We start from the raw sequence: 57671 nt of genomic DNA on the forward strand, positions 1-57671 counted from the left end.
ACTCGCCGGCCTCGCCACAGGCGACACCAACCGCCGACACCTCGCCGAACAGGCACTCGTATCCTGCCTCGCCGATCCACGACAACTCCAACAGATCAGCGACGTCAGCCTCTGCCACGGCTGGGCCGGCCTCCTCCTGACAACCTGGCGGACAGCCACTCACGCCGCCACCCCGAAGATCACCGAACACCTACCACACCTCACGGACCAACTGCTCCACCACATCGCAGCGGAACCCCTCAGCGATGGCCTGCTGGAAGGCCACGCCGGCGTCGCCCTCACCCTGTCCGCCATCGCGCACGGCGAACTACCTATCTCCGGATGGGACACATGTCTACTGATCACGTAACAACCGATGCGGAGCAGGACAGACAGCACCGACATGCGGCATCCCGGCCACGGACCGGATCCAGGACGGTAGTCCCGGTGCCGGAGTCGGCGGTACTAGCCCTCCTCACCGGAACGCCGGCATCCACCGCAGCCGCCCACGCGGCGGTCCCCGTCGCCGAACTCATCGAGGCGGCCGAGCGGTATCAGGACGCGGGACGTGCAGCCCTCACCACGCGCGCAGCAGCCAGCAACTGGTACCAAGCCAACCTCGTGTTCCCCGACCGGGGCACCGCCGAGCGCACCATGGCAACGCTTCTCGGTCCGAAACTGCGGCAGGCCCAAGCATCAGGCACCACAGCGTCGTGGTGGTACATCCGCAAGACCCCGTACTGGCGCCTCCGGCTTCGCGCCGACCAGCCCCACCCCGAGCAACTACGACGGCTCACCGCCGACCTGCTCGATCCGCTGACAGCACAAGGGTCCATCACGACCTGGTCGACAGCCATCTACGAGCCCGAGACCTGGGCATTCGGCGGCCCCACCGGTATGGAGGCGGCGCACCACTTCTTTCACGCCGACAGCACCCACATCCTCACCTACCTCAACCACACCCTCGCCCAGCGAGACCCACAACCGGCTGCACTCGGCCGCCGAGAACTGTCCCTGCTGCTCTGCACCGCGCTGCTCCGCGCCGCAGACCAGGACTGGCACGAACAAGGCGACGTCTGGCATCGCGTCCAGCAGATGCGCCCCCTGGACGCCAACATCCCACGCGACCAGCTGCCCAGCACCGCCGACAAAGTCCACCGCATCCTCACCCTCGATACGGAACAAACCGACTTGTCGAGCGAAGGTCACGACCTGCTCGACCCGGTACGGCCATGGCTCGCCGCCACGAACGAGACCGGCGAAGCTCTCCGCAACCTCGCGCACACCGGCGTTCTACGCCGAGGACTCCGCGACGTGCTCGCCCACCACGTGATCTTCCACTGGAACAGGCTCGGCCTCACCACCCCCGCACAGGCGATACTCGCTCATTGCGCATCCACCGTCATCCTGCACACCGGCAGCCCTCCGGCACAGGCTTGACGTCAATGTGGCCCGAGCCTGACGATCCCGCCGTCGTCGACCGAATGCGCGCAGCGCACACCCACTCCCGCACGCTGCTCCACGCCGACCTGACCGCCAACCCCCGTGAGGCATGGGGCTGGCACGGCCGCACACTCGGCGCGCCCGTCACCACAGCCGAAGGACCCGCATGGCTCAGGGTCGCCAGCGCCCCGACCGATCAGATCATCGACACCTTCTGGAACGGCACCATCGAGGCACAACGATCACTTCCCCCATCGATACCACGACCAAAGCTCCTGCGCTGGCACGACTGGACCGACAGAACCTGGACGTATCGAAGCGAGCTGCACGAGTACGTAAACGCCGACACCCTCGCCGCCCACGCGGTCGTCACGACCCCACCGAGCATCCCGTCCCCATGGTGGACCGCGGCGCGTACGGCGCTGAAAACCATCGCCACGGTCAACACCACCCGCGTCACCATCCAACCCGAGTTCCTCGCCTGGGCAATGCCGCACTACCTCGACATCTCCGCCAGCGACCACACGAGGCATCCCTGGACAACCGCGCACGGCGACTTCCACTGCGCCAACCTCTGCGCGCCCGAACTCCACATCCTCGACTGGGAGGGCTGGGGACTCGCCCCAGCCGGCTACGACGCCGCCACGCTACACACCTACAGCCTGCTCACACCGGCCACGAGCGCCGACATCACCCGCGAACTAGCCCACCTGCTACACGGCGCTATCGGCCGGTACGCCGAACTGACAGTCATCACCGAACTCCTACACGCGGCCACCAACGGAACCACTCCTGCACTCGCTGAGCCGCTCCGCCGCCGCGCCGCGGCGATACTGGCGCAACGTTGAGCTACAACGGAGTGGCGGGGGCCGTACCACGCAAACCGCCCGACACCGGTCGCCGGTGATCCCCTGCCTAAGAACCTGGCCAGATCAAGGCCGAAGCACTCCGCTTCGCAATGCTCTCGGCTGGCCGCGTTGCCCTCGGTGAGGTGCCTGGGCTGGCAGCTTCCTCCGGCCTGATGTGCCACGCCCTGACCTATAGCCGATGCCCATCAGTCAGGTAACAAGCCACAGCGAAGTGTCGATGCAACTCGGCCATCGTTTCCACGGTGAGGTCGGCGCCTGCTTCCGTCAGCACCTCCGATGATGCTAGTGATGCGAATCCGGCAACCCGCATGCCAGCCGCTTTTGCGCCACGAACGCCAAAAGGGCTGTCTTCGACCACAAGGCATGACTCAGGTGGGACGCCGAGGCGTTGCGCGGCCAGCAAGAAGAGGTCTGGTGCCGGTTTTCCGCGAGCTACCATTGACGCGCTGTAAAGATGCTCGCCGAAATGGTTGATGAGTCGACTTGTGGTCAGCCGCAGACGAATCTCGGTTGGCGTTCCACTGGAGGCAACGCACATTGGGTAATTGTTTTCGGCGAGCCATTGCAGTAGAACCGGCACATCTTGAACGGCCTGTAGGCTCTGCTGTTGATCGAGCACCCGCTTTTCGTATTCGGCTGCGAAGTCGAAGGAGATGGGCGCGCCAAGCTGACCTTCGAGTTCCGCCACGCATTCGTCTGTGGAGCGGCCCATATAGAGACGTACGCTATCCATGAACGAAGTGTCGACTCCGGCGAGAGTCGCCAGTTGGGCGAACACCTCGTTGTTTATGTTCTCCGAGTCGACCAGCACACCATCGCAGTCGAATACAACGGCTTTGACCTCGTCAAAGGGTAGAAGCGACGACGTCACGGTGCCGACTCGCCATACGGGATAGAGCGCGTAGCACCCGAAGTGGCGAATCTGTTGCCGGTGACTTGCATCAGAGGGTGGATGTCGCCCGTCGGAGTTCCGTTCTCATCGAAGTCGTCTCTACTGAACGTTACGCTCGTGATCTCCCCGACGAACACGCCATGATCTCCGCCGGCGTCAACCTCTTGAATTGTGCGGCAGGTGAGCCACCCGAGCCCATCCGTCAGGGCGGGCGCTGGGAGATCAGGGGCATAGCGGATCTCAAGGCCGCTGTCGGCCAGCTTAGCGGATATATCGGCGTAATCGAACCGTGAATACCGGGCGCCCAGTTTCCATACCCCGTCGAGCTGCTCGGCCTTAGGGACTGAGACGGTAAACTCCTCCGTGGTGGCAAGGTTTTCGTACGTTGTCCATTGCCTGAAGACGGCCAAGACGATGAGCTGTGGGCTTGTCGAGATTGATGTCACGTTAGATACTGGAATCAGGTTTGGTTGACCCTGTGGACTTCGAGTTCCTATAAGATAAGCGATTCGTGGTGCCAAAAGACGGTGCGCTCTTGTCAATTTTCCGGGACGCATAGTCATGTCAGCATCGCCTTTCGCTGAACGGTCGTGCCTAAAAAGTTGCGCGTCTGCTCTCTCAGGTCGGTAGCGGTGGAATTGCCCTGGAATCGGGAATCACTTAACCGGTCCGCTAACGCACCAAAGACTTGAGCAAGCTGGTTTATGCGCTGACCCTCGGCGAGGGCGAGGACGGGAGCGAGCGCGGCTGCCGCGGCCTCCGGACCGCCATCGTCGGCCAGGGACTCGATGTGGGCAAGTGCGAGGTGACTTCTACTCAGAGCCCAACTGATGGGCCATGTATGCATCCCCGTCGGGGGTGTATCGCCGTAGCCGAGTTCGCGCACGTACGATTCTGCGGTTGCGCAGTCTCCAAGAAGTGAGTAGGTGACCGCCGAATAATAGTTCCGTCGCCCCGCCGGGAATGTAAAGATTGCACCGAGATCTTGCAGCTCCGAAGTAGAGCTGGCACTGTGCGTGTCGCTTTCGAGCAAGAGTTGCTGATTGGCGGCTTCCGCGTGTCTTCCGAGTTGTGCAAGAGCGCGGACGCGCAGACCCCGTAGCCGATGCGAGTCGCTTCGGTTGCCTGAGTCGTGTCTTGCGTGCTTCAGGGCCGCGTCGGGTCGGTCGCGCCACAAGTCGATCATGGCTTTGGTGCAGTTCACCCAACCGATCAACTCCGGGTGCTCGGCGCGATCCGCAAAAACGGCTGCGGTTTCAGCATGCATCATCCCAGCAGCCGGCTCTCCGAAGTCGTGTGAAGCGGACGCGAGCAAGAGGAATGATGCAGCCTGGAGTACATAAAGTTCCCGAGTGTCGCTAACTGAAAGTCCACCATTTCGATGGATCGGCGTCAGTATCCTCTGCACGGTGAGGGCTGCTCGAAGGGCGGCGGGTAGATCAGAGGTTGTGACGTAGCCAGCCGCCGCTTCGCGGAAGTAGGCCCTCGCTAACCCAAGCGTGTCACGCGCGCTACCTGGGCCGAGTTCCCTAACCAGCTCCACGGATTCGGACGCAAGACTCCACAAATACGTCTTCGATAGTCTAGGCGTTGGGGATGCTGCCGTTATCGGACTACCAAAGGCGTCAAATCTGATACCACTTCTCACCAACGATGCAGCGGGCCGGCTCGTCATTGCGAGGAAGCCCAGGCCATCCGTCGAAATCGGATTCGTGCGAGTCTGCCCGAGCTGATCGGGTATAGGCGCGTCGCCCGAGTCGCCGGGGCTGTTGCCGTCGACAAGCCTGACGACTTCCGTTTGTGATGGAGCGCGGCGGTCTATGCCTGCAGCAGAGTGGATGGGAGGGTCTGGCGGGTCGGCGGTGTCGGCTAGGCTGGGGGTGTCGCTGTGGCGTTGGGGGTAGAGTCCGAGGTCTTTGTCGGTGGCGACGTCGAAGAAGGCGCGTAGTGCGGCTCGGCGTAGGTTGCTGGACCAGTGGGTGTCTCCGCGTTCTAGTTTGCCCACCCACCGGAAGTCGACGGTGTGGTACTTCAGGTCCTCACGGTCGGGGTACAGCTCGTGTAGCTTCGCGTTGACGCCTTCGGCCACCTCGGACCGGGTCATGCACACGTCCGGGAAGCGAGGCGAGGGAAGACGACTACGCAGCGCTATCAGCCTGTCGTTCGGTCTTGCCGCTGTTCGTGGGCAGTGGGCCACCCGCGTCTCCTCTCCGACCGTAACTTGCTGCTGCGAGGCGGTTGGCTACGCAACGTGGTGCCAGCACCGGAACGGCACCCAGCATGCCGAGGCAGACGCGCTCTTCGCTACCCCGCTGCGCCGTCTGCACACGGATGGCCCGCCGAGCTGGAACTGCTCTGTTGCCTCTGGCCAACAGTAACGTTTGTGCTAACCGGACGTGTGCGGCGTCGGCGGCGGGGTTGACCTGTAGCAGCGCGACGCCTTGGGCCCGGTGATGGTCGCGGCTATGGCGTGGGGTTGCTGGAGAAGGGTCGGAGGAGCAACAGGTCGAGGACCGGCTCGTTGGGACTGGTGCGGTACGGACCGATATAGCGGTAGCCCAGGCGTCGGTAGAAGCGCTGTGCCTTGCTGTTGGGCATGGTTAGCAGCGACGCCCACTCGGGTCGCAAAGCGTCCAGGATCGCTGCGTGGATGCGGGTTCCGATGCCGTGGCCGTGCCACCGGCGGCAGACCGCCAGCTCGCAGATTCCCACGAGGGAATCGGTGGTCTGCGCCGCCTCCGTGATCGTGGGCAGCAGGTCCTTGCCGAACCAGTAGGCGGGCGAACAGGGGAAGCCGTACCCGAAGCCGATGCATCGCTCGGCGCTGTGGGTGGTGATGAGGGTGAAGTCATCACGGGTGGCGTGGCCGATGATTTGACGGCGCAGCGTGTCGGGGTTGAAGCCGGCCGCCGCGATGTCCTGGTCGTCGGTGTGGGCATCGGCCCATACTGCGGTGAGCGTGTCGAGGAGCCCGTCGACCGCTGTGGCGTTGTGGCGACGGGTGATTGTGCCGGGCGGCTCGTTCTTCACGCTGGCGTTGCCGCTCGATGAAGGTCGAGGTAACCGGCGACGCTGCGGGTGCGTTCGTAGGGCGACAGCACGCTGGCGACGGTGTCGAGGGCACGCCGGAGGCGGTCGGACTTGACATCGGACAGATACCCGAGCGCCCGTAGGGCAGCGTCGACTGCCGCGTCGAGATCCGGACGTGGCTTGCGTGCGTGATGCAAAGCGATGTCGACGGTGTAGAGGGCCCGATTGCGGGCGTGGTCGGCAGAGAAGAGCATGACGGTCTGCTCGGCGCCGGCGCAGGCGCGTTCGTACTGACCGAGGTCGGCCCTGCACAGGCTCTCCAGACCGGCGAGTTCGGCCGGCACGAAGAATTCGAGCCAGTCGGGGTCGGCGTCACTAGGGCCCTGACTGTAGAGATGCCAGGCGCGCACCAGTGCCCTTTCGGTCAGGGTTCGGTCGCTCTGGAGCGCCCAGCCGCGGGCCTCGCGCATCGCCAGCAACGACAGCCACCGAGGCGACCCGAGCTGGGCGGCGGCGCGTTGGGCGACCTTGGCGGTGCTGACCGCTTCGCGTGGGTGATCGGTCGACGCGGCAAGCAGGGACAAGCAGCCGAAGGCATGCGCTTCCAGAGCCGGATCGTCGGCGTGCCTCGCGCAGACGAGGGCTTCGGTGTACAGCGCGCGGGCGTCCGTTGTCCTGCCCGAGTCGAGTGCGAGCCAGCCGGCGGTCACCGACAGTGCGCCGGTGGCCAGTTGCAGTCGGCGTCCTACCTGTTCGCCGTAGCGGCCGTCGCGAAGCCATCTGTTCGCTTGAGCCACGGCTGTTATGGCGAGCTGGTTGAGTTCGACGGCACCGTACCGTCGGTCCTGGGCGTACAGGCGTTGCTCGACTTCCAAGATTGTCTGTACGTGCCAATCGTCCAGTTGCCCGCCGGCGTTGTTGGTGGCTGGCCCGGCGGCTCCAGCGAATACCATGGCTGCGGCCATGCTGCTAAGTCCGCTGAAGAGTTCTCGGCGACGAAACTGGCGGTTGCATGCGCCCTCTGGGTGAATTCGATCATCCACGCATGCCGTTGGCGTGGGGCTGCTTGGCCCCCGATGCACTCGTGCAGACCGGTCAGCGCGAAGGTATGGAGCGTGAAGGGCTAGGTCTGCGGGGCGGGTGGGGCCCTCTGGTGGGATGTCGAACGTGTCGAGGGACGCGCGGACTACAGCGAGGCCAGCGGTGCCGGGTGACCTGGGTTCGTTCGGCTGTTGTTGGATTGGTGTTGCTGGTGCCGGGGCAGGGCTGTCGTCGGCTAGGTTGGGGGTGTCGCTGTGGCGTTGGGGGTAGAGTCCGAGGTCTTTGTCGGTGGCGACGTCGAAGAAGGCGCGTAGTGCGGCTCGGCGTAGGTTGCTGGACCAGTGGGTGTCTCCGCGTTCTAGTTTGCCCACCCACCGGAAGTCGACGGTGTGGTACTTCAGGTCCTCACGGTCGGGGTACAGCTCGTGTAGCTTCGCGTTGACGCCTTCGGCCACCTCGGACCGGGTCATGCACACGTCCGGGAAGCGAGGCGAGGGAAGACGACTACGCAGCCCTACCAGCGTGCCGTTCTGCTCCTTCTGCTTCTTCTGCTCCTCGCCGTTGGCTCCCGCTGCTGCGGCTTGACGTGGCACCGAGACCCACCCCCTAGTGACTCCGCCGCAGATCTCCGTTGCTGAAGTAGACGCTGAACCGAGAAGATCGTGGCCCAATTGTCGGGCAGCGAAGGGCGTTGTGCAACTGCGGATTGCACTGAATCTCTGCACCGGAGGCAGGCTGCGTATGTTCGGCGACGGTCAGGCGTAGGCTGGGTCGAGGCGGGGCCCAGCGCCCCAGCCGCTACGAGCTACATGCCGATGCCACCCCTGCGGATTTCGCCGATGAACCGTCGCCACGCACTTCGGTTGAATTCAAGGATCCCGCCCTCGCGATCCTTAGAGTCACGGACGGCTGCGTGGCTAGCGACCGTACTGACTTCGACGCAGTTGCCGCCGCCATCACTGCGGCTGGAAGTCCGCCAGTCGTCGTAGCTGATGTGACTCATCACGCTCCTTTACTCGGATTGAGTTGGTCTGCTGCGGCAGTTAGTATCCGCAAGCTTTCGGCTGGTTCAAGCGACGCGACTCTGAGGCGACTATGGAGCTGACGGTAAGCGTCGACCTCATCTGGCTCGGTGAGAACAAGATCCATCGTCAGTGTCTCGACCGCAACAGCCCGTGTCGCCTGCTGGTCAGCATAGCGGTAGATGGAGTAAGCCGAACGCGGCGCGCTGTAGCTGGTGATATTGGGATGGCTTGGCAGGATCCGCACACTTATTCGCTTTGGGTGGGCGGCGCAGAGGTCGGCGATGTGGCGCAACTGGTCCGCGATGATAGAAGGCTCAGCCGCTCGGTATCGAACTGCCGACTCGTCGAGGACTAAATCGTACGCCGCTCCGGCGTCATTCAGGAGCAGCTTCTGGCGACGGGTGCGGGCGGCGACGGCGGCGACGGGATCGAAGTTGTCGGGTTGCCGGGCAGGATCGCTGCGCATCCTCGCGTCGGCGTACTCTGCAGTTTGCAGTAGACCCGGTATCAATGCGAGAGCATATTCACTAATCGCTTGGGTGCCGCTTTCCAGGTCGGCGTAGCGCGCTTGGCGGTGGCCGATGCGTGCCTCGTCCGTCATCCACCAGCCGGTCGCCCAGCCATCTGCCGCGCCAGCCATGAGGGCCTCGCGGCGCTTGATACTCAGCTGCAGGTATTCACAAATGCACTCGATTAGGTCGATGTCTGGGCCGCGTCGTCCATTTTCGAGGGCGCTCAACTGCTGGCGGGGGAATCCCACGGCACGGGCTAGTTGTTCACTGCTGTAGCCGTGTTCGTCGCGGAGGCACCGGATCTCTTTCCCGAGCCAACGGCGGCGGACGTACGGGCTTGGGCCGCTCACCTTTTCCTCCTTATTGCTTGCGCGTCCTGGTCGGCGCGCTGTGTCCGCCAGATGCGTGGCCGACTGTAGCGCATGCTGACGCTGGCTCAGCTTGCCTCTGTGGCTACGGGAGGACGTTCACGCAGGTCGGGGCCGGGTTGGAACGTAGCTGGACCGCAAGATGGGCGGTAATTCGGCATTCCCAAAGCCGCGGTGATGCGTGATTGTGGACTTGCGCCAGCCGGCCTGCGGGCTGCCAGGTAGATCTGTCGACCATTTGTCTGGCCGTGCGCGCCGTTGTGGATTCGTCTCCCGCTGGTATCGGTCGTTGATCGCGCGATTGAAGGGTTCGTTGTGCGTGTTGCCAAAAGGCTGGCGTTGCTGCTGGCCATTCCGCTGTTAGCGACCTTCATCTTCGCAACTTGGGGTGTGGCGTCGACGGCGAATCAGGCGTTGCGTGCTGATCGTTTGGAGTCGCTGGTGGCGGTGTCGTCCGCTGTCGGTGAGGTGCTGTATCAGCTTGATCGTGAGCGTCAGGTCGCGGTGTCGGTGGTGTCCGATGCGGGGAGCGGGCTGAACGAGCTCTTGGAGCAGGGCGCGGCGTCTGATGCTGCGATTGAGATCTACCGGCAGCGTCGGGGCGATTTGAGTGCGTCCCAGCCCGGGGTGGCGCTACTGGTGGGTCCGCTTGATGAGCAGTTGCGGTTGTTGCCGGCGTTGCGGGAGCAGGTGAAGGCGCGTCAGTCGTCGTTGACGGCGGTGGTGGTGCGGTATCGGTCGGTGATCGGCCGGGGGTTGGCGGTGCGGGAGGCCGTGGGGCAGGTCGGCGGCGCGGATGGTGCGTTGGCTGATCAGTTGCGGGTGGCGGCGGCGTTGTCGCAGGCGTCGGAGTATGCCGGTATTCAGCAGGTCGCCGTGGTGGCGGGGAATGGCCGGTTGGTGTCGCAGGCGGTGCAGCGGGACCTGGGCGCGACGCGGGCCGGGTTTGATGAGGCGTTGTTGGTGGTGTCGCAGCGGTCGCCGGCGGTGTGGCGGGGGTGGCTGGATCAGGCGTTGACCGGTGAGCAGGTGCTGGCGGCGCAGCGGTTCGACGACGAGATCGCGCGGACGCTGGTGGGTGAGCGGCTGCGGGTGAGTACCGGGCGGTGGTTGGCGGCCAGTGGTGAGCGTCGGGATCGGCTGCATGAGGTGCAGTCCCGTGTTGACGGCGCCATCGTGGCGGAGGTCGGCCGGCAGCGGAGCCAGCAGTGGTGGATCACGGGTGGGCTGACCGTGGCGGCGGTGGTGCTGCTGGTGGCGGCGGCGGTGTTCGCGTGGCGGCAGGGGCGCAGGTTGGCGCAGCGGTTGCGTGATGTCCGTGATGCGGTCACCCGGATGGCGACGGATGAGTTGCCTGCCCTGGTGCGCCGGGTGGAGACGGCGGATCCGGCTGATCCGGGTTCAGTTCCCGCGCCTCCGAGGGGGTTGGCGCCGGCGGTGGTGCGTGACGAGGTCGATGAGGTGATCGCCGCGTTCGACAGTCTGGGGTTGACCGTCTACCGGACCTCCAGTGACTTGGCGCGGCAGCGGCAGGTGGTGGTGGGTGTGCTGGAGGCGGTGGGTCGCCGGTGTCAGGGGATCACGCAGCGGCTGCTGGCCGAGTTGGACGCGGCGGAGCGGGGTGAGAAGGACTCCGCGACGCTGGAGATGTTGTTCCGGTTGGACAACTTGGCGGCGCAGTTGCAGCACGGTACGCAGAGCTTGCTGGTGTTGTCGGGTCGCACGCTCGGTGCGGTGCACGAGACGCCGGCTGAGCTGGTGACGGTGGTGCAGGCGGCGCAGAGCCGGATTCAGCAGTACCGGCGGGTCGAGATCGGGGCAGTCGACGGCCGGGTGTCGGTGCCGACGGCGCTGATCGATGATCTGGTGCACCTGTTGGCGTCGCTGCTGGACAACGCGACCCGCTTCACGCCCGGCACGGTGTTGATCACTGGCCATTTGTTGAGCAATCGGGTTTTTGTGCAGGTCACCGACTCCGGGCAGGGCATCGATCCGGAGTTGCTGGACAAGCTCAATCAGGAGTTGGCGGCGTCGCCGAGGATCGGTGTGGAGCACATCCGCCGGCAGGGCGTGGCGACGGTGGCGTTGTTGGCCGCTGTGCACGGGTTGCGGGTGCGGCTGCTGCCGGCGTCACCGCATGGCACGGTGGCCGAGGTCGAGATTCCCGCCGACCGACTGACCATCAGGGTTCCTGAGCAGAAGAAGCCGGTGGGGGCTGGCCCGATTGCCGGGCGACGCGCCCCGGGTGGCACGCCCGCCTCTCCCTTGTCACTGCCTGTGGGCCCTGCCGCTGGCCCGGTGGCGGGCGGGGCGTGGCCGCCGGTGCGGGCGGCCGAGGCGCCCACGCAGGTGTTGCCGCAGATTCCGAGGCCACGGCCGGCGCCGCAGCGGCAGGAGCCGCCGCCGATCTTCCATCAGGCGGTCCGCGACTACGACGCCTCCGGGTGGTTCGAGCCGGGCGGCACTGTCCAGATGCCCGCCACGACTGCCGCATCGCCGCCGGGCGACGCGACGACCGAGAACGGGCTACCGAGGCGCCGGCCGCAGACGACGATCCCGCCTTCGGTCTTGCCCGCCCCGGCCGAGACGGCACCCAACGCGGTGGTGGACGCGGCGGGCCTGTCCAGGACCGCGGCGGCCTATCAGCGCGGCCTCGGCCGCCGCCCCCATCAGCTGAGAGAAGGTCAACGATGAACGACTTGAGTTACCTGATGAAGAACAACCTGAGCGAGGTGCCCGGGGTCAGCCACGGCGTCGCGGTGTCCGCTGACGGGCTGCTTCTGGCCGGAACCGAGGGCCTGAACCGGGAAGCCGCCGAGCGCCTCGCCGCAGTTGCGTCCGGGCTGAGCAGCCTACTCAAGGGCGCCGCCGGCCAAATGGGAGCCGGACGCATCCGGGGCAACATCACCGATACCGAACATGGCTACCTGGTCCTGACCGAGATGAACAAGGGCGCATCGCTGCTGGTGCTGGCGCACCCGACGGCGGACCTGGCGTTCGTCACGGAGGAACTCGGCCGCTTCGCCGAGAAGGTCCGTGACAAGCTCGATCCGTCGTTTGCGTCCGCGTCGTACGCGACTGCGGCAGGCCGACAGTGACCGGACCGCTCACCGTGGCCCGAGCGCCGACAGGCGGGCCACCAGGGTTGAAGATCGTGTTGACGGGGCCGTTGGGGGTGGGTAAGACCACGCTGGTCGCGGCGGTGTCGGAGATCGTGCCGTTGACCACCGAGGCCCGGATGTCGGCTGGTGGCGATGACATCTCGCACCGGCCGGGCAAGGTGACCACGACGGTGGCGATGGACTTCGGCCGCCTCGATGTCAACGGCGTCACGGTGTATGTGTTCGGCACGCCGGGGCAGCAGCGGTTCTGGTTCATGTGGGACGCGATCGTGCAGGGCGCGGTCGGTGCGGTGGTGTTGGTCGATACCCGCCGGTTGGAGTATTCGTTCCGGCACCTGGACTACATCGAGAACCGTCGGCTGCCGTTCGTGGTGGCGGTCAACCGGTTCCCCGACTCGGGTACCTACACGACGGATGACCTGCGGGAGGCCCTGAGCCTTCCCGGTGAGGTGCCGGTGGTCGAGGTCGACGCCCGCGACGAGCACAGCGTTCGCCGGTTGCTGATCGCTCTGGTGGAGCACGTCATCGCCAGCACGCCGATTCCGGCCAGCGTCTCCTGACGGCCTGGCCTGTTCTGTTCACCCCTCGAAGATGAAGGAGCACCATGCGTTTGCGTACACGGATACGGGGCGGACTCGCCGCCGTCACCGTCGCCGTTCTGCTGGCCACCGGGGCCGCGTGCACGAGCAGCAGTGATGACACCGATCGGGTGCGGATCGGGTTGCTGGTGTCGTTGTCGGGCGTCTACACCACTGTCGGCGAGGACATGCGCCGTGGCTTCCAGCTGTACGTGGACACCCATGACGGCCGGCTCGGTGGCCGTGAGGTGGAGGTGGTCGTCGCTGATGAGGGTGAGGGCCCCGACACCGCTGTTCCCGCCGCGCAGAAGCTGCTGGAGCGTGATCGGGTGGTGGCGCTGACTGGGCTGGTCGGCGGCGCCACGGTGGACAAGGTGCAGAACCTTACCCACGAGCGAAAGGTTCCTCTGATCGGGGCGAATGCCCGTCCGGGTTGGCCTGCGTCAAGGGATCTGTCCTATACCTGGCACACCTCCTACAACTCTGACGAGCCGGGGATTGCGGCGGCTGCGTACATCAAGTCGCAGGTGGGTGACGGGACGGTGTACGCGATCGGCCCGGATTACCAGGGCGGCTACGACGAGTTGCGTGGGTTCACGGAGACGTTCAGCAAGCTCGGCGGTCGGCTCGCGAACCCGAACGGCGAGACCATGTTCACGCCGTATCCCCAGACGCAGAGTTTTCTGTCCTACCTGAATGACGCGGCGGCGACCAACCCGTCGGCGGTGTACACGTTCTATGCCGGCGAGCAGGCCGTCACGTTCGTCAAGAACTACCAGGAGTCGGGCCTGAAGTTCGTGCCGCTGTACGCGGCCGGGTTCCTGACCGAGGGCGCCGTGCTCGACAAGCAGGGCACGGCGGCGACCGGAATCAAGAATGTCCTGAACTACAGCCCGACCCTGCCGAATCCGGCGAATCAGGAGTTCGTGGCGGCCTGGTCGGCGGCAGGGTTTCCGGGGCAGCCGACGACGTTCGCGATGGCGTCCTACGACGCCGCTGCGGTCCTGGACCGGGCACTGGCCGGTGTGGACGGTGAGGTCACCAGCGAGAAGCTCAATGCGGCGATCGGGCAGGTGGGGCGGATCGAGAGCCCGCGCGGGGACTGGCAGTTCCACCCAGAGCAGCACCGGCCGGTGCAGCGCTGGTACTTGCGGGAGGTCCGCCCGGACGGGCCGGTGCTGACCAACGTCCTGCTGCAGGACCTGGCCACGTTGCCCGCGTCCTGACCACCACGGCCAGCCGGTATTGAGGAAAGGGGTGTCGTGCGCGTGCTTGTCGTCATTGCGGCCGATGGGGTCGTTTACGGGATGATCCTGGCGGTCGCCGCGGCCGGGTTGACCGTCGCGTTCGGCGTCGGCGGGGTGTTGAACCTTGCGCACGGCACCCTGATCGCGGCCGGCGGGTACGTCGCCGCCACCACCACCGCGGGCACGTGGGGCAGCCTCGCCGCCGCCCTCATGCTGGCGATGGTGGTGGGGGCGGGCGGCGGCGGAGTTCTCGCGGCGGCGACCGGCGCCCTGCGGGGCCGGGGCCATCTGGACCAGGCGCTGTTGACCTTCGGGATCGCGCTGATCGGCGGGAATCTACTGACCACCGTGTTCGGGCCGGACGCGCTGCGTCCCGATCTGCCGGCGGTGTTGGAGGGCACGGTCGTGGTGGCGGGGTACCGGTATCCGGTCGACCGGCTCGCCGTGCTGACGGTCGCGGTCCTGGTCGCCGTGGTCGGCTATGTGGTGTTGCACCGGGCCCGCGCGGGACGGCTGGTGCGGGCCACGGTGGATGACCGGGCGATGGTCGCTGGGATCGGCGTCGATCCCCGCACCGTGGACGTCGCCGTCCTGGTCGCCTCCGGGGCCCTCGCTGGTCTGGCCGGGGCGTTGATCACGCCGATCCTCGGTGTCGGCCCGAGCACCGCCCACGCCACCCTGATGTTGTCGTTGATCATTGTGGTCTGTGGTGGTCTCGGCTCGGTGCCCGGCGCGGTGGCCGCGGCGGTCGGTGTGGGCATGGTGCAGACCGTCGGGGTGGTCACCGTGCCGGCGGCGGCGCCGTATCTGTTGATGGCGGCGATGGCCGTGGTGCTGCTGGCCCGCCGCGCCATCGTGCCTGGTCAGGCGGCGTCGTGAGCGCGTTGCCCCTGCCCGCCGTCCTCGATCGTTTCCGGCCGCGCCTGGGGCGCGCGGCGATGCCGGCCATGGCCGTCCTCGCGGTCACGGCGGTGGCGATGTCGCCGGATCCGTACCTACACGCCACGGCCGCCCGGATGCTGCCCCTGGCCTTGTTGGCGGTCAGCGTGGCGGTGGTGACCGGGCATGCTGGTCTGCCGACGTTGGGGCAGGTTGCCCCGTACGCCGCTGGCGCGTATCTCACCGCCCGCCTCGCGGTGGCCGGTATCGACCTGGCCGTGGTGCATCTGCTGGCCGCGGCGGTGCTGGGCGCGGTCGTCGCGGGGCTGCTCGGTGCGGTGCTGGTCCGCCACCGCGGCACGGTGTTCCTGATGCTCAGCGTGGCGGTCGCGGAGCTGACGGCGATCACCGCCGCGCAGTGGCGGGCCGTGTCCGGTGGCACCGACGGCCTGGCCGGTATCCCCGCGCCCCGCCTCGTACCGGGGCTGGCGCCGCTGCTCGGCGAGCGGACCGTGCTGGTCTATGCCGCCGCGGTCGCGGTGCCGGTGATCGGCGCCGCGGTGTGGTCGCTGGCCGCCGACCGGCGGTTGCTGCTGACCGCGGCCCGGGACAACGAGCACCGGGCCCGCGCCTGCGGCCACCCGGTGACCGCCTACCTGTGGGCGGTGCACACCGGCGCGGGCGTGCTGGCGGGTGTCGCCGGGGCGCTGCTGATCCACACCCACCGGTGGATCACCCCACAGGATGTGGGCTTCGGCACGGCCGCGCTGATGCTGCTCGCCGTCGTCATCGGCGGCGCCCGTAGCCTGCCCGCCGCGGCGATCGGCGCGGTGCTCGTGCTCACCGTCCGGGACATGGTCGCCGTCGCGTGGCCCGGCCACGGCCCGCTGCTGATCGGCGTGCTGTTCGTGGCCGCCGTGTATGGGCTGCCCGGTGGCCTCGCCGCGCTACCGGCCCGGCTTCGCCGCCGGCAACCACCGCCTACCCGCCCGGACCAGCCAGAGACCCTGGTCGCCGCCACCAGTGTCAGGAGCGTGTCGTGAGGATCATCCGCCGCGTCGCCGACCAGGTGCCCACTGTGCCTAGCCGCCGCCACCCCGACCACGCCGATGGCACCGGGCTGGTCGCTACCGGCCTGCGCCACGCCTACGGCCCGCTCACCGTGCTGGACCTCGACCAGTTCGCCATCTCCCCGGGGGACCGGCACGCGGTCATCGGACCCAACGGCGCCGGCAAGTCCACCCTCCTCGGCGTGCTCGCCGGCACCATCCGCCCCCGATCCGGGCACATCGTCCACCTCGGGCGCGACATCACCAGACGTGCTCCGGCGTGCCGGGCGCGTACCGGCATCGGCCGCACCTTCCAACACCCCACCGTCTGGCCCGGCCTGTCCTGCCTCGACTGCGTGCGCGCCGGCGGCTGGCACCACCGCCACCACCCCGACCACACGCCGATACAACTACTGGACCTGGTCGGCTTGGCCGATCACGCCGACCAGCCCGCCGGGACGCTGTCGCACGGGCACCACCGGATGCTCGACCTGGCCGTCGCCCTCGCCGACCAGCCGCGGATCCTGCTGCTCGACGAACCCGCGGCCGGGCTCACCGACACCGACACCAGCCGCCTGCTCAACATCCTCCGCCAGTTGCCGTCGTGGATGGCCGTGGTGCTGGTCGAGCACCACATGGACGTCGTCACGGCCGTCGCCGACTGGATCACCGTGCTGCACCAGGGCCGCCGCTACCTCGACGGGCCCACCGACACGGTCCGGGCCGACCCGAACGTGGCCGCCCTCTACCTCGGCGAAGGAGGCGGTGGCGATGCTGACCACGCGTGACCTCACCGTCGCCTACCCCACCGGTGGACCCGTGCTGCACGCGGTGACCCTGACCCTGCCCGGCCCCGGGGTACACGCGCTCATCGGCCCCAACGGCGCCGGGAAAACCACCCTGCTGCACACCATCGCCGGACACCTGACACCCACCACCGGCACCCTGCACCTCCACGGACACGACGTCACCGGCTGGCGGCCGGAAACCGCCGTGCGAGCCGGAGTCGCGCTCGCCCCGCAGGGCCGCCGGCTGTGGCCGTCGCTGACCGTGGCCGAACACTTCGCCGCCACCCAACCTGGCGGTGGCCGTCCCGACCAATGGCCCATCGACGACCTCCTGGACATGTTCCCCACCCTGACCGGGCGGCTGGGCCACCGCGCGCACCAGCTCTCCGGCGGTGAGCAGCAGATGCTCACCATCGCCCGCGCCCTGCGCACCGCACCACAGCTGCTACTGGCCGACGAACCCACCGAGGGACTCGCCCCGATCGTCGCCGACCAGATCACCACCGTGCTGCGGGAACTGCCCGCCAGAGGCGTGACCGTCCTCGTCGCGCTACCGCACGTCACCGCCGCGGCGCAGGTCGCCGACACCATTCACGTCCTCGCCGCCGGGCACCTGCTCGGCGCCGCGCCCACCGGCGCCGCCGCCAGCGCCGCGCTGCGCCGTCACCTCACCCTCACCCACCCCGGCGACGACCCTGCGGAACCCGACTTATGAGCACCCCAGTCGACCCCGCGACGAGCACCGGGCGAATTCCGTCTGCCCGCCGCCTTCTATCTCACACTCAACAACCAAGGAGTTCCCGGTGACCACGACGGCCTACCAGTTCCGCAACGCTCCGGCTCAGCTCGGCCCCCTGGAGCAGGTCCTCGACCCCCTCACCCGCCCCGACCTCGCCAGGATCGGCGTGCGGTCCGGCTGGCGGGTCTTGGACCTCGGCGCCGGCGCGGGCTCGATGACCCGGATCTTCGCCGACACGGTCGGACCGGGCGGCACGGTCTGCGCCGTCGACCTCGACACCCGGCTCCTCAACCCCACCAACATCATCGACGTCTACCAGCGGGACCTGCGCGACGGGCTCGACCTGCCGATCACACCCGGCAGCCTGGACCTCGTCCACAGCCGCTGCGTGCTGGAGCACCTCGCCAACCGCGTCGACCTGCTGGCGCCGATGACCGGGCTGCTGCGTCCCGGCGGGTGGCTGCTGCTCGGCGAGATCGTCTACAGCCCGGCGCTGGTCCACCGCGCTCCCTCAGCCGAGGACCATGAACTGATCCGCCGGGTCATCCACGCCATCCTCGACACGCTTGGCTCCGGGGGCACCGACCTGGACTGGGGCAACCACACCCACGGCCACCTGCTCGGCCTGCGGATGACCCACGTGTCCAGCCACACTCGCGCCGAGGCGTGGACCGGCGGCGGCCCCGGCTGCCTGCTGATGGCCGACAACGCCCGCCAACTCCACGACCGGCTCCTGGACGCCGATCTCGCCGACACCGACCTGCACCGGTTCGGGGAGTTGATGACCGACCCGACCGTGGCTGTCCGCGGCTACCAATTCACCTCCACCATCGCCCAAAAGCCCCACTCGTAAACCTCCGGCACCCGGGCGCAGGCACGTGTTGCCCTCCACCCGGGTGGCGGCTACCGGTGGCCGGCGGCAGCAGGCGCTTCCCCGTCCGCCGCTGTCGCCGGCCACCACCCCACGTCCCGACAACCAGAGGATGGCCCATGACTGGGACCGCGACCTCCACGGCGAGCGCCACGGGTCCCGCCCCGGCCGACATGCCCGGCCGGCCGGCGCGAGCGACGCCGCGCTGCCGGCAGCGTGACAACCGGGCAACCGTGTCCCAGGCATACGTCGCGCACACCGCGGGCGCCTGCGACCGCGCGGTGCGTCTGTTGGCCGCCGCTCACACCGACACCACCCGCGACCACGGTCACGGCAGCCGGGACAGCCTGATCATCCTCGCCCACCTCGGACACCTCTACGCCACCTGCGGCTGGCACGACCTGGCCCGCCGCTGCCACGGCGCCGCGCTCACCGCCGCGGTCCGGTACCTCCCACCCGGCGACGACCTACCCGGCCACCTCGCCGCCATGGCCCGTCAACCCGTCGACGCCACCCACACCCGCGTGTGCCGCCACCACCCCCGCCCCGCACCCCCCACCCCAGCGCCCCAGGCACCGTCATGCACCCCGTGATCGACCGCGCGGTCACCGGGTGGGCCGCCCGCCGCCCCACCCGAATCCCGGACCCGGTCGCGTCCGCTGTCCGCGCCGCCGCCACCGTCATCGCCGCGCCCACCGACCCCGCCTGGGCCCACGCCACTACCGTCGCGCTCGACCGCCTCGACGCCGCGCACCACCAGCACGGCTGGCGCGACCTGCGCACCCGCCGCGAGGCCCTGGCCGTCGGGCGGAGACTGGCGCCGGCCAGCAACGCCCTCGCCGCCCTCCACTACCGGTCCGTCGCCGCCGCCCGCACCGCCGCCCGCACCGGCCCGCACTGGGACACCCTCGACCTGTACACGGCCTGGGACCTCCTCGGCGCCACACACCGCATCGGTGACACCGCCCCCCACCTGATACGGCACCTGATCCAGACCAGCGGCCTCTACCACCCCCTGACCATCGCCGCCTGCCTGACCTGGGCGCAGCACACCACCGACGCGACCGGCCTGGCCGCCTACGCCATCTGGAGACTGCCGCCGGACCGCACCACCCAGGCCGCGCTCATCGCTCTCGCCCGCCTGGCCGGTCTCCCCACCCCCACCCGCGCGGAACTCCGACGCGGCCACACCCGCCACAGCATCGGACCGGCCCCCTGAAACGCCCCCCGCACCACGTCAACCTCGACCCCAACGGCTGCCCGTTCACACCTGAGAGAACCCCATGCCGACTGCCTGGCGGGCCACACCCGACGACCACACCGCACTGACCGACGTGTTGAGCGCCTCCTACCTCGCCGGGCCGGTCGCCGCGTGGCTGATCCCCCACGCCGAGCGGCGCGGCGTGATCGTGCGTGACTATGCCGCGGTCGTGCTGCGCCACGGCCTGGCCCACGGGCATGTCGACACCGTCGCCGACCGCACCGCCGTGGCGATCTGGCACCCGCGACCCGCCTCCGCGCCCACCCGCCAACACCAAGGCGCCCTCACACGCGCCACCGCCGAATACGCCTCCGTCTTCTCCCTGACGACCGCGCTGTGCGAAAAACACCATCCCGACCTTCCACACCACTACCTGGCCCACCTCGCCGTGCACCCCGGGCATCAGCACCGAGGCCACGACAGCACCCTGATCAGACACCACCACACGCACCTCGACAGCATCGGCATGCCCGCCTACACCGAAGCCACCACCACCGACAAACGGACCTTCTACCTCGACCACGGCTACCAGGCCGGCGAGCCCTTCACCCTCGCCGACGGACCACTGATCTGGCCGATGTGGCGCCCCAGCACGCCGATCACGCCGCCCGGATTCCACGCGCACCCACCACCCACACCATCCACCCGGGCGCGAAAGCCCCGCCGCCCGGGCGCCCCTCCCCACGACGATGGCGGCAAGGGCGGCTCCTCGTGAGCGTCGCCCTGCCCGACGGGCGGGATCTGCTCACCTGCGCCGGCCCCACCACCGCGCAGCAGATGGCAGTGCCCGTCGCCCCGGCCACCACCGACATCAGTCCACCGCCCGCCCAGCGTAATCCGAAAGGCTGCACTGTCTATTGCTCGCCAACCTGCCGGTCATCGGCATGACCATCCTGTTGCTGCACCTCGCCGGCCACCCCGTCACCCTGCCAGCCCCGCCCGATGTCGGGCGCCGGGTCTCGGACACCCGCCTGGAGCGGGTGGTGCCGTGCGTGCGCTGCCTCATACGTCATCTCGTCGTGACCGTCGCGGCGTCGACACCCGATACCACCGACGTTCCTCCGGGCCATGTTCGTCCGTGAACGCCCACTCGCCATGTCCTTCTCGTCGCTGCGGTCCTGATCGGCCGTATCCGCCCCCCAGCTTGTGGAGATTCCTGTACTCATGTCTTCGTCCGTGTCGTTTGCCGGTGTTTCCTATCACCGGATCACGCAGCACCTGTCCCGCCGTCGGGTGCTGGTGACGTTGTTGGCGGTGCTGCTCGGCACTGTGGTGGCCCCGATCCCGGTCACGCTGATCGCCCTGCGGCTGCCTTCGGAGGGGCTGCCGGTGCTGGGTCCCTTTACCGAATTGGTGCTGTCGCTCGCCGCGATCGGCTGCATCCTGCCAGTGACCCTGCTGATCGTTCGGGTGGGTGAGCGGCGTGGCGTGGGCACGCTCAGCAGCGTGGTGGGCCGGTTGCGGTGGCGGTGGCTGGCCCTGTGTCTGCTCATCGCCGGCACCTGCATCGGTGTCGCCCTCTGCCTCGGTCTCCTCACGGCCGCGTTCGTCAAGGCCAGCGCGGGCGCGAGCGGGGGCGGGTCGGAGCCGCAGACGTCGACGTGGATCGGTATCGGCCCGGCGCTGACGGTCCTGCAGTTCATGATGGCGCTCACGGCCGTGCAGGTCGCCGCCGAGGAGACCGTCTGCCGTGGCGTGATCCTCCAGGCGGTCGGTCGGCTGTTCCGCTCGCCCTGGCCGGCGATCGGCGTCCAGGCCGTCATCTTCACCGCGCTGCACGGTTTCGGTGGCGGCTGGTGGGGGCAACTCGGTGTGTTGGCCTTCGGTGTCGCGCTCGGCTGGCTCACCGTCCGTACCGGCGGCCTGGAAGCCGCTCTGGCGTTCCATTTCGTCCAGAACGGGCTCGTCGCGGTCGTGGCCGTCGCCGCGGGCGCCACGGATCCGAATGCCAACGCCACCGCGGCGCCGTGGCCACTGGCGGTCGCGATAGCGGCCACCGTCGGCACCTACGCCGTCGCCACCAGCCTGGCAGCCCGCCTCTGCGGCATCACCCCACCCCGACCCACCCCCGGCGACCTCGATCAGACGACCAGCCCGTCGCCGGCCTCCACGAACTGAGCGCGCGGGAGCGGGCTCGGCCAGCGGCGTGCCGCCCGACGACGAGCCGAGCCCGCTCCGGCGCACCAGTCGCACACGAAGTACACCCTTTGGAGAGACTCATGACGTCCACGCCCGTGCATCAGTTGCTCGACCCGACTGTCCGGACCCACCTGGACCGGCTCCGCGCCGATCCTCGCGAGGCGGGGCCCGACGGCCGCCTCACCGGCATCGTCCCCGGTCAGGCGGTGCTGCAGATCGGCGCCGGCGCTGGTGGAACCACCGACCGCCTCGCCGAGTTCGTCGGTGACGGCGGGTCGGTCACCGTCGTCGACGCCGACGTCCACCATCTCGCCGCGGCCGGCGTGGTCCGGGTGCAGCGCTGCGATGTGGACCGGGAGCCGCTGCCCGGTGGGACGCAGAGTGTCGATCACATCGTGGCCCGCTGGCACCGTCCGCTCCGGGACCCGGTCGACCTGGTGCGGCAGATGATCGCTCGGCTACGGCCGGGCGGCACGCTCGCCCTGGTCTCCATCACGCCCACCCCGCCCCGCGTCTACCGGGCGCCCGGCGCCGGAGACGCCCAGCTGATCGGCACCGTGATGCATCAGGTGCGCTGCGCCATCGCGGGCCCGGAAGGCTCCTGGACCAGCGACGTGGAAAACCTCCTGCTGGACAGCGGAGCAGCCTGGCACTGCTCGCACACCGTCAGGGAGACGTGGACCGGAGGTGACCCCGGCTGCCGCCTGCTCGCCGACATCGTGGCGCACCTGCGCGCCACGCTGACCGGGCTCAGCGATAGTGACCTCGGCCGGTTCCAGGCGTTGATGGCCGACCCCCGGGTGCTCGTGGCGTCCTACCGCAACCTTTTCATCCACGCCGGACGGCCAGCATGATCCTGAACCCCTCACGACCCCTGCGCATGATGCTGGCCGGCGGTGCTGTCGTCATGCTCGTCGCGTGCCAGCCCGACGCGCAGCCTGCCGACCCCCGACCGCCCGCAACCGGCGCTCCGGTCACTGCGACGCCGCTGGCAAGCCCACCGGCCAGGACCGCCACCGATGCCGGGCTCACCGCGCGGCAGCGGCTGACGCTGCTCGCCGACACCGTGGCCAGCACGCCGCAGGACAGCAGCACCGATCTGCCCTACGAATACGTGCACACCCAGAACTGGCACCGTGTCACCGACGTGATTTCCCGCACCGACCGTAAGCGGTGGCGACACACCGGAGACAACTCCGGTGTGGACATCACCCGTACCGCGCCGACGCTGCGGGGTGTCGACCACCAACCCACCCGCCAGGAACGCAGCCTGTTCGCCGACGCCAAACCGGAGACCACCCACTGGCTGCCAGGAGAACTGCACTCCTACATTCCCGAGCAGGGGTGGCCCGCCGACGTGGACAGCCTGATCGCTCGTCTGGTGCCGCCCATCCCGGCCACCGAGCCCACCTACCCGAGGGTGCTCGCCAACAGCGTCATCAACATCGCCATATACCACCACCTCGACCGGTCGCAGCGCGCGGCTCTTCTACGGGTCTTGGCGGCGGTGCCCGGCATCACCTATCAGGCAACGACCACCGACCTCGCCGGACGTGCCGGGATGTCTTTTCAGGTGGTCGCGGACCGGTCCACGGTCAAGCTGATCATCGATCCGGTCACCGGCGAGTTGCTCTCCGCAGGCGAGTGGGTCGACGGTTTCCGGCCAGGACTGTTCGGTTTCGTGCTGATCGTCGGGCGGGGACACGTCCGCACCGACCACGACATCGTCCCGCCGGCAGGATCGGACCCGACGCCGGTCGGTGGCTTATCGCCGATTCCTCGCAGTCTCTCCGCACCTGCGGCGACTGCGGCGCCAAACACCACCAACACGTGGGTCCGTTCGCCCTCACGCTGATGCCGCCGGCATCACCGCCTTGCCAGTGGTCCGAGCCCGGAAACGCTCGGGTCCATCGGCACACCCGCCCATTCGCCTCCGCGGCTCCCCTGCGGGTCGTGGCGGCCGTGCGCAGCCCCTTTTGTCAAATCGAAAAAAGTGAAACGTTGATTCTCACAGTTGTCAGTCAAGTCATACCCACTGCGCAGACCCGGTACGTTGACCATTGGAGCAAGTGCGCCGACCAGATCAAGGCGCACAATCCCGATCTTGTCTTCCTTCAGAAGGTAGGCGACATGAGAGGGGACACGCTGCGGCTGTTATTCCAGCAGCGCCTCGGTCTGGAGTTGTATATCGGGAGGTCAGAGTGCCATCACACTGGTGTGGCATGGAATCCGCGTCGGTTGACGGCCAACTGGCACGATGATTTCTACAGCACATCCTTGATGCACGGGTACGCCGCCGTCTCTATGACCCCGGTCGGATGCCAACCCGACCTTCGGCTCACCGGGATCAGCGCTCACCTCAATGAGTTCAGCGCTCAGGCGGCGACTGCCGAAGCTCAACTCCTCGGGTGTCGCGGCCATAACCCCGGCGGGCTCGGGATCATCGCCGGGATATTCGGATATACGCCCATCGGCGACCCCGAGCTGGCGGTCGAGGAGCACCCTTTGCCATTCCGCATGGCTCGGTTCCGCCGGAGTCGACACAAGCCTGGCTGGGAAGCCGACCGGGGGCCCAGTGAGGCGTTGGCGTTAGGCGAATACTCCGACGTCTGCGGCACCGTCGCGAACACGACCGACAATCCCGATTTGCGGCACGTCCCGGGAAGCAAAACCGGATTTCGTGACGTCCAGGCATACGTCACGGCGGCGCTGCTTCCCACTGTCACCGGCTATCAGTGGACCGATCCGCTGGGCAAAAATTCATCCACGGGAATGGTATTCGAAATGGACCTCAACAAGATCGACCCTCGTCACGTTCGATCACGGGTGTCCAAAACGCGATCCCGTGCACGGTAGCCCCACGAACAGGTCGACGCCTGCCCTACCGCATCCGCACCCGGGCAGAATCTTTCATCGCACCCTGGGAGTAGACGCACATGCCAGACGAGTACAGCTTCTGCGCCTGGAACCCGAAGGACTTCTATGCGACGAGGCCGACGCTGACCGGCACGCGGCTGTCGTCGACGTGCCCGGGGAGTTGCGTGAGTGACGGGCAACGGTCATCGTCGTGCAGGAGTTGACCACAGGAGCAAATCGCCGTCTGTAAGGAGAAGCCTGTGAATTGGAGATACCGGGGCCCTGGCGCCGGTGGGAGAATTGGCCGGGAAATGATCGTCCTGGTGCCTTCGGGACTGTTCGTCGGAAGAGTACATGAGTCGATCGTAGGTGCCCCGTAGATGTTGGTTGCGGAGGACGTAGAACATTCGTTTGGCTCGACGGTGGCGCTGGCCGGGGTCAGTGCCACCGTCGAGGCGGGTGAGGCGGTGGCGCTGGTCGGGCCCAGTGGCTCCGGAAAGACGACATTCATGTACTGCCTCTCCGGGCTGCTCAGGCCGGCGGGTGGCCGGGTCACCTTCCGGGGGCAGGACCTCGCCCGGCTGGGTGAGGAGGAACGCTCGGCGCTCCGGCTGCGCTCGTTTGGTTTCGTCTTCCAGTCGGCCGAGTTGGTGCCGGAACTGGCTCTGCGGGAGAACATAGCGCTGCCCTTGGAACTGTTGCGGGTTCGAAGCTCGCAACGGCGAGCGCGGGTCGATGAGCTACTCGAACGGCTGTCGCTGGTCGCAGCGGCGGATCGACGGCCAGCCAGGGTGTCCGGTGGGCAGGCGCAGCGGGCGGCGGTCGCTCGGGCGGTCGTGCACGGACCAGACCTGATCTTCGCAGACGAGCCGACCGGCGCATTGGACAGCGCCAATGGCGAGGCAGTGGTCTCGTTGTTGTGGGAGCTTTCCCGGGAAGGGTCAACTGCGATTGTGCTGGTAACCCACGACAGGGAGCTGGCGGGTCGGGCCAATCGAACGATCACGCTACGGGATGGGTCTGTCGTGGGTGACCCGCTGGGCGCAGGGTGGCCCGGGTGAGCCAACTGCGGTTGATGTTCCGCCTGGTCCGAGGTGGCGGTGTGTCCGGCCTGGTGCGCCTGGCCCTGATGGTGTGCGGGATAGCTGCGGGCGTCGTCGTAATGGTCTTCGTTGCGACGATGCCGTCGCTGCTCGCCAAGCGGGGTGAGACCACTTCAGCCCGGCAGGCACTCCCCGTGCTCGACGGGGAGACAGCCGCCCCGGCCGCCTTCGAGTTCGAGGTGACTCAAGGGTCCTGGCGAGGGGTGCGGTTCACCCGGATTCTCCTGACATCGGTCCGGGCCGGAGCGTCGACGCCACCGGGAGTCGAACGTCTTCCACTGGTCGGAGAGGTGTTGCTTTCTCCGGGAGCAGCGAGGTTGGCGGCTCAGGAGGAGGACTTCGCTCGGCTGGTCCCTGGCCGGGAAGTGGGGCGGATCGGTCCGGAAGGTCTGATCGGTCCGGACGAGATTTTCGCTTATGTGGGAATCTCGCGAGACCTACTTGGAAACCCGATTCCTGGTCGCGGCTGGGGTGGCGCCGGGTTCGACCTGGAAATGCAACGCCGGTTCTCGAATGTTCCGTGGCAGCTCAGTTTGATCCTCGTCGGCCCGATGGTCATCTATCTGAACGTGTGTGCGCGCTTGTCCGCTGCGACGCGTACCCGCCGATATGCCGCGCTCCGGCTGGTAGGGGCGAGCCGGCGACAGGTTCTGAGGCTCGCCGCTCTTGAGTCCGGTCTTGCCGGTCTGGCCGGAGCGTTACTCGGGCTCGCTGGCTACGCCGCTGCGAATGAGGTGATCGGTCCCTCGGGCGTGGTGGGGTTCACCTGGTATCCGACATCATCAAGGCTGTCTTGGCCGATGATCGTCGGTGTCACGGCCGTAGTTGTGTCGATAGCCGGGATTGTCGGCTCGTTGAACACCTCCCGGGCACTGTCTCGCCCACTACATGCGAGGTTCGACGTTTCGGAGTCCTCTGTTCGCTGGTGGTATGCCGCGCCGTTTGTCTTGGGCCTGGGCCTGCTCGTGTACCCGCTCCTGGCCCTGTTCGACGGTTCTCGGCGTCCAGGTTCCTCTGACTCGCTCGGCAGCGCGTTGATCCTTGGCGGCGTGGTGTTGGTCTCGGTCGGCCTACTGTTGGCGCTGCGGCCGATCCTGATCGGATTTGCCCGACGTGTCGCGGAGTCGCCCGCACCGGTGACAGCCCGGATCGCCGCTCGGCGGATCGAGCACGAGGCAGGCGGGCTCACCTGGCATCTGGCGGGGCTGTGCCTTCTGGTGCTGGTTGCCGGAATCGGAGCCTCGGTGCTGAGGCAGACCGAACTCTCCGCATCACCGGGGCCTGATCGGCTGACTCTGCATCTGTACGGAAACACGCTCACCGCATCGGCGCTCGGACAACTTCACGAGCTACCGGCGGAGGCGCGCTGGACCACTCAGCGCAGCATCGTCGACCCACCGGAGGCTGGTGCCAATCCGCAGACCCCAGAAGAGTATCTCCGCGTCGTGGGAGCGACCATGGTCACCGCCGATTGCGCCACTCTCCGCCTGCTTACCTCGGTGCCGCTGAATGACTGCCGCGACGGGCATCGTTATCGGCTCCGCACGCCGCACGGTGGTGAGGAGGGGATTTTGCCGGTAGAGGTGCCACTGCGGTTCCAGACAGGTGATGGAAGAGAGGCGACAGTAACTGCTCCCGCGGATGTCCTCGATGTCCCCGTCACCAGTACCCTGCCTTGGGAGATGGGGTTGGTGATCACCGATGACAGGCCGGATGACGTTTCGTCGGACAGCATTCTCTACTTTCTTCTGCCGCCAGGGATCGTGGCCATGGACCGATTCGCGTCTAGGTTGGCGGAGACAGCGCCAGCGAGCACCGTCAACGTTCATGGGTTGGATCTCAGCGGGCTAGAGGCGTATCGGGTCCACCGGGGCACCATCGATGTCGGAATTGTCGTCGCCTTCTTCCTGGGGATCACCGCGTTCTTCGTCTCCACGCTCGCCCGATCGATCGAGCGACGCCGGGAGGTGGCCAGCTTGGTGGTGGTCGGTATGCGGGCGACCGGCCTGCGTGCCGTTCAGCGCTGGCAAGTCCTCGCGCCGCTCTCGATCGCACTCGGACTCGCGCTCCTCACCAGCCACGTGGCCGGCAATTCCCTTCTCAGAGTGCAGGGTGAACAGTTCGGGTGGTACTGGGGAACGGTCGAACTCGCCGCGCCCGTGGTAGGGGTGGCGCTGCTTTGCGCTGCGGTGGTGGCCTCTGTGGTTGTCGGCATCCGTCCACGCAGTGAGGACCTGCGTAGGGAATAGCTGCGGGATTGCCGGATACGAAAAGGATCGATTCTTACCCTGGAGGATGCTGGCGACAGCCGTGATGATCGACCGGCTTCCCGCGTTGGTGACCTGGGCCAGCGGCCCCCACCGGCACCGGCCCCGGCAACGGGGACGAGACGCGGGGACGCTCGGGCCGGCGATCGGCTCCACCCTGCGTCACGTCGCCGGCTCGGCGTCGGCTGGGCGGCCACATCTACCATCACCCACCATGCCTGCACCCGGATGGGGGTGGACACAGCCCACTGGAGGACACCTTGACGACCCTGATGACGATCAACGCGCTCGACCTGTACGAGCGGGACACGCCCGTTGAACTCGCTCGCTACGCCGAGGTCGAGGGGCTCATCCGTGAGGTGGACCCGGACATCATCGCCGTGCAGGAGATCATCTCCGACGGTGCAGACAGCGCGGCGAAACGGCTCGGCGCCGTCGACGGACTCCGTCGGCTGGCCGCCGCGGTCAAACGGCGTTGCGAGGTCGACGGGCAGCCAGCTGTGGCGGTCGGAGGGATGAGATGTCACACCGGGCTGCTCTGGCGTGACGGCATCCAACCGGTGCGGGGAACCCTGCGCCCCCTCACCCGCGAGGACGACGGGATGTGGCACTGCGGGGTCAGCGTCGTGCTCGCCCTTCGCGGCCGTCGGCTACGGGTCGGCTCCGTGCAGTTGTCGCCGTTCAGCCTTTTGTGGGCGCGTATGGATATCGCTCAGGTGCTGAGGGTCTTCAACGCCGACGACGTGCCCGGCCTGGTCGGCGGCGACTGGAACTCGATTGGCGCCGACCCCGACTACGATCCGGACCCCTACCCGGGAGTGCCGTGGCACCCCGACCACGTCTATCAGCTCACGGACAGCGGCGAGGTGGACCGCGGCCCGGGCCGCCGCTTGGACCTTGGACGGATGCGGGACTGTGCCCGCCTTGCTGGCGTGGAGTGGACCGCGACGACCGGGCACCACCCGGCCGACAACCATCCCCCGCGGCGCGCCGACCGCTGGCACGCCACCCACGGGGTACCCGGCGATGCGATCATCGACCTCCGCACGATCAGCGCCGACCGCGTCGGGACGATAACCGACCACCGGCCCGTCATCGTGGACATCGACGACCGTGCCCTGCCCCGCGCCTGAGGGGCAAGCGGGCCGGCTTCCGGAAGGCCGGGCGTGGTAGCCGATGTCGACGAGAGCGCCTGTGCAGTTGCCCGAAATCGCCACCGGCCGTCGATAGGAAACAGGTAGGGAGATCAGGTGGATGACATCCAGCGGCTCGGCGACGAGACCCTCGACCATCTCGGGCAGAGAGTCGCCGCCTAGACCCTGCTCACCGCGTATGTCGCGCTGGTCCGCGATCTGGACGCACCGGTCCCGGCTGACGCGGTAGCAGGGGTCGAGCCTGGTCAGTGTTGGCGGCGTTGTCGAGGACGATCAGCACCCGTCGGCCGGCCGCGACCGGAACAACGCTGCGGCTTCGTCGATGTCGGTGGGCAACGCTGTCGGTTCGAGGCCGAGCGAGCGCAGAAATTGTGCCCCGGTCAGGGGCGCCGCGGGCGGGCGGCGGGTGTCGAAGCCGCGCAGGTTCACGTAGAGCTGCGCGTCGGGGAACCGCTCACGGATAAGGTGGGCCCAGCGTAGTGACAGCGTCCTCTTGCCGACTCCGGCAGTGCCGCTGATCAGGGCGAGCCGGCAGTCGCCGGCCGGGTCGAGCAGTGCGTCGAGTTGATCCAACTCGCGTTGTCGACCTGCGAAATCGTGTACATCGAGCGGCAGCTGGGCGGGTGACGCCTCCAGGGCAAGAGCGGCCCGCATCTGCTCGATCGTCGTGCCGAACGTCGGCCGACGCTGCGACACAGGCACCACAACCGCACACCGAAAGGTGACTCGCCCGCGGCGTGCGGGGTTTACCGATGCCGGTACACGCCTGCTGTTCTGTCCAGGCGTCCGCACCGGCCGCGATTCGGGCGACGGCCCGTGTCCACCGGCTACTCATCGTGAGCAACGAACGTGCGTTGCCGGGGCGAGTGGCGCCGCAAGGTCCCCCAGCGCCACTCGCCCATGCCTCTGCACATTTGGCGTACCTGGCTCTGCGCCGGAACCCGTACGCCGACACCAGGGTCCAAGTCGCCGGGCGTCAGCAGTCGTGACGCCTACGGGCGATTCCTTTTGCGCTTGCTGTTCCTTTTGCCCTTGTTGTTCCGTAGCGCCTTCTCGGCGTGTTGACGGTCGGTGATCTGCTCTGGAGACAGCGGTGTCGCAGGAGTCTTCGACCGGGGCGCGGCGGTGGCGGTGTCGCGGGCAGCCTGGGAACCGACTGCCGTGGTCACGTAGTCGAGGCGCGCACCGATCCGGCGTTCGAGATCGGATTTCTCCCGCGGTCCGATGACTGGGTGATCGAGCAGGTAGAGCTTGACGAGTGCGCGGAGGTCCATTTTGATCAGCTCGTGCCGTGGATCGGTCATCTCGGCTACAAAGGGCAGCACGTCGAGGAGCACCCGTTCTGCCTCATCGTCGGAGATGTACGCGACGGTCTCCATCGCGGGTATGCCGCGGCCGACGGATCGGGCTGCTCGGATGTCCTGTTCGAGCTTGACGCGGACGTGACTGTGGAGCATGGGGTGCACTCGGTCGATGGCTGCGGCGACCACCGCCGCGTAGAGGTGCGCGTGCATCCCTGGCAGTCCTGCCGGGCGGTCGAACAGGGTGGCCTCGCCGGCAGCGACGCGGTCGAAGGCGAGTGCCAACTCGTCGCGCAGGGCCGGCGGCGCGGCGTCAGCGGCGAGCTGACCGGCAACAGGCAGCAGCTCAGCCTCCGCGCTCTTGGTCAGGCGAAGGTGGTCCTGGCACATCATCGCGGCGGACTTTTCGGGCATGAGCTCGGCTATCTCCCGCGTGAGGCCGCCTGGAGCCCCGCTCGCTTCGTCGCGCAGGCGCGCGTCGACTCTCAGCACCTCGTCAGCGCGCCGGTCCAGGTAGGCGCGGGCCAGTTCGTGCACCAGCGCGTGGATCCGGGTGGCGTGCAGGGCAGCGGGCGGCACCGATGTCATGGGCGAGATGGTATCGCTGAGCTGGCCCGGTTCGTGGTGGTCGATCCGTGCGAGCCGAGGGCGCCGCGATACGGGCCCGCGTACCGCGGGACCGCGGCCTGCACGGCAACTGAGCCTTTCCGAGTAACGGTGTGAGGACTTGGAGTAGCTGCTCGACCAACGGCCCAGACGCGCCCGGATCCGTTGCGGTGCAACGGAAAGACGCAGAGCCCCGGTATGAAGGTGGTCCTTCCCGGGATCACCGTCATCGAGGTTCTGCGTCGCTATGAGTGTCACATACACCGCCGTCCTGCCCGTACGCGAGGCGACCGTGTCGTTCCTGTCCGGCCTCCTGCACGCGCAACGGCAACGGCTCGGCACCCGCGCCGGGACCCGGTCGTTGGGCTGCTTCAAGCAGGCCGTCTTGGTGATCCGCTGGTTGATCGACGGCACCCGCATCTCGCAACTGGCCGCCGACAACAAGATCAGCCGGTCGACCGCGTACACGTACCTGCATGAGGGCATCACCGTGCTCGCCGCCCAAGCCCCCGGCCTGCACTCGGTGTTGCTGGCCGCGAAGATGGCCGGCTACGGCCACGTCAATATTGACGGCACGCTGATCGAGACCGATCGGTGCCGCACCCCCGGGCCGACACCCGGGGTGGATCTGTGGTGGTCGGGAAAGCATGACAACCACGGCGGGAACGTGCAGGTCATCACCGCTCCGGACGGATGGCCGCTGTGGACCTCACCGGTACGCCCGGGGCGTGAACACGACACCACCGCCCTACGCGAGCACGGCATCGGGCCGCTGCTGCGCACCTGGACCGACGGCGACCTACGGCTCCTCGGTGATCTCGGCTACGAAGGCGAAGCCGACACGATCACAGTGGCGTTCAAGAAGCCACGCAACGGTGCCTGCACCGACATGCAGCAGCAATTCAACAAGGCCCACAACGCAGTCCGCGCCATCGGCGAACGCGGGAACTCCCTGCTCAAGACCACCTTCAAAGCATTACGCAACGTCAGCCTGTGCCCCTGGAGCATCGGCCGGATCACCGCTGCAGCCCTGGTCCTGCTCCACATCGACCACGCCCGCACAACATGATCACCCAACGCCACCAACCGTTACTCGGAAAGGCTCACTAGCTTGATCTTCAAACCTGTCCGGCGCGGTCGGGGATTGATCGATTCACCCAAGGGCCGTCCCTATGATCAGCCAGGGTCGATACCCAACCGTCGCAGGTTAAAGATCAAGTTACTGCCATCCTGTGCCGGCCACGCCCTGAGTGCCGTCATGATGAGTATCGACACCCCTTTCTCGGATGCTACGTAGTGAGGAGTTTCGGATGTCTGGATCAGGTCGCACCGTCGTCGAAGCCGACGAGCGGTCCCGGGCGCGGGCGTTGGACCAGCTGTGGAGATTGCGTGACGAGGAGTTGATCAGGGCCGGACATTCCACCCCGGAGTACATCGCGGTCCGGGTGGTTACCGACCCGGGCTATCCGAAACCGCCGCCGCCGATGTTGAAGCATGCGCTCGATGAGGAGGTCTCCTTCATGAGCCGCACGGTGCCTGTGCCGGTGGCGTCCTGGTGTGATGCGGATCGGCAGATCGTCACCGGACTGCACCGCGAGCAACTGTTGCAGTGGTTGCCGCAGGTCGTGGGCAGTTATGCGACGCGGCGGCAGATGGATGTGCTCGACGGCATCACCGCGCGCACCAGTCTGGCGTTCGTGCGGGAGCTGCTGGCGTCGGAGGGTTTTGAGCAGGTGTGCGACGTGTATGGCAATGCCGGGCCGGCCCCGGAACCCCGCGCGTTGTACGACTACCGCCCGATGTGGGCTCTCTATGACGCCGTCATCGAGCAACAGGACGCGACCGGGGAGGGGGTCCCCGACCGAGTCGCTCTGGTCCTGTGTAGCCGGGTCGACGGGTTTCTTGCCACCGTGTACGCCGTCGACGTCGGAGGCGGGCTCAAGGTGCAGGATGTTCGGGTGTTCCACACCGTCATGGTCTTGGACCAGGAGCTGTGCTGGGCCAGCATGGGGGGCTCCCACAGCTTTGCCTGCGACGAGCACGGCACCCGAACCACGATCCAGGTCGGCTCGATCGGCGCCCAGCCGGCCATCGCGAGCGGCGGGAGTCTCCGCGTCCGCCTGGCCGCTCTGCGCGCGTTCACCCGGCCTGTCAAGCCCTGGTACGCACGCCCGTACATCACCTTCGGCAACAGCGGCATCGACTTGCTGAGCCGGGTCGACGAGATCCTCACGGGACTGCCGGACTGGGTGCACGACCTCCTCGGTCCGCAGCTGACGACTCCCTCACCCCCGCATGGCAGCAAGGCGGCCTCAACGGTGGACAGCGTCTGCTCGTGACCGAGCGACCCGCCTCGACGCCGGCGGTCAATCTCAACGCCCCCGGCGCTGCCGCACGGCGACGGCAAGGAGTTGGTCACGGGTCTGGGCAGCTAGCCTAGGGGGAAAGACGCGATCGACTCCCAGCTGTAGGTGCCAGCATCGGCATGCTGGTGCACCGCGACCAGATGCGCGGTGGACACCTGCCACTGCGCTCGGCCCGCCCGTACGTGGGCGAGGGCGCCAAGGTGTGGCTCGATCGCGACCGGGCCGGTGCAGAATGACACTGTCACGTGCGGCCGGCCCGGTCCGGTCAGCGGCGCTACCACGTCTTCGCCCAGCACCTCGACCGCAGTGGCGCGCACCACCTCACGCAGATCACGCCACGGCTGATCCGGGGCGGCGTCCAGAGTGATCGAGTGCAGCGACGCCAACGCCGGACCGATCTGCCACCTGAAGGCCGGTACCTCGGTGATGCTCAGCCGCAACGCCTCGCACAACGCGGCCACGTCCGCGCCGGTCAGGTCGGCGAGGCAACGGTTGAACCGTGCCACCGTCGCATGCAGCCACTGCACTGGCTGGCGGGACAGGTGCGGCACGCCACGAGCGGCGAGAAGGTCCTGAAAGGCGCTCGCCATCACACCCACCGAGGGCGGCGGGACCAGGTAGATGTGCAGCACACCCCGCCTCGGCCACCGAGCACCCGGGCTGCGTGTGAAGAACGACTCCATCAGACCGCCACCACGCGGTCACTGACCGGCCGTACACAAGGGAGGGCGACGTGCGGTCCTCCTGGGATGCGCGCGATGGCCCCGGGTCCGAGGACATCGCCGATCGCGGCGCGGACGGCGGTGGCGATGGTGTGCATCGATTGGCCGGGCAGGCCGCTGTCGATGTCGGCGAGCACGGAGGTGTGCGTGGCCATCATCGAGTCAGGTGCTTGGGAGAATGCCACCGGGAACCGAGTAACGCGGCGCGAGGCCACTGAGCCGGACGATGGCTGTGGCCACGACGTGGTCGAGGTCCGCGTCGCTGGCGTCGTGCACCTCGTGCAGGATCTGCCGGACCGGGGCGATGGTGTGCAGGGTGTAGCGTTGCCGCAGCGCTGCTCGCCGCAGGGGATCGTGTCGTTCGACCGGACCTTTTGCCGAGACCCAGGCGTACAGGTAGAGATCGGCGGCGGCGGCGTAGGCGGCCTGGGCGACAGCGCGCGGATCGTCGTCGTCGGCCAGCAGGAGAGAATGCTCGATCAGAGCACTATCGTTCCCCGCGCCGGTGGCGACCTCGAACCAGGTCTGCGGCCACGCCCGCGGGAAGGTGGCCGGTGGCCACGTCATCGTCGCCAGCGCCCGCACTTCACCGGAGACCACCTCGCCGGGGACGACCTCGCCGCCCGCGCCGCGTTCGGGCAGGCAGCGCACCTGATCGCCCAGGCGGAGCCCGCCCGCGTCGATCAGCCGCTGCCGGTCTACCGCGGCACGCGCACGCGTGGCCGCCGTCACCCAGCCCAGGAACGGGTAGGCCAACGTGCCAGGGTCACGCGCATCGCGGCGGATGGCGGCGCCAACGTCGGCGAGGCGGTCCGCGAGGGTGGTCGGCGCGATCATCAGCTCCAGCCACGGGACGAGATCGACCTGCGGGTCAGCGAGCCGCTGCGCCACGGCCGCCAGCTCCGCCTCACCGTCCTGACGAATCAGACCCACGATGACCAGTGCGATCAGGTCCGGGTCGGCAGCCTGGGACCGCGGCACCAGCGCGTTGTGGGCGGCGGCCAGGCGCCGGGCCTGAACAGAGGCCGTCGCCCACAGGTCGGCTACCTCGATCAGGGGGGCAGCCGGCCGGGCGGGCGCGCTGCGCCGGCGTAGCCGGTCCAGCGTCAGGTCTCTGTCCTGGTCGTCAGCGGACCCGGCCGCGACCATGCCACCGGCGTGCTGTGGCAGCGATGACATCGACAGTCCTTTCTGACAGCGGATCGGGGCCGAACTCGTCTCCAGCACCAGCCTGCCCTGCTCCGCGACTGCGGCCAGCCACGAAGCGGGCAGCCCGTCGAAGGTGGCCAGCACCCGCCGTGGCCCGGCAGACGGCACCACAGGCGCCCGCCACGACGGCGGCATCCACACCGTCACCGCCGTGCCGTGGATCTGCGCGTACCAGCCGCTTAGGGGCGGCAGGTCACCCACCGCGTCCGGCACCAGATCCCGGTCGCGCAGCGGCATCGCCCCGCGCGCCTGCATCTCCTCGACCACCACACCGAGCAGCCGCTCGTGTCCGAGGCCGTCCGGACCGCAGTCGACCTGACAGATGACCGGCGCGGGCTCCCACCGCAGCACCGGCACCCCGGTCACCGTTACCAACGCCGACCCGGACTGGACCCGATCGGTCAACGGCCGCGTCTCGCAACGGTGGGGGCCTTGCGACGGCCGCGCCCACACCGGCACCTGCGACCACGGCAGCACCGGACCCACACGACACGCCTCATGGACCTGGGCCAGCCACCACCGCACCACCACCGGCTCATCCGGGCGACACACGTCCACGACCGACCGGTGGTACAGCACCGTCTCCGTGACGGCCTCCCGGCGGCTGTCGCCACCGTCGCCGCACACCGGGCAGCGATAACAAGGATCCTGAGCCAGCGACCACTGGATCAGATCCTCACGATGCGGTCCCAAGAACGTCAGGATCCGCTCATCGACGCGCGTCACCAACTGCCCGACACCTGTTCATCCACCCTCGCGCCCTGCCCTGTCGCTGCTGCTCGGCAGGCTCGCCGCCGCCGAGGCTCACCGGCCATTCAAGATTCTGGCCGCACGTCGCGATGCGGCGGAGGGCACCGGGCCGCGCGCCCGCGACATCGTCCTTCGTGTCAGCCTACCTAGCTTGTGCCACAGATCGAGAGCCGTCCCTGCTCGACGATCGCCGGCGTCACACATCATCGGGCGCGATCCGTGTCATCGAGCAGGCCCGCCACCGGGCGGCGGGCCGTGGGCCTCGACATCCACGTTCGAGACGTGCGCGCCACCGCCGTCGTCGATGGCGCCGTGACCCGGGCCGAGTCGCCGAACCCGCAGCCGCACCGACCGGCTGTCGTCCGCGTCGCGCAGTGCCGACGCGCCATCGGCGCGGTCAACGCACCCGTGCGCCGCCGGGTGCCATCGCTTCGTGTCGCATCGGGGCACCGCGGGTCCTCGTGACCGCCGCAGTCCCGCGCGCCAGGTATGGGGTCCACCGGCCTGTACCTGCCGGATGAGCGTTGACACCGCTACGGTGTGAGCCCATGGGCAGAGGAGACCGGCTGCGCGGTGACCCGCCGCCCCTACGCAGGGTCGCGGGCATGGCGCCCGACGCGCCGGTGTCGCCCGAGCACGACCGTGTCGCCCAACCGGGCGCAGACCACCCTGGACTTCTGCGTCCGGGCCCTGCAATGCGCGAACCCTCGCGGGCACACTCAGCCGAAATGATCAACCGCGGGGTTGTCGATGCGGACAACCGCGCCCGCGCGGCGGGCCGCATATTCCGTTCGTTCGACGGTGGGGAGCCTGGAGTGGAATCGGGTTGGACGGCCGCGCTGGCCCGCGGTGGCGACCTGGCGCGGCGATCTCTGTCCGAGGGCGCCGCAGCGTCGTGGGATTGGGTCGCCACGCGGGGGATCATCGCGGTGGCTTTGCACGCTCTGGCATGCCGGGACGCGGTCGCCGTGACGGCGGTGCCGCTTGGCCGGCTGATCGTGCCGCTGCTGGATCGGGACCGCTTCGTCACGCTCGTCACCACCACGCTCGCCGCGCAAATCAGCGACGCCACGCACCCGGTGGCAGCACAGTGGGCCTGGCTCCTGCGGCCATGGGACCCCGACGCGCCGCCGGCCGAACGCTGGGACGGACTGACCCGAGGGATCGCCCGTGACCTGCCGGACCCGGCGATTGACGTGTGTTTGCACTGGGCGGGCGGGGCGGTGGAGCGAACCCTGCTCGACGAGCGCCGCGGCCTGCAGCGCCTTGCACAGGTCACGGTCCAGAGTGGTGAGCACCGCGGTCGGGTGGGGATCGTTGAGGGCGCGGCCTGGGAACTCGACCCATCCGGCACGGCGGTCGTGGACGGACCGCCGCACGCCTACATGATCAACTGTGGGGCCGAGTTCAGCGACAGGCCCGTGCGGATACCGGTCGCGCATCTGGAGGAGGCAGAGCGACCGGCGCCCTGACAAGCCGCCACCGCACATGCGGCAGGTCGGATGTCGCGGCTGACGATCGGTAGCTACCGCTTTGCGGCGTAAGGGTTGGGCGTTGCGTCATTGGTGTGGGTGGGCCACACTGAGCAACGGCGTGGTCACCTGGTCGGCTGGTTCGGGCGGGCGGTGAGCGTTCTTCTCGGGGAGTGGTCTGCGCAGTGGGTGGCCTGGCCGGTGGAGTGGTCGCGTGGCTGACCGTTGCCGGTAGCGCTGTTGCGGTGATCACGGCGATCCTCGCGCTGCCTCCGCTGGTGGCGAAAACCCGGGCCACGTTCAGGCGGTCAGGCCCGCGGGTGAAGAAGATCCTGCCGCAGCGGGTCCTTCTGGTTCATCGGGTCGATGAGATCGCCACGGTGTTGCGGGCGTTGGACGCCGGCGAGTATCTGGTGTCGGTGGAAGGCGGCATCGGTGTCGGCAAGAGTGCTGTGGTGCGGGAGGTGGCGCATCGGCTGGCGGAGTTCCGTGGGCGGCGGCGTAAGGGCGTGGCGTTCGGCTTGGTGTTGTGGCTGGACGCGGGGGACGGCCCCCTTGACCTGACTGATCTCGCTCGGGCGCTCGCGCTGGCTACCGGGGACCAGGCGTTGACGACGGCGCCGGCTGATCAGAAGGGCCAGGCGTTGCGGGCTCATCTGGCGGATCATCCGGCTGTTCTGGTGATCGACAACCTCCGGGTGACCGCGTCGGGCGCGCGGCAGCTGGTTGACTTTCTGAAAGCGATGCCGGCGGGCTCGATTGCGCTGATCAGCCCGACCACACCCCGTCGATTGCCGGGCGCCCGGTTGTGGCTGGACGAGTTGGCGGAGCAGGCGACACGGGAACTGCTGGTGCGCGAGGGGCAGCGCCACGGCGTGCCGGAGATCGCCAACGCCGACGCGGCGACGTTTGCGCGGATGCATCGCCTCGTGGGGGGTAATCCTCGGGCGATCGAGTTGTTCGTGCTGGCCTGTGCGCGTGGTGGTCGAGGGCTGGGTGAGCGGCTGCGGCAGTTGGAGGATGGTAAGGCGGAGCTGACCGACGAGTTGTTCGAGGCGGTCTGGCAGGGACTCGATGACGCTGGCCGGCGTCTGCTGACGGTCGTCGCCTATCTGGGCGCGGCGGGAACCAATCTTGAGCAGGTGACACCGGCAGTCGGTGTGCCGGCCGACGATGTCGATCGCGCCGTTGATCAGTTGTGGGCTGACGGTCTGCTGTGGTCTCGGTCGGAGCAGGCCCGACGCACCTACGTGTGCTCCGCGGCGCTGCGCTCGTTCGTGCTCACCCACGTCTCCGACGAGGACCTGGCCGGGGTGGCGCGTCGTCTCGCGGCCTACTTCGTCGCGCGTTTCCGGCGGGACTGGGAGGACGCCGACGGCGCCGCCGCGCACATCGACGCGATCCGGACCGTGATCGTGGACCTGCACCGGCGGGGTGATCATCAGCTCTGTTTCGAGCTGTTCGAGGTGACGTTGGATCTCTTCTTCACCCTCGGGTTGTTCGACGACCGCATCGCGCTCGGACGCATCGCCTACGACAGCGCCACGCAGGCGGGACGGCCGGAGCAACAGTCCCTGGCCTTGTCGGTGATCTCGTCCACCCACGCCGTGAGGGGCGAGGACACCGAGGCCGCCCGCGCTGCGGAGCAGGGGCTGGCTATCGCCCGCGAGGCGGAATCCCAGGCGGAGATCGCCCGCCAGCTCCGCTGTGTCGGGTTCGCCCTGTTCCGAGCTGGCAAGGCGCGCGAGGCCCTGGCGGTGGTCGTCAACGATCGGGAGAACGCCGAGCAGATGGCGCGCGAGGCCGGCGACATGGCCAACATGATCGATGTCCAGTCGTTGGTGGGGGCGATTCATTGGCACCTGGGGCAGCTCGACGACGCCGGGGTTGTCGTGCGCCGGTTCCTCGATGCCTGCGAACGGTTGCCGTGGGAGCGCGGCAAGGCGTACGCGGTCCGGGACCTCGCCGAACTCGCGTTGATGCGCCGCGACTTTCGCGACGCTGCGTTGCTGGTCGACCAGGCCCGCGACATCGCCGTCCGGCATAGCGACAAACGGCAGCTGGCCCGTATCGACCTGACCACTGCCCGCCTGCACCTGTTCTCTGGACATCCGTTCAAGGCCAGGACGGCGGCGGCCACCGCGCGAGACACGGCCCGCGGCTTGTCGCTAGCGGGTGAAGCTACAGAAGCAGCGGCCGTGTACCGGGCCGCCGTGTGCGCGAGCGTCCTGCCGTGGCGATGGTTGAGGCCGACTCGGCCCCGAACCCGTCTCACCGACCATGCGGTAGGCGGCGACTAGCTCGTGAAATGTTTCCGCACACGGTCAGGTCGACCTGACCGCTCGGCGCTCGGCGCTCGGCGCTCGGCGCTCGGCGCTCGGCGCTCGGCGCTCGGCGCTCGGCGCTCGGCGCTCGGCGCTCGGCGCTCGTTCTGTTCAACGAATGACGGCTTGGGGGGTCACGGGCTAGGGCTCGCTAGTCCGTCTTTTCCGGGCTTTTCGGGCGCGAGCTGGTCGTCGCGAGGTGGCGGCGATGCCTGGGGTCGGGTGGCCACGTGGTAGCCGCTGTTTCCCGGTTGGGCATGGTGGTGGTGCCGGCGCGGGGCCAGCGATCCGCTGGTGGGGGCGACGCGGCGCTGCGTCGGGTGCTTGTCGAGCGGTTCGGCGCCCAGGTTGTCGCTCTTTCCGAGGGGCAGTTGGCGAGCCCGGAGCATGCGCGGCGTGCGGTGGGCGCGGCGGTGGCAGCCCTGCGAGACGTGGACGTCGTGGTGCTCGCGGTGACCGGGACCGTCTGGCACTTCGCGCGAGGATCAGGTGACCTGGTCATGTTGGCGCTGCCGGGGTCAACGCCGGCCCGGCCCCGGAGCATGCTGCCGCTGGCCGATCTCGGGCGCGTGGTGCGGGCGCGTCGGCCGGAGGCGTCGGTGATCGTCTGCGCGGATTTGGTCGGGTCCGTGTCGTCGGCGCTGGTGGCCGAGAGGCTGCCTGACGTGGCGCTGCTGCTCGCGGCCGGTGAGGATGCCGGTGCGGTGTGCCACGACGCGCTCGCCACGACCCTGACGGAGATCGATTCTCCGTGTGCCGTCGATGACCTGGTGGAAGCGGCCGGTCGGCTGGCCGGCGGGAATCGGGAGGTGCTGGTCCGCCGCGGGGGCCGGGCGGTCGGGCTGGCGCCGCTGCCGGGCATGACCGTGCTGCCGGCGGGCCTGCGGCAGGATCTGACGTCGCCGGTGGCGGGGTCTCGCCTGGACGCGGCGGCCGAACTCGCGGCGTTGGCGGACCCGCTCGCCCGCACGCATCTGCGCCGGTTGGCGGCCGAGGACCCGGACCGCGGTGTCCGCGAGTTCGCCTCCCGGCTCCTGCGCCGGGCGGATCAGCCGGTGTTGCCGCGGCTCGCGCGCGACGGGCTGATTCCCGCCGACATCCTGCACACCGCGGGGACGGATCCGGATGTGCCGCAGTTGCGGGGCCAGCCTGGTGGTCGGGTGCCGATCGGGGTGGACGCGCCGGCCGGTGACGCCAGTTGCCGTCCTCGGCACCACGTCGACGTGGCGCCCTACCGCCTCGGTCGCACCGTCGTGACGAATCGGCAGTACCTGGCCTTCGTCGTGGCGACCGGCCACGGCTGCCCGGACCACTGGGCGACCGGTGAGGGCCTGTGGGCCGACCCGGACCTGCCGGTGGTCATGGTGTCCTGGTGCGATGCGACCCGCTACTGCGCCTGGCTGACCCGTCACCTGCACGGCAGCGGCGCGCTGGCCCGCGACTGGCGGATACGACTGCCCAGCGAGGTCGAGTGGGAAGCCGCAGCGGGCAACGGACGCGGCGACCCGTACCCGTGGGGCACGGCCCCGCAGCCTTGGCCGGCCAACACCCGCGCTGCCGGCATCGGCGCCGTGACCGCGGTCGGACGGTACCCCGGCGGTGTCAACGCCACCGGCTGTCACGACCTCATCGGCAACGTGTGGGAATGGACCCGCAGCCGCTGGGGCACCACCGGCCGCACGCCGGCGTTCGGATACCCGTACCAGGCCGCAGACGGACGCGAGGCGGACGAGACACCCGAGAACATGCGGTTCATCATCCGCGGCGGCAGCTACTACTACGCCACCGAGTGCGCCAACTCCTACACCCGCAACCGTATGCACGCCACCGACCGGCACCCCGCCGGAGGATTCCGCGTCGCCGCCATCCGCACGGAAGGAGCCACGTGAGCAGACAGCGCGCCCACTGGGATCAGGAGAACGCCGTGCTGGGTCCCGGGTTGTCCGAAGCCGTGCAATGGGCCGGTCTGGTCATCGCTCGCGCTGAGGGCATGCACCTGTACGACATCGACGGGCGACGCATCGCTGACCTCATGGGCGCCGCCGGCGTCAACCTGCTCGGCCACAGCGATCCCGCCTACGTCGACGCCATGACCGAGCAGATGCGCCGATGGATGACCGGCGCCCACGCCTCCACGGCCCGGCTGGAGATGACCCGCCAGCTGCGGCTGCTGCTGCCGGCACACCTGGACCGCGTGCAGCTCTACAGCGGCGGAGCCGAAGCCGTCGAAGCCGCGATCCGTCTCGCCAAGTCCGCGACCGGCCGTTTCGAGATTCTGTCGTTCTGGCAGTCGTTCCACGGCCGCACCCTCGGTACGATCGCGCACACCAGCGGCGCCCGCACCGGGCTGGGCCCCGCCGCGCCCGGCAGCATCAGCGCACCCTACGCCGACTGCGCACACTGCCCACTACGCCGCACCTACCCCGGCTGCGGTTTCGCCTGCCTGGACCTGACCCGACAGATCCTCGACGAACAATCCTGCGGCTCGCTGGCGGCGATCCTCGCCGAACCGGTGCAGGGCCGCGCCGGGAACCTCGTCCCACCCCCTGGCTACCTCGAACAGCTACGCGCCCTGGCCGACGAGCGAGGCGCTCTGCTCATCGCCGACGAGTCCATGACCGGCATGGGCCGCACCGGCACCATCCTCGCCACCGACGCCACCACAGCCCGACCAGACATCGTCGTTCTCGGCAAGGGACTCGGCAACGGCTATCCCGTCTCCGCGGTCTGCGCCCCCACCAGCCTCATGCACACGCCACCATTCGGCGCACCCAGTGCCAGCTCCTCCAGCTACGGCGGATTCCCCCTCGCCTGCCGCGCCGTCGGCGTCGTCGCCCACGCCGTCCGGAAGCGTAACCTCCCCGAACGCGCTGCCACTGCGGGGCGGCGACTGCTCGACCGACTCCGCAAAGGACTCGACGACGTGCCGCTGGTGACCAGCGTGCACGGCGTCGGCCTCGCGATCGGCATCGCACTCGCCGCCACCGGCAAGCCCCAGATGCGCGCCATCGTCACCGCACTCGTCGACGCCGGCGTGCTGGTCATGACCGGCCGACACACCCTGCGCCTGTATCCACCGCTCACCGCGACCGACACCGACCTCGATGACGCCGCCGACCGGCTCATGGCCGTGCTGGCCGAACACCGGTGGACATCATGATCAACATCGCGGTCATCGGATACGGCCGAGTCGGCACCGCCCACACCGCCCACCACGCCACCCTGCCCAGCGTCCGCATCACCGCCATAGTCGACACGTCAGCAGCACGCCGCCGCGCGGCAGCGGCACGGCACCCCGAAGCCCAACACGTCGCCTACCTCGGCCAGGTCACCACACCGATCGACCTTGTCCTGATCTGCACCCCACCGACCAGCCACGAACCACTCATCGACGCCGCGCTGCGGCGCGGCGCACACGTCTTCTGCGAGAAGCCGGTGTTCCTCAACCCCGACCACGGCCGGCGACTCGTCGCGCTGGCCGCCGCCCGCCAACGGATCATCTACCCGGGCCACAACTACCTCTTCTCACCCATGCTCAAGCAACTACGCACCTACGCCACCAGCGGCGCGATCGGCCCGGTCCGGCACATCATCATCCAGATCGACCGCACCGGCCCGGCCCGCGGCGCAGACGACTGGCACCCCACCTGGCGCACCGACATCACCCACAGCGCCGGCGGCATCCTCACCGACCACGGCCCCCACTGCATCTACCTCACCGAATGGCTCTCCGGGCAACGCATCATCTCCGCCTCGGCGACGACCGACACGGAACCCGGCGACGTCGACCACCACGCCGAGCTGAACCTGTCACTCACCGCCGGCGTCACTGCCACCGCCACCCTGTCCTGGCAAGCAAACGCGCGCAGGTCGACCTACCTGCTCGTCGGCAGCACAGGCCAGGCACGGATGGAGAACAACCGCCTGTTCCCGCCCGCCGGCCCACCCATCACCGGTTACCACGAAACACCCACCACCACCCACGCCCACGACGACTGGATCCCCACCCTCGCCCACGACCTCACCACCAGCCTCACCAAACCCGAACGCCTCCACAACCTGACCGAACCCGCCATCACCATCGCCCACATACTCGCGCACCATGCCATCGACAGCCCTGCACCAGACCCCACACCTCCCGCGACAGCTACTCGACACCCACCCAGCAGCAGCCCAAGCCAATGAGCGCTTTGGCCAGATCCTGGATGTGGGACCGCCCGGGACGCCTGACCCGGCCGACAACGTCAGCACGGAAGGACGCACGAGTGTGGGTGGCTCCATCCCACCAGCCGCGACATCCCACCAACCTCGGAACCCGGCAGCTGTGGCACTGTCGCGGATCTCGGTGAGCAGCCGGGTCACCGCCAGGTTGGGTTGTTCTGTTCGGCAGCGTAGGTGGCCGCGGAACGAGTCGACCCGATTGTTGAGTCTCGGGAGACAGGCGAGTCGCTACGTTCGGTTTAGAGATCACTGTCCACAGTAATCTGGGGGAGCTAGGCTGAGGGCGCACAGATGACGTCCAGCGGCGAGGAGCCATGTTGACCGAACAGCAGACGAGCACGCAAAGCCCTGGTGGGCGGGCCACCTACTCGCGAATCTATGACTACCTGCTCGGTGGCACTCAGAACTTTGAGCCCGACCGTGAGGCCGCGCGACAGCTCCTGCGGGCGTTTCCGGAGGCAGCTGACACCGCCCGGTCGAACCGGCTGTTCCTGGGCCGTGCTGTGCGTACGCTGGCTGAGGCTGGGATCCGGCAGTTCCTTGACCTCGGATCCGGCATTCCTACCCAGGGCAACGTGCACGAGATCGCTCAAGCCACCGCCCTGGCCGTCCGTGTGCTCTACGTCGACATCGATCCTGTCGCCGTGGTGGCCTCCAACCAGATCCTTGCCGGCAATCCCACCTGCCGCGCGATCGAGGCCGACTTCACTCGGCCGGACCTGATCCTCGATTCGCTCACTGGTGGCGATCTTGCCACTGTGATCGACATCAGCCAGCCCACGGCCCTGCTGTACTGCTCTGTTCTCCAAGTGATCCCTAACGACCGGATCGACGGGGTCGTCGCACCAATCCGTGACCGGCTCGTGCCCGGCAGCGCGATGGTCATTTCGCATCCCAGCACGACGGTCACTGACCAGCACGACGAGTCGACCGTTTCCAAAGTGACAGACGTATACCGGGCCAGGACTGCCACCGAAATCGTTCTGCGTACCGACGCTGAGCTTGCGAGTCTCTTCGGTGACTACACCATGATTGAGCCTGGCTTGGTGCCAGTCGACCAGTGGCGGCCCGAGCTTGGCGCACCGGACCCCTACGCCGCCGGGCCGGCGCCGTCCCCGATGCGGGGCGCAGTGGCCTTCCGGTAAGGCGGGGACTGGCACAAGCCCTGACGGATCCAGGGCGGCGGCCGGTGCCGCCGAAGTGGCCGACAGCGCGGAGCGCCTAGCAGCCGCGCGCATTCCGTCGGGCTGCGGTCGCGGGCGAGGGCGGTGGACGCCCCTTCCGGCTTGACCCGAACGTCCGGTGCGCTATGAAATCCCGGCCGGCCTGCTGGTCATGCTGCCTGCTGTCTCGCCCACCTGATCCACACATCATGCTCGCCGAGTCGATACCAGTCCGGCTTCGGGCGCCGCCCGTCGCCGAGTTGCGAAGTGTGGCGCCGGACTCAGGCGATTGTTCCGAAAGTTTCCTAATGGCTAGACTCCGATCTTGAATCCGGCACCGGCTCAAGCGTCAGGAGGACCGATGCTCTTGGCCCGGGCGCGCCTGTCGCGGCGCATGTGGCGTGCCGTGCCGCCACCTCCCGTCCCTTACACCGTGGACGCTTGGTGCGAGACGATTGGGCAGGCACGCGGCCGGGGATTGCGCGTTCACGATCTTCCCTTGGGCGTTGACCTGCCGCCGGGACTGTTGGTCCGCCGGCCTGACGACGACAGCATTATCGTTGACTCCGCGTTGCCGGCACTGGCGCGAACCCAGACCGTCCTGCACGAGGTTGCACATCTCGTGCTCGGTCACGACGGGGACGTTCTGCACGACGGCCTTGCCCCGGCAATCGAGGTCGAGGTCGAGGCCGAGTTGGCAGCGGATCTGCTCTACCAGCGGCTGATGCGGGCCGCAGCAGCGGCATCTCCCAGGCGACACAGACCTGCCCGGGCGGGCCTGGGGCTTGGGCGCGCGGCGTCGGCGTGGCTGGCCGACCGCCGCACGGACTGGCACCTGCTGCAGCTGTGGATGACGCTGCGTGACGGAATTCCCGACGTAGCGATCGTCCGTGCCAGCACTGCTACGCCGGCGCCGGTCGAGATCCGTAACAGACGGCAACGTCACCGCACATTGATCGAGATCCACGAGGCTCTGCGTGTGCTACGTCCCTGGTGCAGTTCCCGGGTCCTCGCCAGCGCGACCGCACGTGCGCGACGTCACCGGCTCGACCCCGACGAAGTGGTCGCAGTCGCGGATGCCGCCACCATCGCGGTCGCGCTGCGTCATCGCCGCACGTCGCAGCCACCCACTACTGGCGACACGGCGCTGCTGACGACGCTGCACGGTCCACTCGACGTGCTGTCCGAGGCCCGTCGTCTGGGCCAAATGGCCCGTGCGCTGCATGACTCCCCGCTGGTCGTGGCAGAGGCCGCCCGCTGGGTGCCGGTGGCGACCTCGTCAGCCGAGTAACGCGTCACGATCCGCCAGATGCGGCCTTACGGCCAGCACGGTGCAACTGGACGATCTGTGCCCCACCAGGCAGCGCTTTGGGCTGCCACAGCATCGCGTGGCGGCGGACCTGGCTGGGGAACATCTCGCCGCCGAGGAGAGGCCCGCTGCCCAAGGCGCAGCCGATCTCGGCCAGCTCGCGCCGCTCCTGCTCGGCTCTGATACCCGGTGCGATCACCATGAGTCCCAGATCGGTGGCGAGGTCCGCCGCCGCACGGATAACCGATCGTGCTGGCTGCCACCCCGCGTCCAGCGCGTAGGCGGGATGCAGCCGCAAATAGCTCCACGGCATCGCATTGAGCGATTCCAGTCCGGCGTGAGGGCTGCCGAAGCGGTCCATCAGGAGCCGTACGCCGATCTGTCCGACCCGCTCGGCTGCCTCCCGCACATGAGGATCCGGCGGTCCGGCGAGGGCAAGCACCAACGACCGTCCTCCCAGCGGCGTGTGGTCCCTCAGCAGATCAGGCAGGCCAGCAGCGAACGGCGGCGTGAGAGCGTTGGCGGGGATCGGCACTACCAGCGCCGCATTGGGCAGCACGTCGCGCCACGTCGCTACGGCGGCGAGTGATCGCTGCACCACCGTACGGGCGAGGGTTTCGAGACTGCCGTCGTCGCTGTCGAGGAGTTGGTAGACGTACTCGTCGGCGCGCAGCACTTCATGCTGCGAGTACAGCCAGCGCGGCGTGGCCTGCATCATCACGATCCGGCCACTTGCCAGATCCACGATCGGCTCGAACGAGATCGACATCCTCGCGCTGTTCAGCTCCCGAGCCAGCGACCACGCGCGCACGGGGCCGGTCTGATAGGACACCAGTCGCTCGTCGCCGTGCCGACTCGCCCGGGACAAGACCCGCTCTGCCGCGTCGACCAAGCTCTCCCCGGGTGAGCCGGAGGCCATTCCGGCGCTGGCCCGCACGATCAGGCGACGCCCGTCGACGCTGACGTCGCGGCGCAGCGCCGCGACCGCCCAGCAGGCCCGCTGATAGGCGACATCGGCCGTGACACCTGCGATGACAAGGGCGAACGTGACGTCGCCGATGCGGGCAACCTCGCACGTCATGTCCCTCGACGCCTGCCGCAGGCGGTCGGCCAAGGTGGTCAGGAGGTCCAGCGCATGTCTCCTACCGACCGCGTCGGTCAGGAGAGCGTGGCCATCCAGCCGGATGACCACGGCGTGACACAGCTCGCCGCATCCCTTCCTGAGGTGGGTCAGCAAGCCCGCACGGTTCAGCAATCCCGTTGCCTCGTCGTGGCTGGCCGCCCGCTCGTGGCGACGGGCCTCCGCGGCCAGACGTCCGTAGGCGTGCGCGAGGTCCAGACTGGATGACAACGTCGCCACGAAGGCACGGGCAGCGGCGGCCTCTCGCACGGACAGCCTGTCACGCGGCCCACTCAGATAGAGCCGCAGCACCCCGCCGTCCGCCTCGCCGAACACAAGTGACACCGCGTGCTGGCCATCGGCGACTTCGGGAGCATCGGTGGCCAGCCCGTCGTAAACCACGCGGGTGACCCCGCCCTGCTGGCTGGCCCGTACCAAACGGTCGTCCGCCAGCACGATGTCCGCCGTTCGCAGACAGAACATGTCGACTGCGCCACCCGCGGCGGTCTTCACCACGACATCCAGGTCACGCGACGTCAGAGCCCCAGCCAGCGCCGCCAGGCGCTCCCAGACCCGTCGCTCCTCGGAGACCCTCAGCCGATAGGCGAGCACGAGATGTAGGACAAGCATCACCAGCGGCAACGCCACGAGGACCCGCATGTCCAGCCCAGCAAGGATCGTGACCAGGCCCGCTACCACGATCTCCGCCATCGCAACACACAGGCGAGTCAGCCACAGCCCTCGCAGCACGGCAGCGAAGGGGCGCCTGGTCGATAGCGTGACCGCAGCCGCCGTGACCAACTCCTCGAACACCACCACTACTGCAGCCGCCACGGCGAAGGCCAACAGGTGACGCGAGAGCGATGGGGCGGTCAGCAGAGGCTCGCCGAGGACCGGACCGGCCCCGAACCCAGCGATCACACCCGCAGCCAGCGCCGCCGCGACGACGGCCATGCTCGTGTTGTGAACCGCCTTGTGTAACCAGAACGACCGCTGCGGTCGCGCCAGCAGCCGGACCACGCTCACACCCACCGCCGCGCACACCACCACCCATGGCGCCGGCAGCACCGAGGCGCACACCAAACACGCCGTCGGCGTCAACGTCACTCGCATCGACAGGCGGGGCTGCAGCGGCACCGAAAACAGCGCGCCCATCGCCATCAGCCCAGCGCCCATCCACAGGTACACCTGCTGACCCGGACCCGGTGACCCAAGATGGCGAATCGCCCACGCAAGACACGCCACCGCCACTGCTAGGCCCGAGGCGGTCAGGAGAACAAGCGACAGTCGGCTACGCCGCAACGCCATCAATGAGTCCCCCGTGCTCGTGAGCCACAGCCTCAACTCCGGAAGCCGTCCACAGTAGCAGAATCTCACCGTGCGCTAAGTCCCACCACACAGTCAACGCCGTCAAGATAGGATCTCTGGGAGCCGGAAAACGGAACGTTATCCGGCCACTTGACCTATAGCATCTGCTGGCCGCAGGATCAGTCCCACTCGACGCCCTTCTTCATAGCGGTGTTTCCTTCCAGTTGCTCTGACTGGGAAGCGGAACATATCGCTATATCTACGATCAACCAAGGGGCAAGGGTCGGATTGCGCGGCAATTGCATACTGCGGCCAATGAGGTACCACTTGTTCCTCGGTTGGGGGCATTCCTCAATTGTGAGGTGACCTGGGGTAGCCTGCGGCTGCCTCGCGGCAGCTAAGGACCAGGTCACGCAGTGCCTGGTCCTGTCGCAGGTCAGGTAGCGCGTTGACGTGTAACAGGAATTCCCCGGCTGGTCGGGTATTCGTGCGTTGCTTAAACTCGAACGGCTTCATGTCCGCGACTCCCCGTCGTCTGCCGATTTACCGCGTGGTTGCCATAGCCAGCGGCGGAGACACGATCGCCGCTGGGTGTCCGGGCCGGCCAGCGGTCGCTCGACCTCGTCGACCGGTGCTGCTGGGTGTACGCGGTGGGTACGGCTCCCTCGCCGCGTGGCCGGTGGCCAAGATGTGCCAGCGGATTGATGAAACGGTCGGTCGACCTGACAGCCCAGCGCGCTGAGCTCGCGCAGGTACTGCGCGACCAACGACCGACACGCCAGGCGCGCCGTGTCCGACAGAGACGACGGTGGCGCGGTACGGCCCACCCACCTGTCCGGGCGGTGATCCAACCCGAGGGCGCGCGACGACCAAGCATAAGTGGGACGTACCGTCGTAGCCGTCGTAGCCGTCGAGGCTGAGACCGCAGCATCACGCACTCGGGCAGGCGCTGGTGTGCGAGGACGGACACATGGTCAAGTTTCCACGGTCCCTGGCCCAGGCAAGATGCAGCTCGACCTTGGTCGGCAACCTCGGGCGAGTGACCGGCACGGACTCTTGCTCTGAGCCGACTCGCTCATCCCGATGGAGCGCGAGAGGCCACCACCATGCCGGCGCTTCGTCCACTGAATCGGAGCTGGCAGCGTAGGGCCCGTGGGGTAGCAGGAGGCTCCATCGCAGCCCGGTTGGGCCAGACGTAGCCGCATCAGTAGAAGACAGCAATGGTGTCGTGCTGTATTGGCATGGGATTCGGTGGCGACCCTAGAGGGGGCAGGGTCGTAGACCCACGAGGACCGCAGTTTCCTTCTCGTTCTTATCGTCCGCCCCTGGATTGGCGTGCCGAAAATGAGAGTCGAAGAGGTAGTACAGAATTTCGCGCGAAGTTCATCAGCCGCGAAATCCGAGCACGACGTCACTGCTCGCCGCTGCCCGCTGCCACCGCCAGCGGTGGCCGAAGCGCCTGTTGCTCGCCGCCGTGCTGGCCGGCGCGGCACTCGTCTCCTGTTTGGACACCCCACCCACCGCCACACCACTGTCCGCGGGCCACGTCCGGCCTAACCGGCATCCGCTGCGGACGTTGTGTTTTCTGCTGCGAATTCGTTCGGCTAAGCAAATCCCGGGACGAGTGGCGGCAGACCTAATTCCCCATGCGTTCGTTCAATTTTCGACTAAACTGGAGATCGCATGATTCTCTACAACACGAGTTTGGGTGTTGCGGCCGGGGTGGCAATGATTACTACTGTCCGTTTCTGGGCCAAGGTCCGTGACGCAGGAGTGCCCGCTGTGATACGGCGCAGGCCAACCGATTACAACGCCAGAGCTGAGGTAGGAGTGATCGATCGCAAGCGCGAGACCGACCTCGACGCGGCCGACATCGCCCCTACCTTCTTTGCCCTTGGCATCATTCTCACCGGGCTGGGCGGAGCGATGACCCTTACTCATCCCCTAACGGCCTCGCCGCCGGTCAACATCATCTTCGGGGAGCCGTGTCTGTGGCTAGGCGTACTGCTTCTCGCCTCATGCTTTCAACTCTCGTGTCTTGGAGGTTTCTCAATCGGCGCGATCAAGGCTGCTTCCCCGATGGTCTTCGCCCTGGGTTTGATCTTGGCGGCTTGCTCGGCGGCTATCCTGCGCTTCACGCTGATCGGTGCTGCTCCGGCCGAGGAGCCAATCACCGGCTTGTTGAGCGATTACCCAGTCATTGAGAACACTTTCTTTGTGCTCCTGTACGCCTTATCCGCCGCAGGCGCACTGGCGTTTCCGTGGCTCACGCTCCGGGGCGCTGATGTTGCGTGGGTGGCCGTGCGATGGAGTTGGTCCATCGCAGGTTGGGGATTCCTCGTGTTCAGCGCGCTCAACTTTTACACTCACGTCGGGTTAATGGTCAATTTGTCGCGGCCTGGCGCCAACTTCAGTTTCTGATGGACCTGGAGCCGAAGCGGTACTGCAAGTCCGGCTTCGTCGGAGGGTAGAGGATCTCTGTGGGGCGGGTGGCAACACGCGGTCGGCCAAGCTTTTCCACAATCTGCTGAAGGTCAGTTGTCCGAACGTCATCATCTCCCGTTCGTGACGCCATATGAATGGTCTCTGCGCTGGCGAAGGCAACGTGTATTAGCTACCGGCTGGATCGAACTCACGAGAACACCCCGCATCCTCCTAGGATGCCGTACTTTGCGTGTGGCATCGCACTAGTGTACGGACGTCATCTAGGGGGAGGCGATGAGTCCAACACCATCCCGGCCGTGGACGATCGAGGCGGTCCGCGCCCTTGGTCTTACCACGGACGTGGCGACGGCGGGACGGATCCTCGGCGTCGGCCGCAGTAAAGCTTATGAGCTTGCCAAGAGTGGCCAGTTCCCTGTGCGGGTGCTCCGTATTGGGCGGAAATATGTCGTTCCCGTTTCGGCGATTCTAGAACTGCTGGGTGTCGACTCCATTGGCTGACTCGAAGCTTCCGTGACGCCTGGGCGCTGGCGGGAGGTATGGCTTCGGAAGGGGGGATCGTGGGGAGACCTCACGTCCCGAAATGGCGGGGAAGCCGATAGCATTTTGTGGGATTCCTTCGACTTCCCCACCTGCCCAAACGACATGAGCTAGTGCCGTGGCCACGAACGTTTGAGGTGTTGCGGGCCAGGCTGCTCGCGTGGCGAGTTGGCCCTCGTTCGCTGCGGATTCGGGCGCGTTCACGACGCTGTGCCGCTAGGACGGTGGGATGGCGAGCGTTCGCGTTTCGCCAACGCAGGTATCGGTGCAGGCGACCGGTCAGTGCGGGGTGGTTCGGGTGGTTCGATCCGGCGATCACGAAGGTCCGTGGCGGTCCGAACTGCGCTTCGATGGGGTTGGCCCAGGACGCGTAGATCGGGGTGAGAAACAGCTCGACCTTGCTGCGGGCCGCCCACGATGCAGATCCTGTACCCGCTGCTCAACGAAGCGAAGGTGCCTGACGCCGTGTCGCTGATCTTGGGGTGGACGATGAGAGACGTGCAGCGTCTGCGCTCCTGCCGCGTGCCGTGCGCTGCGGTGATCTACGCGGATGACGCATACGTCCCTGCGGTCTTCTCCTTCCAGACGGCTCAGTTGGTACCGGCGATGCAGGTTCTCGACGACCGGAAGCATCGCCATGGCGGGTTGGATGTCGATGGCGACCGGATCCTTGATCGGCTGATCATCCAGGTTTGCGGTGTCCGAGCGGGATACGGCGGGCGGTGCCGGTGTCCCAGGCCAGTCCGGTGGGGCCCCACGTGTCCTGGTCAACGAGCAGCACGGCGTCGACCGCCATGGCGATAGGTGCGATGAGGCGGTCGCCGCCGGGGGCAGGGGTGTACGCGATCCGCGACGCCAGAGCGTCGGTGTCGGCGGGCTGGCAGCCGTAGAACACGCTGATGTGTGGGCGCCACCATCGGGCTGGCGAGGGTTCTGGCGCGGCCTGCGCGCCGAAGACCTCACGGATCGCCGCCCGGACCGCGCCGGCCAGCGCGTCGGCCTGGCGGCTGGGCACGACGTAAAGCTCCAGGGCGTACAGGCCCATGAACGCCGGGCCGACCGTGACATCGAAGGGTGCGATGTGGCGTAGCCGGCCGACGAGCGCGGTGTGCAGGGCGTCGAGCTGTCCGGGTGTCAGGCTGACGGTGAGCTGGTCGAGCCAGCCCACGGTCAGATGGAGGAATTCCGGGGCGATGGTCCGGAACACCACCTCGAACGGCCGGCTGTCACCCTGCTCGGCCCACCAGGTGCGGGTCTGGGCGAGGCAAGCGCCGGCCAGCGCGTGGACCTGCTCGGTGGCGGGGATCTCGATGTGGGGCCGCGAGCCGGGCGGTGACCACATCGTCTCATCGAAGCTACGCAACGACTGCTCCTGCGCTCAGAGGGATGCGGGCGACTGTCTCCCACCGGTAGCTGCTGTCGGCGGCGTTCTGTGCCACGTCCACGACGTGCACCTCGTTGACGCTCAGTGTCGCGCGAGCGGATCGGACCTGCTTGCGCAGCAGCGATTGGATCCGCCCCGAGTCCTCCTCCGCTGTCCCGTAACCGACGGTCAGGTGAGGGGCGCCCGGGTCCATCGCCAAGGCCGCGTCGCCGAATACCGCGGCGATGGCCGCCGTGACTGCGGCGCCCATGGCCCGCCACGGACCGCCGGGATGATCGCCGTCAACGTCGAGGAGCACCGCGGTCGTGGTCGCCATGGGAGGGCCCGCGATGCTGGTGAACGCCGGCACCGCGGCGAGCCCGTCGGTCAGCGCGCTGGTGAAGGCGGCCCGCTGCGTGGCGCTGATGTCCGCGGATGGGACCCCGGCGACAGCCCGGAGGGTCGCGTGCAGCCACTCGTCGGGGACCTCGGCCAGGCAATGACCGAAGGCTGGCCGCACCACTGACCGGGTCCGGGCGACCAGATCGTGCAACGCGATATCACGGGTCAGATCGGGGACGATGTAAACGTGCAGCTTTCGGATGCCCGGTGCCCATCTACGGGCATCGGTGATGAACCGCTGCACCTCGTCCTCCCTTAAGGAGATAGCGATGATCGCTTTTGGACAGTGTCACTCTTCCGTCGCCCTGCTGGCGAGCATTGTCCGATAGCCGTCGAGATGGGTGCCAGGGGTTGCGGTGGCTCCTGACTGGGGCCCGCCGCAGCGTCGGCGTCGAGCCGCAGTGCTGTCAGGTCGACGTAGGCGGAACGAATGCGGCCAGCGTGGCACGCTCGGCACCGGGATGGCGGGACGGTGAGCTCGGCGGAACCCGATCCGCAAAGTAAACCTGGAAGTGACTCTTGCCTCCCGCGTCTTCTGCATGCGGGCACCGCCAGTGCCGCTTCCGACTCGGTCGGTGCTGATCGTCCGCAGGTGGGGATCGTGTTGTCGGGCAGATCGCGGGCCCGAGGGTTGGCAGTGGGTCAGTGGGTCAATGGCGGAGCAGACGTGAGCCGGGGCGCCTCGGGCTCCCAGAGTGGCGGCTACCCACGCGGGTCCCGAGCCAGTGGTTGAGGCATGATCAGGGATCTTCTTCGCTGGCTCAGCAGATGCGCCTCGGGCGTTATGGTTTCTCCGTGGACAGCACGACCGATCATCAAATTGCACAGGCCGTAACCCGGATGGGCCCGCACCTGCTGCGGGCGGTCTCGGCGAGTCCGCGCAGCGCCAAGGTCGTGCAAGCTACGTTCAGCCTGCCTGGAGTGGGCGGCCGAGGCGGGGGCCTGAACCCGTCCGTCGTCGGTACGCTGCTCGCCACTTGGGCCGAACAGATTGCCCTCGTCGGCGCCGACGCGCACGATGTGCCCGACGCACACGCCCAGCGACTCGTCGACGCCGCCCGAGCAGGGTTTGACGTTCTGGAGCCGCTCGTTGTCGCCACGGTACGCGCGCTGGACGGCGCCGCCCAGCGCGCGTTGCTCATCACACTGGCCGAGCACCTAACCGGGGACGTCCTGCCGCTGCTGGGCGGCCTGCACGCCGTCCAAAGAGTCAACGGCTGGCTCTACGACTCTCCCTCTCCTCCGCCAACGGCGCGTGAACGAGTCCAGGCCACGGTGGTTTCGACCCTCGTGGCCGCGCACGCCGCTGGCAACCATCCCCTCGCCGAACACGTCCTCACCACGACCGCCACCCGCCCAGACGGGCGTGAGGTGCTCGCCTCGATGTTCGGGTGGCTCGTGCGTGTTGCCGTCATCGTGCTCGACACCGCACACGGACACCGTCCGCCGACTGACCCCAGCGATCCCCGCCTGCCGGACCCGACGGTCGACCCCGCGCTGCCCGACCCACCCGACACCGCCTACGACGCCGCCCGCCGGGCGATCACCGCTGTCACCGCAGACCAGCCGGCCGCGGTGCTCGGAAACGCCAGAGCGATAGCGGCCCTGAGCACCCCGTCGCTGGCAGCGGTGGTCAGGTACGCCGCCGTCACCGTCGCCCGCAGCGTGCACGCCGCCGGATGGCACACGGATCGAGAGGCCAGCGAGTTCCTCGACCCCGACACCGGCCAACCGTGACGCGACAGGCGGTCACGCCGGCAGCTCCGTGGGGAGACCGCACGTCCCGGAACCGTGCGGGAGTCAATGGCATCCAGGCGCACGGCGAGCCGATGCCAGTGACCGCCGTTGACCTCCTCGATCTCGACGGTGAACCGGGGCGTGTGCTGCTGGTGAAACAGTTCCTCGTTCGCGGCGGAGCTACGCTCGCTGGCAACGGCGCTGAGCTTACTTGCGTTGGCTGACAGGCGGGCAGCCCACCAGGCGATGGCGAGCAACGTGACGGCAACCGCGGCCCATCCTGACGGATCCTCGATATTTACCTGCAGGACGATAGGGGCGAGGGTGCATCTACTGCCCGGCCCAGTGGTCCCACCTCAGCCGCTAGATGTGCAGGCTCACTGGGCCGCAAGGTCTTCGGGATCAATGCCTCGGTCCAGCAACCACCCGCCAAGAGCGCCGATGTCGCGAGGCTTCCGTTGTGGCGCGGAGGCTACCCACCCGTCGGAAATCGAGTAAACACGAACCCGATCGTCCGGCCAGATCTCCAGCCGCCACCGGCGCCCCTCCCGGCCGAAAGGGGTGATCCACACACGCACCTCCCGGGATACCCACTGAGGGCGGGTCCAGTCCGAGCGGAGTCCGGTTACTCCCCGGCGAGTGACCCGCCGGCAGCCAGCCACCATAGCCGGGCGCACCTTGACGGCGATCCGAAGCCGCTTGATTGCGGCGGCCAACGCCTGGGCTTCCGCCGGTCGAGTTGGCCACCACTGGCCAAGAGGTCCGGAAGCCGCTCTTTCCAGAAGGACCAGCGTGCATCGTCAGGTACACCCGCCAGAGCATCTCGGCCTTCCAGGAGGGCCGCGTACGCCACCCGATCCCAGTGCGCGCTTGGCCAGCCGCCCGCCTGCCGTCGTTGCTCGCCCAGGTCGACAAGGTTGGCGTACGCGCCCCGAATGTCGGCGGCCAACTCGGCATCCGGCACGGCTGCCAACTCGTGGACGCCACGTTGGGCCTGTTCGGGATCGTAGGTGCCGCTCACCTGCACCGCCCTAAACCGGTGACCGGCCGAGCCTCTGCTGCATGTTGATAGCAATGGTCGTGGTACCACGGCCAACCGGTGCCGCACGCCCCGACGGGCGCGAGGATCCGACAGGTCGGCCAGCACTGCGGCCAGCCCAGCAGCGGTTTCGGGCACTGTGACAGCCGGTCCATGGCAGTACGGCAGGACTCACTTCGGACGATCAAGGCTTCGACACCCAATGATCATCCGAACCGGTCACGCCCGCCTTGATGCCCGCAACCCAGGCGCTTCTCTGCCGAATGCCCCATGTCGGTCGCGGCAAGGACTCTGCCGGGGCCCTGGCTCCGACGGCTATCCCTGTCGGCTATCTGGGTCAGCCCGCCCTCATCAAGCGCTCCGCCGCCGAATCCGGCTGAAGGCATCCACCGCAGCATCGTCGGCTTCGGGCAAGCTGCCCAGGTACTTTTGTGTAGTGAGGATGCTGCCGTGCCCGAGGCGCTCCTTGACGATCTGGATGTCCGCGCCACCTGCAAGAAGCCAGGAGGCATGGGCGCTGCGAAGACCCTTTACCTGCACGGTTGAGTCGAGACCTGCGGCCGAGCGCGCGGGCACCCACACGTTTTGACGGAACCACGAACGAGGGATATGCCCGTCGGTGGTCACTGTGCGCCGCTGGCGCGGGCTGTCCTTACCTGCCGCTCGTCGCTCAGCCCGGTAGATCGAGAATGCTGCCCTGCAATGGTCACACTTGCACTTCGCGGAAATGTACGCCGTCTTGGTGCCGTGACGGTATTGGCGGCCCTCTTCGTTGGGTTCAGTGAGTCCCAGTTCCTCGGGGTTCGGGGCGAGTCGGAGCGAGGGCTCCTGTAGGGCTTCGGGATTGCGGATAGCAAATAGTAGGTCCTCTGCCTTGAGGCTGTTTTCGTTGATGTGTGCGTCGATCTTTTTTACTATTTGGACGCTGAGCCGAAGTTGCCTCTCCTCCTCGTCCTTCGGGTATTCCTTGACGACGAACCGGTTGCCATCTATCTGAAACTGTTTTGTAAGCTCGACGACCACGCGGCTGACTGTAAGTAGCCTGGTTGTCCGGTCAAGATCCTT

At 67.9% G+C, this 57671-nt stretch carries 52 protein-coding genes and 1 pseudogene (2 of these 53 running past the window's edge); 35 read left to right on the top strand and 18 right to left on the bottom strand.

What is annotated here, in order from left to right; translation table 11 throughout:
• The 3 genes from ACQPYA_RS04080 to ACQPYA_RS04090 all read left to right on the top strand — a co-directional run.
• On the top strand, positions 1 to 349 hold the final stretch of the coding sequence (locus tag ACQPYA_RS04080) for a lanthionine synthetase C family protein (protein WP_433531297.1). It extends 884 nt beyond the left edge of the window; the window shows 349 of its 1233 coding nt (coding positions 885-1233); its start codon lies off the left edge, out of view; it ends in the stop codon at positions 347 to 349.
• 77 nt (positions 350 to 426) lie between these two features.
• Positions 427 to 1419, top strand: coding sequence for a thiopeptide-type bacteriocin biosynthesis protein (locus ACQPYA_RS04085; protein WP_433531298.1), 993 nt, complete (start codon positions 427 to 429; stop codon positions 1417 to 1419).
• Positions 1420 to 1463: 44 nt separating this feature from the next.
• Positions 1464 to 2270, top strand: coding sequence for a phosphotransferase (locus tag ACQPYA_RS04090; RefSeq protein WP_433531299.1), 807 nt, complete (start codon positions 1464 to 1466; stop codon positions 2268 to 2270).
• Between the two features lie 190 nt (positions 2271 to 2460).
• Here the strand turns inward: ACQPYA_RS04090 and ACQPYA_RS04095 are convergent, their stop codons facing one another.
• The 7 genes from ACQPYA_RS04095 to ACQPYA_RS04125 all read right to left on the bottom strand — a co-directional run bounded on the left by ACQPYA_RS04095 (position 2461) and on the right by ACQPYA_RS04125 (position 9141).
• On the bottom strand, positions 2461 to 3162 hold the full coding sequence (locus ACQPYA_RS04095; protein WP_433531300.1) for an HAD family hydrolase: 702 nt from the start codon (positions 3160 to 3162) through the stop codon (positions 2461 to 2463).
• A complete protein-coding gene (locus tag ACQPYA_RS04100; RefSeq protein WP_433531301.1) occupies positions 3159 to 3746 on the bottom strand; it encodes a flavin reductase family protein in 588 nt (195 codons plus the stop codon). The genes ACQPYA_RS04095 and ACQPYA_RS04100 overlap by 4 nt, the downstream gene beginning before the upstream one ends.
• Entirely contained in the window at positions 3743 to 5287 is a 1545-nt protein-coding gene (locus ACQPYA_RS04105; protein ID WP_433531302.1) for a hypothetical protein, read from the bottom strand. Before ACQPYA_RS04105 ends, ACQPYA_RS04100 begins: the two co-directional genes overlap by 4 nt.
• Before the next feature lie 359 nt (positions 5288 to 5646).
• Entirely contained in the window at positions 5647 to 6213 is a 567-nt protein-coding gene (locus ACQPYA_RS04110; protein WP_433531303.1) for a GNAT family N-acetyltransferase, read from the bottom strand.
• On the bottom strand, positions 6210 to 7178 hold the full coding sequence (locus ACQPYA_RS04115; protein WP_433531304.1) for a hypothetical protein: 969 nt from the start codon (positions 7176 to 7178) through the stop codon (positions 6210 to 6212). The genes ACQPYA_RS04110 and ACQPYA_RS04115 overlap by 4 nt, the downstream gene beginning before the upstream one ends.
• An 881-nt stretch (positions 7179 to 8059) precedes the next feature.
• Positions 8060 to 8257, bottom strand: coding sequence for a DUF397 domain-containing protein (locus ACQPYA_RS04120; protein WP_433531305.1), 198 nt, complete (start codon positions 8255 to 8257; stop codon positions 8060 to 8062).
• Entirely contained in the window at positions 8257 to 9141 is an 885-nt protein-coding gene (locus ACQPYA_RS04125; RefSeq protein WP_433531306.1) for a helix-turn-helix domain-containing protein, read from the bottom strand. Before ACQPYA_RS04125 ends, ACQPYA_RS04120 begins: the two co-directional genes overlap by 1 nt.
• A gap of 276 nt (positions 9142 to 9417) precedes the next feature.
• Here ACQPYA_RS04125 and ACQPYA_RS04130 point away from each other — a divergent pair, with 276 nt between their 5' ends.
• The 20 genes from ACQPYA_RS04130 to ACQPYA_RS04225 all read left to right on the top strand — a co-directional run bounded on the left by ACQPYA_RS04130 (position 9418) and on the right by ACQPYA_RS04225 (position 29191).
• On the top strand, positions 9418 to 11853 hold the full coding sequence (locus ACQPYA_RS04130) for a sensor histidine kinase (RefSeq protein ID WP_433531307.1): 2436 nt from the start codon (positions 9418 to 9420) through the stop codon (positions 11851 to 11853).
• On the top strand, positions 11850 to 12257 hold the full coding sequence (locus ACQPYA_RS04135) for a roadblock/LC7 domain-containing protein (RefSeq protein ID WP_433531308.1): 408 nt from the start codon (positions 11850 to 11852) through the stop codon (positions 12255 to 12257). Before ACQPYA_RS04130 ends, ACQPYA_RS04135 begins: the two co-directional genes overlap by 4 nt.
• A gap of 14 nt (positions 12258 to 12271) precedes the next feature.
• The gene (locus ACQPYA_RS04140; protein WP_433533374.1) at positions 12272 to 12841 is read left to right on the top strand and encodes a GTP-binding protein; all 570 of its coding nucleotides are present in this window, start codon (positions 12272 to 12274) and stop codon (positions 12839 to 12841) included.
• A gap of 44 nt (positions 12842 to 12885) precedes the next feature.
• Positions 12886 to 14085, top strand: a complete 1200-nt coding sequence (locus tag ACQPYA_RS04145) for an ABC transporter substrate-binding protein (RefSeq protein WP_433531309.1) — start codon at positions 12886 to 12888, stop codon at positions 14083 to 14085.
• Positions 14086 to 14166: 81 nt separating this feature from the next.
• On the top strand, positions 14167 to 14985 hold the full coding sequence (locus tag ACQPYA_RS04150; RefSeq protein ID WP_433531310.1) for a branched-chain amino acid ABC transporter permease: 819 nt from the start codon (positions 14167 to 14169) through the stop codon (positions 14983 to 14985).
• Positions 14982 to 16028 (top strand): branched-chain amino acid ABC transporter permease, encoded by a 1047-nt coding sequence (locus ACQPYA_RS04155; RefSeq protein WP_433531311.1) that lies wholly within the window; start codon positions 14982 to 14984, stop codon positions 16026 to 16028. Before ACQPYA_RS04150 ends, ACQPYA_RS04155 begins: the two co-directional genes overlap by 4 nt.
• Positions 16025 to 16822, top strand: coding sequence for an ABC transporter ATP-binding protein (locus ACQPYA_RS04160; protein ID WP_433531312.1), 798 nt, complete (start codon positions 16025 to 16027; stop codon positions 16820 to 16822). The genes ACQPYA_RS04155 and ACQPYA_RS04160 overlap by 4 nt, the downstream gene beginning before the upstream one ends.
• Complete coding sequence (locus ACQPYA_RS04165) at positions 16806 to 17537, top strand: ABC transporter ATP-binding protein (protein ID WP_433531313.1); 732 nt, start codon at positions 16806 to 16808, stop codon at positions 17535 to 17537. The genes ACQPYA_RS04160 and ACQPYA_RS04165 overlap by 17 nt, the downstream gene beginning before the upstream one ends.
• An 88-nt stretch (positions 17538 to 17625) precedes the next feature.
• Entirely contained in the window at positions 17626 to 18414 is a 789-nt protein-coding gene (locus ACQPYA_RS04170; protein WP_433531314.1) for a methyltransferase domain-containing protein, read from the top strand.
• A 137-nt stretch (positions 18415 to 18551) separates the two neighbouring features.
• Positions 18552 to 19025, top strand: coding sequence for a hypothetical protein (locus ACQPYA_RS04175; protein WP_433531315.1), 474 nt, complete (start codon positions 18552 to 18554; stop codon positions 19023 to 19025).
• A complete protein-coding gene (locus ACQPYA_RS04180; protein ID WP_433531316.1) occupies positions 19022 to 19651 on the top strand; it encodes a hypothetical protein in 630 nt (209 codons plus the stop codon). The genes ACQPYA_RS04175 and ACQPYA_RS04180 overlap by 4 nt, the downstream gene beginning before the upstream one ends.
• A gap of 64 nt (positions 19652 to 19715) precedes the next feature.
• Positions 19716 to 20408 (top strand): GNAT family N-acetyltransferase, encoded by a 693-nt coding sequence (locus ACQPYA_RS04185; protein ID WP_433531317.1) that lies wholly within the window; start codon positions 19716 to 19718, stop codon positions 20406 to 20408.
• A 169-nt stretch (positions 20409 to 20577) separates the two neighbouring features.
• Entirely contained in the window at positions 20578 to 20775 is a 198-nt protein-coding gene (locus ACQPYA_RS04190; RefSeq protein WP_433531318.1) for a hypothetical protein, read from the top strand.
• Between the two features lie 82 nt (positions 20776 to 20857).
• On the top strand, positions 20858 to 21811 hold the full coding sequence (locus ACQPYA_RS04195) for a lysostaphin resistance A-like protein (RefSeq protein ID WP_433531319.1): 954 nt from the start codon (positions 20858 to 20860) through the stop codon (positions 21809 to 21811).
• 101 nt (positions 21812 to 21912) lie between these two features.
• Entirely contained in the window at positions 21913 to 22686 is a 774-nt protein-coding gene (locus ACQPYA_RS04200) for a class I SAM-dependent methyltransferase (protein ID WP_433531320.1), read from the top strand.
• Complete coding sequence (locus ACQPYA_RS04205; protein ID WP_433531321.1) at positions 22683 to 23687, top strand: hypothetical protein; 1005 nt, start codon at positions 22683 to 22685, stop codon at positions 23685 to 23687. Before ACQPYA_RS04200 ends, ACQPYA_RS04205 begins: the two co-directional genes overlap by 4 nt.
• A gap of 98 nt (positions 23688 to 23785) precedes the next feature.
• Entirely contained in the window at positions 23786 to 24688 is a 903-nt protein-coding gene (locus ACQPYA_RS04210; protein WP_433531322.1) for a hypothetical protein, read from the top strand.
• 380 nt (positions 24689 to 25068) lie between these two features.
• Entirely contained in the window at positions 25069 to 25749 is a 681-nt protein-coding gene (locus tag ACQPYA_RS04215) for an ABC transporter ATP-binding protein (RefSeq protein WP_433531323.1), read from the top strand.
• Complete coding sequence (locus ACQPYA_RS04220; protein ID WP_433531324.1) at positions 25746 to 28040, top strand: FtsX-like permease family protein; 2295 nt, start codon at positions 25746 to 25748, stop codon at positions 28038 to 28040. Before ACQPYA_RS04215 ends, ACQPYA_RS04220 begins: the two co-directional genes overlap by 4 nt.
• Before the next feature lie 278 nt (positions 28041 to 28318).
• Positions 28319 to 29191: a hypothetical protein gene (locus ACQPYA_RS04225; RefSeq protein ID WP_433531325.1), complete on the top strand. Its 873-nt coding sequence runs from the start codon at positions 28319 to 28321 to the stop codon at positions 29189 to 29191.
• 294 nt (positions 29192 to 29485) lie between these two features.
• Here the strand turns inward: ACQPYA_RS04225 and ACQPYA_RS04230 are convergent, their stop codons facing one another.
• A complete protein-coding gene (locus ACQPYA_RS04230) occupies positions 29486 to 29908 on the bottom strand; it encodes an ATP-binding protein (RefSeq protein ID WP_433531326.1) in 423 nt (140 codons plus the stop codon).
• 296 nt (positions 29909 to 30204) lie between these two features.
• A complete protein-coding gene (locus ACQPYA_RS04235; protein ID WP_433531327.1) occupies positions 30205 to 31101 on the bottom strand; it encodes a hypothetical protein in 897 nt (298 codons plus the stop codon).
• Between the two features lie 265 nt (positions 31102 to 31366).
• Here ACQPYA_RS04235 and ACQPYA_RS04240 point away from each other — a divergent pair, with 265 nt between their 5' ends.
• Together ACQPYA_RS04240 and ACQPYA_RS04245 are read left to right on the top strand one after the other, a co-directional pair.
• Positions 31367 to 32188 (top strand): transposase family protein, encoded by an 822-nt coding sequence (locus tag ACQPYA_RS04240; protein ID WP_433531265.1) that lies wholly within the window; start codon positions 31367 to 31369, stop codon positions 32186 to 32188.
• Positions 32189 to 32429: 241 nt separating this feature from the next.
• Positions 32430 to 33458 (top strand): hypothetical protein, encoded by a 1029-nt coding sequence (locus ACQPYA_RS04245; protein ID WP_433531328.1) that lies wholly within the window; start codon positions 32430 to 32432, stop codon positions 33456 to 33458.
• 92 nt (positions 33459 to 33550) lie between these two features.
• Here the strand turns inward: ACQPYA_RS04245 and ACQPYA_RS04250 are convergent, their stop codons facing one another.
• Genes ACQPYA_RS04250 through ACQPYA_RS04260 form a run of 3 tightly spaced genes read right to left on the bottom strand, consistent with a single transcriptional unit; the run spans position 33551 to position 35821 of the window.
• Entirely contained in the window at positions 33551 to 34117 is a 567-nt protein-coding gene (locus tag ACQPYA_RS04250; RefSeq protein ID WP_433531329.1) for a 2'-5' RNA ligase family protein, read from the bottom strand.
• Between the two features lie 50 nt (positions 34118 to 34167).
• Positions 34168 to 34365, bottom strand: a complete 198-nt coding sequence (locus ACQPYA_RS04255; protein ID WP_433531330.1) for a hypothetical protein — start codon at positions 34363 to 34365, stop codon at positions 34168 to 34170.
• A gap of 4 nt (positions 34366 to 34369) precedes the next feature.
• Positions 34370 to 35821, bottom strand: a complete 1452-nt coding sequence (locus ACQPYA_RS04260; RefSeq protein WP_433531331.1) for a hypothetical protein — start codon at positions 35819 to 35821, stop codon at positions 34370 to 34372.
• A gap of 1073 nt (positions 35822 to 36894) precedes the next feature.
• Here ACQPYA_RS04260 and ACQPYA_RS04265 point away from each other — a divergent pair.
• The 7 genes from ACQPYA_RS04265 (at position 36895) to ACQPYA_RS04295 (ending at position 46637) form a co-directional block, all read left to right on the top strand.
• Positions 36895 to 37638: a hypothetical protein gene (locus ACQPYA_RS04265; RefSeq protein ID WP_433531332.1), complete on the top strand. Its 744-nt coding sequence runs from the start codon at positions 36895 to 36897 to the stop codon at positions 37636 to 37638.
• A 245-nt stretch (positions 37639 to 37883) separates the two neighbouring features.
• A complete protein-coding gene (locus ACQPYA_RS04270; RefSeq protein WP_433531333.1) occupies positions 37884 to 39938 on the top strand; it encodes a hypothetical protein in 2055 nt (684 codons plus the stop codon).
• A gap of 254 nt (positions 39939 to 40192) precedes the next feature.
• Positions 40193 to 41851: a formylglycine-generating enzyme family protein gene (locus ACQPYA_RS04275; protein ID WP_433531334.1), complete on the top strand. Its 1659-nt coding sequence runs from the start codon at positions 40193 to 40195 to the stop codon at positions 41849 to 41851.
• Positions 41848 to 43122, top strand: coding sequence for an aspartate aminotransferase family protein (locus ACQPYA_RS04280; protein WP_433531335.1), 1275 nt, complete (start codon positions 41848 to 41850; stop codon positions 43120 to 43122). Before ACQPYA_RS04275 ends, ACQPYA_RS04280 begins: the two co-directional genes overlap by 4 nt.
• Complete coding sequence (locus ACQPYA_RS04285; protein ID WP_433531336.1) at positions 43119 to 44147, top strand: Gfo/Idh/MocA family protein; 1029 nt, start codon at positions 43119 to 43121, stop codon at positions 44145 to 44147. The genes ACQPYA_RS04280 and ACQPYA_RS04285 overlap by 4 nt, the downstream gene beginning before the upstream one ends.
• A gap of 350 nt (positions 44148 to 44497) precedes the next feature.
• Entirely contained in the window at positions 44498 to 45328 is an 831-nt protein-coding gene (locus ACQPYA_RS04290) for an SAM-dependent methyltransferase (RefSeq protein ID WP_433531337.1), read from the top strand.
• Between the two features lie 517 nt (positions 45329 to 45845).
• On the top strand, positions 45846 to 46637 hold the full coding sequence (locus ACQPYA_RS04295; RefSeq protein WP_433531338.1) for a DUF6545 domain-containing protein: 792 nt from the start codon (positions 45846 to 45848) through the stop codon (positions 46635 to 46637).
• 4 nt (positions 46638 to 46641) lie between these two features.
• On the opposite strand, the gene ACQPYA_RS04300 is transcribed toward ACQPYA_RS04295, so the two are convergent.
• Positions 46642 to 48951: an EAL domain-containing protein gene (locus tag ACQPYA_RS04300; RefSeq protein ID WP_433531339.1), complete on the bottom strand. Its 2310-nt coding sequence runs from the start codon at positions 48949 to 48951 to the stop codon at positions 46642 to 46644.
• Positions 48952 to 50766: 1815 nt separating this feature from the next.
• Between ACQPYA_RS04300 and ACQPYA_RS04305 the strand changes: the two genes are divergently transcribed.
• Positions 50767 to 51504, top strand: coding sequence for a DUF981 family protein (locus ACQPYA_RS04305; RefSeq protein ID WP_433531340.1), 738 nt, complete (start codon positions 50767 to 50769; stop codon positions 51502 to 51504).
• Between the two features lie 297 nt (positions 51505 to 51801).
• Positions 51802 to 52026, top strand: a complete 225-nt coding sequence (locus ACQPYA_RS04310) for a helix-turn-helix domain-containing protein (RefSeq protein WP_433531341.1) — start codon at positions 51802 to 51804, stop codon at positions 52024 to 52026.
• A gap of 214 nt (positions 52027 to 52240) precedes the next feature.
• Here the strand turns inward: ACQPYA_RS04310 and ACQPYA_RS04315 are convergent.
• The 3 genes and pseudogenes from ACQPYA_RS04315 to ACQPYA_RS04325 form a co-directional block, all read right to left on the bottom strand.
• Positions 52241 to 52483: pseudogene (locus ACQPYA_RS04315) on the bottom strand (IS630 family transposase); the annotation flags it as partial.
• A gap of 264 nt (positions 52484 to 52747) precedes the next feature.
• The gene (locus ACQPYA_RS04320; protein WP_433531342.1) at positions 52748 to 53428 is read right to left on the bottom strand and encodes a 2'-5' RNA ligase family protein; all 681 of its coding nucleotides are present in this window, start codon (positions 53426 to 53428) and stop codon (positions 52748 to 52750) included.
• Positions 53421 to 54074, bottom strand: a complete 654-nt coding sequence (locus ACQPYA_RS04325) for a 2'-5' RNA ligase family protein (protein WP_433531343.1) — start codon at positions 54072 to 54074, stop codon at positions 53421 to 53423. Before ACQPYA_RS04325 ends, ACQPYA_RS04320 begins: the two co-directional genes overlap by 8 nt.
• A gap of 551 nt (positions 54075 to 54625) precedes the next feature.
• On the opposite strand from ACQPYA_RS04325, the gene ACQPYA_RS04330 reads away from it, so the two are divergent.
• Positions 54626 to 55567 (top strand): hypothetical protein, encoded by a 942-nt coding sequence (locus ACQPYA_RS04330; protein ID WP_433531344.1) that lies wholly within the window; start codon positions 54626 to 54628, stop codon positions 55565 to 55567.
• 625 nt (positions 55568 to 56192) lie between these two features.
• On the opposite strand, the gene ACQPYA_RS04335 is transcribed toward ACQPYA_RS04330, so the two are convergent.
• Together ACQPYA_RS04335 and ACQPYA_RS04340 are read right to left on the bottom strand one after the other, a co-directional pair.
• Positions 56193 to 56588: a hypothetical protein gene (locus ACQPYA_RS04335; RefSeq protein ID WP_433531345.1), complete on the bottom strand. Its 396-nt coding sequence runs from the start codon at positions 56586 to 56588 to the stop codon at positions 56193 to 56195.
• A 369-nt stretch (positions 56589 to 56957) separates the two neighbouring features.
• Positions 56958 to 57671 carry the 3' portion of a tyrosine-type recombinase/integrase gene (locus ACQPYA_RS04340; RefSeq protein WP_433531346.1) on the bottom strand. Its footprint extends 672 nt past the window's final position, so only the last 714 of its 1386 coding nucleotides appear in the window; its start codon lies beyond the right edge, outside the window — the gene reads right to left on this strand; the stop codon is at positions 56958 to 56960.

The organism is Micromonospora sp. CA-263727 (assembly GCF_050942455.1).
Classification (GTDB): Bacteria; Actinomycetota; Actinomycetes; order Mycobacteriales; family Micromonosporaceae; genus Micromonospora.

Bases quoted from the DNA above. Each gene is read 5' to 3' on its own strand.
- ACQPYA_RS04265 (WP_433531332.1), top strand. From the start codon at position 36,895: ATGATCAACCGCGGGGTTGTCGATGCGGACAACCGCGCCCGCGCGGCG.
- ACQPYA_RS04105 (WP_433531302.1), bottom strand. From the start codon at position 5,287: ATGACCCGGTCCGAGGTGGCCGAAGGCGTCAACGCGAAGCTACACGAG.
- ACQPYA_RS04165 (WP_433531313.1), top strand. From the start codon at position 16,806: ATGCTGACCACGCGTGACCTCACCGTCGCCTACCCCACCGGTGGACCC.
- ACQPYA_RS04310 (WP_433531341.1), top strand. From the start codon at position 51,802: ATGAGTCCAACACCATCCCGGCCGTGGACGATCGAGGCGGTCCGCGCC.
- ACQPYA_RS04245 (WP_433531328.1), top strand. From the start codon at position 32,430: ATGTCTGGATCAGGTCGCACCGTCGTCGAAGCCGACGAGCGGTCCCGG.
- ACQPYA_RS04300 (WP_433531339.1), bottom strand. From the start codon at position 48,951: ATGGGCGCTGGGCTGATGGCGATGGGCGCGCTGTTTTCGGTGCCGCTG.
- ACQPYA_RS04195 (WP_433531319.1), top strand. From the start codon at position 20,858: ATGTCTTCGTCCGTGTCGTTTGCCGGTGTTTCCTATCACCGGATCACG.
- ACQPYA_RS04090 (WP_433531299.1), top strand. From the start codon at position 1,464: ATGCGCGCAGCGCACACCCACTCCCGCACGCTGCTCCACGCCGACCTG.
- ACQPYA_RS04290 (WP_433531337.1), top strand. From the start codon at position 44,498: ATGTTGACCGAACAGCAGACGAGCACGCAAAGCCCTGGTGGGCGGGCC.
- ACQPYA_RS04215 (WP_433531323.1), top strand. From the start codon at position 25,069: ATGTTGGTTGCGGAGGACGTAGAACATTCGTTTGGCTCGACGGTGGCG.
- ACQPYA_RS04100 (WP_433531301.1), bottom strand. From the start codon at position 3,746: ATGACTATGCGTCCCGGAAAATTGACAAGAGCGCACCGTCTTTTGGCA.
- ACQPYA_RS04285 (WP_433531336.1), top strand. From the start codon at position 43,119: ATGATCAACATCGCGGTCATCGGATACGGCCGAGTCGGCACCGCCCAC.
- ACQPYA_RS04235 (WP_433531327.1), bottom strand. From the start codon at position 31,101: ATGACATCGGTGCCGCCCGCTGCCCTGCACGCCACCCGGATCCACGCG.
- ACQPYA_RS04175 (WP_433531315.1), top strand. From the start codon at position 18,552: ATGACTGGGACCGCGACCTCCACGGCGAGCGCCACGGGTCCCGCCCCG.
- ACQPYA_RS04200 (WP_433531320.1), top strand. From the start codon at position 21,913: ATGACGTCCACGCCCGTGCATCAGTTGCTCGACCCGACTGTCCGGACC.
- ACQPYA_RS04115 (WP_433531304.1), bottom strand. From the start codon at position 7,178: ATGGCCGCAGCCATGGTATTCGCTGGAGCCGCCGGGCCAGCCACCAAC.
- ACQPYA_RS04135 (WP_433531308.1), top strand. From the start codon at position 11,850: ATGAACGACTTGAGTTACCTGATGAAGAACAACCTGAGCGAGGTGCCC.
- ACQPYA_RS04240 (WP_433531265.1), top strand. From the start codon at position 31,367: ATGAGTGTCACATACACCGCCGTCCTGCCCGTACGCGAGGCGACCGTG.
- ACQPYA_RS04305 (WP_433531340.1), top strand. From the start codon at position 50,767: ATGATTCTCTACAACACGAGTTTGGGTGTTGCGGCCGGGGTGGCAATG.
- ACQPYA_RS04205 (WP_433531321.1), top strand. From the start codon at position 22,683: ATGATCCTGAACCCCTCACGACCCCTGCGCATGATGCTGGCCGGCGGT.
- ACQPYA_RS04120 (WP_433531305.1), bottom strand. From the start codon at position 8,257: ATGAGTCACATCAGCTACGACGACTGGCGGACTTCCAGCCGCAGTGAT.
- ACQPYA_RS04255 (WP_433531330.1), bottom strand. From the start codon at position 34,365: ATGATGGCCACGCACACCTCCGTGCTCGCCGACATCGACAGCGGCCTG.
- ACQPYA_RS04185 (WP_433531317.1), top strand. From the start codon at position 19,716: ATGCCGACTGCCTGGCGGGCCACACCCGACGACCACACCGCACTGACC.
- ACQPYA_RS04190 (WP_433531318.1), top strand. From the start codon at position 20,578: ATGACCATCCTGTTGCTGCACCTCGCCGGCCACCCCGTCACCCTGCCA.
- ACQPYA_RS04150 (WP_433531310.1), top strand. From the start codon at position 14,167: ATGATCCTGGCGGTCGCCGCGGCCGGGTTGACCGTCGCGTTCGGCGTC.
- ACQPYA_RS04145 (WP_433531309.1), top strand. From the start codon at position 12,886: ATGCGTTTGCGTACACGGATACGGGGCGGACTCGCCGCCGTCACCGTC.